A 57,671-nucleotide genomic window follows, 5' to 3' on the forward strand; every position below is an offset into this window, starting at 1 on the left:
CTGATTCATGTCGATGTAAACTACTCCGATCTTTATACAGGCCTTATCGACGTTAACCTCGGCGATATGCAAAAACGTATCTCCGACGAAACGCACCAGGCGCTGACAGAGCTTTCCACTAACGCAGGTTACCCGATCACTGAAACCCTGAGCGGCAGCGGCGATTTGGGCCAGGTGCTGGTGGATGCGATCAAGAAATACGATATGGATCTGGTGGTATGCGGCCACCATCAGGATTTCTGGAGCAAACTGATGTCTTCCGCGCGCCAGCTTATCAACACCGTCCACGTTGATATGCTGATTGTCCCGCTGCGGGATGAAGAAGAAGACTGATGTTTCGCTAACGGCTAAACATTAGGTTGAATACCGCCCGGCGCGCGCAATGCGGCCGGGCTTTTTATTGCTCACGGAAAACCCCATGCGGTGAGCGTTGTCATCAACAGGTTTTGGCTTCGCGTTGTCCGGGGATTTTAATCTCACAGAAATGGCACGTTTTTAGTACACCTTTCCGGGGCGCAATTCATGTCGTCTTCTGTGACCGCGGATGATTACTCGCCGGAACCGGGGTAGATATCGAAGCGATGGCTTTTCGTGACGACGGCCGATTGCGTAGCAACCCCCGCCAGCGGCGGTGCATAATCCGGGCGTTTAACCACCACGCGTTTAATGGCGAGTTGACGCGCAGGCTCCAGTAAACCGTCGGCATCCAGATCCGGGCCAACCAGCGACTGAAACACCCGCATCTCCTTTTTCACCAGCGCGCTTTTCTGCTTATGCGGGAACATTGGATCGAGATAAACCACCTGCGGGCGCGGTGTGATATCCGCAAGCCCGGTCAGGCTCGAGGCGTGAATCAGTTGCAACCGCTCGCGCAGCCACGGACCAATTTCCGCATCGGCATAGCCGCGATTAAGACCATCTTCCAGCAACGCGGCGACAACCGGGTTGCGCTCCAGCATCCGCACCCGACAGCCGACCGACGCCAGCACAAACGCATCGCGCCCCAACCCTGCTGTCGCATCCACCACTTCCGGCAGATAACTGCCTTTGATACCAACCGCTTTTGCCACAGCTTCACCGCGCCCGCCGCCAAACTTGCGCCGGTGCGCCATGCCACCGGCGACAAAGTCGACAAAAATCCCGCCGAGCTTGGGTTCATCGCGCTTACGTAGCTCCAGATGCGTCGGTGTGAGCACCAATGCCATCGGGTTGTCATTGTCCTGCTCCAGCCCAAAGCGGGCCGCAAGAACAGATAAGGCGCCGTCTCCGGCGCCTGTTTCATCCAGCAAACAGATTTTCAATGCCTTAGCCTTCGATACCGTAATGCTCAAGCATCGCGTCAATCTGCGGCTCGCGGCCACGGAAGCGTTTGAACAGATCCATCGGATCTTCCGAACCGCCACGAGTCAGGATGTTATCAAGGAACGACTGCCCGGTTTCACGGTTGAAAATCCCCTCTTCTTCGAAGCGGGAGAACGCATCCGCTGCCAGCACATCGGCCCACAGGTAGCTGTAGTAACCTGCCGCGTAACCGCCGGCGAAGATATGGCTAAACGCATGCGGGAAGCGCCCCCACGACGGCCCTGGCACCACTGCGACCTGGCGTTTGATTTCTGCCAGCGTTTCGAGGATTTTCGCCCCTTGTTCCGGGCTGAACTCTGCATGCAGGCGGAAGTCGAACAGGCCGAACTCCAACTGGCGCAGAATAAACATCGCCGCCTGGTAGTTCTTCGCTGCCAGCATTTTATCCAGCAGTTCCTGCGGCAGCGGTTCGCCGGTTTCGTAATGACCGGAGATAAACGCCAGCGCTTCCGGTTCCCAGCACCAGTTTTCCATAAACTGGCTCGGCAGCTCGACTGCATCCCACGGTACACCGCTAATACCCGCCACACCGGCGGTTTCAATACGCGTCAGCATATGATGCAGACCGTGACCAAACTCATGGAACAAGGTGATCACTTCGTCATGGGTAAACAGCGCCGGTTTGCCGTTCACCGGGCGGTTAAAGTTACAGGTGAGATAAGCCACCGGTTTTTGCAGCGAACCATCGGCTCTGCGCATCTGGCCAACGCAGTCGTCCATCCAGGCGCCGCCGCGTTTGTTCTCTCGTGCATAGAGATCGAGGTAAAAGCTGCCGCGCAGCTCGTTGCTCTCGTCATACAGCTCGAAGAAGCGCACATCCGGGTGCCAAACGTCGATATCTTTGCGCTCTTTGGCGGTGATGCCATAAATGCGTTTCACCACTTCGAACAAGCCGTTCACGGCGCGCTCTTCCGGGAAGTACGGGCGAAGTTGCTCATCGCTGATGCTGTAAAGATGCTGTTTCTGTTTTTCGCTGTAGTAGCCAATATCCCATGGTTGCAGCTCATCCACGCCGAACTCGGCTTTGGCGAAAGCGCGTAGCTGCGCCAGCTCTTTTTCACCCTGTGGACGCGCCCGTTTGGCGAGATCGGTTAAAAACTCCAGCACCTGCGACGGATTTTCCGCCATTTTGGTCGCCAGCGATTTAAAGGCATAGCTTTCAAAGCCCAGCAGTTGCGCCAGCTCATGGCGCAGCGCGAGGATCTCCGCCATCACCGGGCTGTTGTCCCATTTCCCGGCATTCGGGCCTTGATCGGAAGCGCGGGTGCTGTAAGCGCGATACATCTCTTCACGCAACGCCTGGTTATCGCAGTAGGTCATTACCGGCAGATAGCTCGGGATATCCAGCGTCAGCAGCCAGCCTTCTTGCTCTTTGGCTTCCGCCTGTGCTTTCGCCGCCGCCAGCGCGCTTTCTGGCATACCGGCCAGCTCCGCTTCGTCAGTGATGAGCTTAGTCCAGCCCATGGTGGCATCCAGCACGTTGTTGCTGTAGATGTTGCCGAGTTCAGAGAGACGCGCAGCGATTTCGCCGTAACGTTGCTGTTTCTCTTTCGGCAAGCCGATACCCGACAATTTGAAATCACGCAGTGCGTTATCTACCGATTTCTTCTCAGCGACGCTCAGCGAAGCGTAATATTCCCCGTCGTGCAAATCACGGTAGGCGTTGTATAACCCTTCGTTCTGCCCAACCCAGGTGCTGTATTCAGAAAGCAGCGGCAGCGTTTGTTCGTAAGCTTCGCGCAGCTCCGGGCTGTTTTTCACTGAGTTCAGGTGGCTGACCGGCGAGAAGAGGCGACCAAGACGGTCATCCACTTCCGCCAGCGGCTGGCAAAGATTCGCCCAGGTATACGGGCCGCCCTGCGCGACAACACTTTCCACCGCATTCCGGCAATCTTCCAGCGCTTTGGTCACAGCGGGAACAACATGTTCAGGAAGGATTTGGGAAAACGGTGGCAGCACGAAAGGCGTCAATAAAGGGTTGGTCATATGCGCAGTCCTTGGAATGAGGTGAATAAAGCGCTTAAGCGCTTAGCAATGTTTTCTAGCATGGGGTTAAGTGTAGGAGATTTCAATCCCGGACGTTGCTGCTTGCACACACGCTGCTCATGCCAGAAGCACACCATTTTATCGGAGAAGTGTCTGAGGATATTTGTCGCGCTTTATCGAAAAAAGAATGGCTGCTTTTTTTTTGCAGCCATCCCGACAGTAGAACTAATGAGCCAATGAAGACGCTCGAGAGCGGAAGACGTTTCTTACTCGGTTGAATATTCCTGAAACCCACCCTCTAAAACGTGACCATCTACCAGGAGACGCCCCAGCAAGAACATGCGGTGTTTCTGGTGCAGTCGCTCTCCTGTTTATCACCGGTGCGGCTACCGTTGCAGGTGCCTGCGCTACAGCTGGCGCCGGGTTCTGTTGTGCTTCCCATCTCATTAACTCATTGACCCACGGCATATGGCTTCGCTGGCTTTTTGTCGGCTCCCACAGTCCGTGTTCGTTAAGATAGTCAATGACGCTCTGCTGCTTGTTCTCTTCCCGCCGTAATCGGCTGGCTGCCTCGCCATATTCCTCTGGAGAGGTTAAATGTACGAGCCGCGTATTCGCGGGTGCTGACGATTTCGTTGATTTGGCAAACGTGAAATGACTTAACCCTTCGTCGCCCACAATGGTACTGAATAGCTCGGCTGCGTTGATATCTCCCGAAGGTTGATAATGTCCGGATTCATTATCTATTCGATAAAACAAATTACCTTGTTGATCCCTTTTGGGCATCAATATCCCCGCATACAAAGGGTTACCCATACCGGGTTTCACGCCAATATGTTGCTGGAAAGTACTCACAAAAAGACGATTAACGCCCGATGGGTCCTGAAAAACAGTGAACGCGGTGGGGGAGTCGGTAGCGCTTTCCCATTGAGAGGTTTCACCCTCCAGAATTTTCCCCCCTCGCGTATAGACTGCCGGCGTCGTTTCTAATCGGCTTGTTTCTGGGTTCCATTTCAACTCCTCAAACCAGGCATTGGTCGGATCTTTTGAAAGCGGGTTAAGCACATCAACAATAAGGATTTCTGCGGGTAAGCTAATTCTGCCGTCTGAATCGATGAGCGATATCGGGTTGTTGTGAACCATCCTGAACAGATTCAAACCATCGACCGCCCCTGAAGGATCTGCGGAAAGCCACCGTCCCGCCCACGGCTGATAATAGCGGTAGCCGTAGTAATAGAGCCCCGTCGCGTCCTGCTCCTTGCCGGAGTAGCGAATCGTTTTGTAATCCGCCTCCAGCTGGCTGTGGGCGGCAAACAGTGCCGTGCCGCCATAGGGGTAATATTCTTCCTGGCTGATAAGTTCGCCGCTGTCGTCCACTTCCAGCGCGCTGCTGCCCGTCAGGTTGTCGTAGCTGTAACGAATCTGGTCATTAGCAATTCCGGCAGGCTGACCGCTTTCCCAGTGCAGCACCCGCACCTGCGCGCGTCCGGCAACGCCGACGGTTATCACCTGTAATTCTTCGGTTGTGCTGTTGCGCAGCTCCAGACCCGGCAGGTAAATCACCCGTTTTGTCTGTGTGTTGTTGCCGGTCAGTTGCGAAGTCACTTTGACGATGCGCTGGCTGCTGGCGTCGTAACGGTAACTTTCATTGTCGTCTGCTGAGTCGTCGCGGGTGACGGGCGTGACTTTCTGCAGTTCCTGGCGCGCCGTCCACAACAGATTCTGACCCGGTAAAAGCTGTTTCTGCTGGCCGCCAGCGGTGAACAGCGCCTCCACATCGGCCGGGTTTTCCGTAAACGTACTGAGCACCGCGCGGTTGCTGCGGTCGGAGACGGTGATGCTGGTGGTGTAGTTATTGCCGGAGGCCGGGGCGCTGTGCTGAATTTTCGTCAGGTTACCGGCGTTGTCGTAGGTATAAGTGCGGGAATAGTTCGTGTAGGTAGCGTTATCGAAGGAGGTGAAATCAGGCCGGTTGCTGCCCTGCTGCACCGCATTGGCCATTTCGCGCCCGGTGGCGCTGACCAGCTGGTAGAGGCTGTCGTAGATATAGGTGTTTTCGGGAACCACTTGCTGATTGCGCCAGAAACGCGTCTCCTCGGCATCGTTAGTAATCACCAGCACGTTGCCCACCGGGTCGTACTCGTAGCGCAAATCCTGCAGCACTTTTGTCGTTGTCGCGCGTTCGGTTTTAATACCCACCAGCCGCTGGGTTTCGGCTTCATATGAATACGTGGTCACCACGCCGTTACCGTGCTCCTCGCGCAGTTTCTGCCCGGCGGCGGAATACGTCAGGGATTTGACTATGACCTGCTCTGAACCGCCGCTGACCGTCAGCCAGCTCCCTTTCAGCAGGCCCGCCACGTCATACGCCACGCGCTGGATATTGCCTTTCGTGTCGGTGGTGGTCAGCACATTTCCGGCGGCGTCTACCGTGCTAAGCGTGGTGTAAGTTTCGCCCGCCAGCAGGTCATTCCACGCTGAGGCATCCGCGCCCTGCCAGTCCGCTTGTGCATCATCCGGCAGCAACTGGCGGGTGACAGAAAGTGGTACGCCGCTCAGCGAAACGCTGTCCGTCGAAAGCAGGCCTGCCGGGTCGTAATGGCTGACCAGCTGACCGGCGAGATTATAGCCATGCGCACCGACGGAATTATCCCCCCAGATAAAGCGTTCGATGATTTTCCCCTGCTCAGTGATGCCGAGTGGCCGCCCCGGCAGAGAATTCTCCTCGTACTGATAAGTACGTGTGATGGCCTGGCTGCGATCATTTTCAGAATTTACATTGAAAATATTCAAAAAAGGCCGTGCACCTGAATCGCTCAGGGCTATAGTCGTGCCCGCATCTGCGCTTTGCGTTCGCAACACGGTGCCGTTTAGATCATGGCTATAGTTAACGTTGGATAAGCCGGTCTCATGCAGGCGTGGGTCACGACTTTGGGCGAAAAAACCGCGCGTGTCATACTGATGAAAAGTGATGCGTTCGTCGGTGACATCCGGTGTATTCGGGTGACGGTGATAAGCAATATTTCGTACCGTCTGTCCTCGATTACCAAGCACCGCGACTGTAGGTGTAGCGGTAAATAGCGTCATACTAGCCTCTCTTTACGTTTCGTTACGCGATATAACCTCACTCAGTATAGTGAATAGGGTTCGTTACATTGGATGCTGCATCAAGCTGCATTAATCCATTCGTAAGGGGCATATACAGTAATCTGCATCAATCTGCGGTAAACTGTGCGAAATCTCGTTTATTTTCCGGAATCTCAGTATCCATGCTCAGTTATCGCCACAGCTTCCACGCAGGCAACCATGCCGACGTCCTTAAACACACCGTTCAGAGCCTGATCATCGAAGCGCTGAAAGAAAAAGAGAAACCGTTTCTCTATCTCGACACCCACGCAGGTGCCGGGCGCTATCAGCTTTCCGGTGAACATGCAGAACGCACTGGCGAATATCTGGAAGGCATTGCCCGTATCTGGCAGCAAGAGGATTTACCGGCTGAGCTGGAGCCGTACATGAACGTGGTGCGCCATTTCAACCGTAGCGGGCAGTTACGTTATTACCCAGGTTCGCCGCTGATTGCCCGCGAACTGCTGCGTGAACAGGACAGCCTGCAACTGACTGAACTGCACCCGAGCGACTATCCGCTGCTGCGCCAGGAGTTCCAGAAAGATAACCGCACTCGCGTCACGCGCAGCGACGGTTATCAGCAGTTAAAAGCCAAGTTGCCGCCGGTTTCCCGCCGGGGTTTGATCCTTATCGACCCGCCATACGAAATTAAAACCGATTACCAGGCGGTGGTCAGTGGTATCCATGAAGGTTACAAACGCTTCGCTACCGGCGTTTACGCACTGTGGTATCCGGTGGTGCTGCGCCAGCAGATCAAACGCATGCTGCGCGATCTGGAAGCCACCGGTATTCGCAATATTCTGCAAATCGAGCTGGGTGTGCGCCCGGACAGCGACCAGCGCGGGATGACTGCGTCCGGCATGATTGTGATTAACCCTCCGTGGAAACTCGAAGCGCAAATGAACAACGTGCTGCCGTGGCTGCACAGCAAACTGGTGCCAGCCGGTACCGGGCATACGCTGATTCACCAGATCGTGCCGGAGTAATCGCAGCCATTGGTGGAACCTTTTCGGCTGCGCGCTACAATCGCGAATATTTTCGACTTCGTTCAGGATTAAGGAAACAACCATGAGCAAACATTACGACTACATCGCTATTGGCGGCGGCAGCGGCGGCATCGCATCGATTAACCGTGCGGCTATGTACGGTCAAAAATGCGCGCTGATCGAAGCAAAAGAACTTGGCGGCACCTGCGTGAACGTCGGTTGTGTGCCGAAAAAAGTGATGTGGCACGCGGCTCAGATTTCTGAAGCGATTCATTTGTACGGCCCGGATTACGGCTTCGACACCACCGTAAACCACTTCGACTGGAGCAAGCTGGTCGCCAGCCGTAGCGCCTATATCGACCGCATTCATACCTCGTACGATAACGTGCTGGGTAAAAACAATGTCGATGTGATCCGGGGTTTCGCGCGCTTTGTCGATGCCAAAACCGTGGAAGTGAACGGCGAAACGATCACTGCCGATCATATCCTGATCGCCACCGGCGGCCGCCCAAGCCACCCGAATATTCCAGGCGTTGAGCACGGCATTGATTCCGACGGTTTCTTCGCACTGCCCGCGCTGCCAAAACGCGTGGCGGTGGTGGGCGCAGGTTACATCGCCGTGGAACTGGCGGGTGTGATTAACGGCCTGGGCGCCGAAACGCACCTGTTTGTGCGTAAACACGCGCCGCTACGCAGCTTTGATCCGTTAATCACCGAAACGCTGGTTGAAGTGATGGCGGCAGATGGCCCGACGCTGCACACTCACGCGGTGCCAAAAGAAGTGGTGAAAAACGCCGACGGCAGCCTGACGTTAACGCTGGAAGATGGCCGTTCGCAAACCGTGGACAGCCTGATTTGGGCGATTGGTCGCGAACCGGCAACCGATAATTTCAATCTTGCGGTCACCGGTGTGAAAACCGACGACAAAGGTTATATTGAAGTCGATAAGTTCCAGAACACTAGCGTGCCGGGTATTTATGCGGTGGGCGATAACACCGGTGCGGTAGAGCTGACGCCAGTCGCCGTGGCCGCCGGTCGCCGTCTCTCCGAACGCCTGTTTAACAACAAGCCGGATGAGCATCTGGACTACAGCAACATTCCGACCGTGGTATTCAGCCATCCGCCGATTGGCACCGTTGGCCTCACCGAACCGCAGGCGCGTGAGCAGTACGGCGATGACCAGGTGAAAATCTACAAATCATCCTTCACCGCGATGTATACCGCCGTGACCACCCACCGCCAGCCGTGTCGTATGAAGCTAGTATGCGTTGGCCCGGAGGAGAAAATTGTCGGTATTCACGGTATCGGCTCCGGCATGGACGAAATGCTGCAAGGCTTTGCGGTGGCGCTGAAAATGGGCGCGACCAAAAAAGACTTCGATAACACGGTAGCCATCCACCCGACCGCAGCGGAAGAGTTCGTCACCATGCGTTAAGCAGCGCGCTACACGTATTTCCTGTGCGTTAAACACGAAGAGAAGCCCCTGCGGGCTTCTTTTTTTTACCGTCTTACCGGCGCGATGTTCTGACAAAATCGCAACATTATTCGGCAGCAAAAAGGAGCTATTAATGGGCTGGGAAATGCATATCACCCGCGCGGAAAGTTGGTCAGAAAGCGAAACGCAACCGATCGGCAGCGAAGAGTGGGTTCAACGGGTGAATCAGGATGAAGAGCTCGCTTTTGATCGGCGCAACGGTGAATTTTACGCGCTATGGAAAGGGCAAGAAACCTGCTGGCTGGAGTGGCGTGATGGCGAAATCTACAGCAAATCGCCTGCAGAACCGCTCTACTGCAAAATGCTGGAAATCGCCGCAACCCTGAAGGCGCAAGTGCGGGACGATGATGACCGCCTCTATCTGCTGCCGGGCGATTTATTAAACCCGTCGTGGGCAACACCAGAGGCGAAACCGTCGTTGATGCAAAAAATTACCGGCTTTTTTAAGAAATGAACATCACGCGCGGAAGTTAGCCGCTTTTTAATCCCAGCAAATGGCTGGCGACGCCCCAGCGCATCACCCGGCAGGCGTCGTGGTTAATCTCCAGCAGCGAATAGCTGGCATTGGGATGATGGTAACGCGCCACGTTTTCTAGCGAATTTTCCAGCAATTGCGCTATCGCCCCCTGCATAATTTGCCCGTGCGAAACCAGTGCTACCGTGGCAAGTGGACAGATATCAGGCAAGCGATGTAAAAAGTCGAGCAACCGCTGTGCGGCGTGCGCCAGTGATTCCCCCTGCGGCGGTTGAAAAGCCTCATCATCCGCGAAACGGGGAAACTCCCGGCGGATATCGCGCAGAGACCGGCCATCAAACGCCCCGAAATGCTGCTCCTGTAAGGCCTCTTCAAACTGGATATCGCATTGATATTGTTCCGCAATCAGCAAAGCCATCTGCTGCGCCCTGCCGAGCGGCGATGAGAAAATAACTTCAGGGCGAATTCCCTCCGCCAGCAGCCCACGAATCAAAGCATGGCTCTCCTCATGCCCGCGCGGCGTTAGTGGGCTATCGAGCCGCCCCTGGATTATGCCCGCCCGGTTCCACTCAGTTTGCGGATGGCGTATTAAAATCACTTTCATCTAAATCCTCGCCGCCTTCAGTTCGTTAACCAGCCACTGCACCGCAGGTTGGTAGTCGAATAATCGATGAGTAAGCAGCAGCAAATCATACGATGGCGCGCCTTCCGGCAGTTGCATAATGCGCAGCGGCAACATCGTCGCCAACTCCCTGGCGATGCGAAACGGCACGCACATCAAGTAGCCGGTCGCCACCGCCACGCGCCCGCCAACGGCGTAACTTTGTACCACCGTCGCCAGAGGGCGATAAAGGTGCTGTTCGAGTAGCCAGCCGTCAATGTGATCCGCGCCAGAACTGACCGCCGGTAAATGGATTTGCGCCTCACTTACCAGGTGCTTAAGCGTGAGCTGTTCTGGCAAGTCGGTGCGCTCCACAGAGGCGATAGCGACAAAGTGGTCAGATATAAGTTTGTGTTTATTAAAATAATGCGGGATATGCTGCACGTTATCGACGCCAATAAACGCATCCAGTTGCCCCTGCTCTACTCGCTCAACCTTGATGGTTTCCGAAAGAATATCCACCGAGAGCCGGACATTCGGCGCAATGGTTTTAAACCGCGCAGTGAGTACCGGCATAAACATGAACTCGAAGTAGTCCACCGCGCCGATGTAAAAAGTGTGTGCGTCGCGCAGCGGGTCGAAGTGGCTGGGCCCGCGTGTAGCGGTATCCAACTTGCTGAGCGCACTTTCGATCACCGGGATCATCATGGCGGCGTAGGGCGTGGGTTCCATACCGTTGCGCGTGCGGATAAACATCTCATCGTTGAGCTGCTCGCGCAGGCGATTCAGGGCATGGCTAAAGGCAGATTGCGACAGATTGGCTTTGAGCGCCGCACGAGTCACGCTCTTCTCTTTCGCCAGTATTGGCACCAGCCGCAGCAAATTCAGATCGATCACTACTATGCATCCCGTTCATGTTTTCATGATAACAATACATTTTATGCATAACGTATTTCGTTGCTATAGTTTGCAGCAAAATAAGTGCTGACAATTTGCACTGCCTGAATCAAGAACAACGGGAGAGTTTTTTATGAGAAATGTAACCGTCGCCGCAACGCAAATGGCGTGTAGCTGGGATCTGGATAAGAACATTCAAAACGCTGAACGTCTGGTACGTGAAGCGCACAGCAAAGGCGCACAGGTGATCCTGATTCAGGAGCTGTTCGCCGCCCCTTACTTCTGCATCGATCAAAGCCCGGAACACTACGCGTTGGCGCAGGAAGTGGCGAATAGCCCATTGATCAAACACTTCTCTGCGTTGGCTAAAGAGCTGGAAGTGGTGCTGCCGCTGAGCTTGTTTGAAAAGTGCAATAACGCCTATTACAACTCGCTGGTGATGATCGATGCCGACGGCAGCGTGCTGGACACGTACCGTAAAACCCATATTCCGAACGGCCCGGCTTACCAGGAGAAACAGTTCTTTATCCCTGGCGACACCGGTTTCAAAGTATGGAACACCCGCTATGCAAAAATCGGTGTCGGCATCTGTTGGGATCAGTGGTTCCCGGAAACCGCACGCTGCCTGGCATTACAAGGCGCAGAAGTGATCTTCTACCCAACCGCGATTGGCTCTGAACCGGCTTACCCGGATATCGACAGCCAGCCGCACTGGACACGCGTGCAGCAGGGCCACGCCGCCGCGAACGTCATTCCGGTGATTGCATCTAACCGTATTGGCACCGAAGCCAGCAAATACATCGAAGGCCTGGAAATGACCTTCTACGGCTCCTCCTTCATCGCCGATCAGACCGGTGAGCTGGTCGCGCAGGCAAACAAAACCGACGAAGCGGTGCTGGTGCACACCTTCGATTTGGACGCCATTGCCGAACAGCGTGCCGCGTGGGGGCTGTTCCGCGATCGCCGTCCGAATATGTACAGCGCGATTGCCACCTCCGATGGCAGCGTAAGGAGCTAAGCAATGGTACAGCTGACCACGCCCGTGAAAGATGGTTTTGCCATGCCGGCGGAATGGGCGCCGCATCAGGCGGTTTGGATGATTTGGCCCTACCGCACCGATAACTGGCGTGCCGACGCTGCGCCGGCGCAGCAGGCGTTTTCCGCTGTCGCCAAAGCGATTTCGCGCAACACGCCGGTGATTATGGGCGTGCCTGCCACCGAAATGGCCAAAGCGCGCGCCACCATGCCAGCGGAAGTGACGCTGGTAGAAATGGAAAGCGACGATGCCTGGATGCGCGACACGGGCCCGACCGTGGTGGTCAATAACGCCGGTGAAAAGCGTGGGATTAGCTGGACGTTTAACGCCTGGGGCGGGCTGAATGGCGGTTTGTATGCAAGCTGGGATCGCGATCAATTGGTCGCCGGGCAGGTCGCGAATTACCACCATCTGCCTTGCTATAACACTGATCTGGTGCTGGAAGGCGGCTCCATTCACGTTGATGGCGAAGGCACGTTGCTGACCACCGCGGAGTGTTTGCTGAACCCGAACCGCAACCCGCACCTGAGCAAAGCGCAGATCGAACAGCAACTGCGCGATTACCTGGGTGTGTCGCAGATAATCTGGTTGCCGGAAGGCGTGTTCAATGACGAAACCGACGGTCATATCGATAACATGTGCTGTTTCGTTCGTCCTGGCGAAGTGGCGTTGCACTGGACGAATGACCAGAACGACCCGCAGTACGCGCGCTCCATTGCCGCACTTGAGGTGCTGGAAAACACCAAAGATGCGCAAGGGCGCACGCTGAAAGTGTGGAAAGTGCCGTCTCCGCTGCCGCTGTTCGCCAGCGCTGAAGAAACCCGCGATGTCGAAAAAGGCACGGCGATTGAACGCCATGAAGGCAACCGCCTGGCCGGTTCCTACGTTAACTATCTGGTCAGTAATCAGCAGATTATTTACCCGCTGCTGGATCCGGCGACCGACGGCGCGGCACAGGCGTTGTTCGAAGAGATGTTTCCGGATTTCGTCATCACTGGCGTTCCGGCGCGTGAGATTTTGCTCGGCGGTGGCAATATCCACTGTATTACGCAGCAAATCCCGCGTTAATCAGCACCCGGCGGTGTTTGCCGCCGGGTTTTACAACGCGCGTGACATGCGAATGTACTGCACTTCTTTTTTATAAAACGGTTCGCCTTGCGCCATGAAACCAAAGCGCGCGTAAAATACCGCCGCCGAAATTCTGGCATCCAGTTGCACAAACTCCACGCCCGCCTGTACTAACTTTTCCAGCACATTCTGCAACAGAAAACCGCCATAACCTTGCTGCTGATACGTTTGCAAGGTGGCGAATTTACGGATTTGGCACCGCCTTTCATCATGCATAAAAACCGACAAGCAACTGACAATTCCCCCGTTTTCAAGCACGCCAAAATGGCGGGCTTCGTCATCGCCTTCTACGCGCGAAGCATCGCGGGCAAGATGCGGCCACAGTACCGTATGGCGGATATTGAGACATTGCTCTAACGTAATAGAGACGAGTTGCAAAGGATTTTCCTCAGTCATTTCGGGGAGAGTTACCCGCGACAACCCATAATGAGGTTCGACAGGCGATTATTCACAAATCGTTGCAAAACGAATGCTCCTAAATTGGCCGCTGCGTTGATTTTGCTTCTGTACGTTTTATACACTATTAATCAGTAAGTTGTGGGGTTTTGCGTTAATTTTATACCGCGCTAAAACGTGATCGACCGCACACTTCGTCCTTCACGGATCGAAGCGAATGTCTACGCTTAATAGATAGCCGGGCAACACCCGTAATTTTTTACGACGACATCCGGAGGCCAGAGTCCTTATGTTCAACCAGAAACTACAAAGCGCAGAATCCGTCGAGTTCGTGAATGAGGAAGAGATCGTCTACGAAACCGATCCGTGCGAGTTAAAACTGGATGAAATGATCGAGGCGGAGCCGGAGCCAGAAATGATCGAAGGGTTACCCGCGTCCGACGCGCTAACCCCGGCCGATCGTTACCTTGAACTGTTTGAACACGTGCAGTCGTCGCGCATTTTTGCCGACAGCAAAACCTTTCCCGACTGCGCGCCAAAAATGGATCCGCTCGATATTCTGATTCGCTATCGCAAAATCAAACGTAAACCGGAGTTCGATCTGCGCCAATTCGTGAAAGCGCATTTCTGGATGCCGGAGGACTATTCCAAAGCGTACGTCTCCAACCCGGAGAACTCGTTAAAAGAGCATATCGACCAGTTGTGGCCGATACTCACCCGCGAGCCGCAGGATCACATTCCATGGTCTTCCCTGCTGGCGCTGCCGCAGGCTTACATTGTGCCCGGCGGGCGATTCCGCGAGACCTACTACTGGGACTCCTATTTCACCATGCTGGGCCTGGCGGAGAGCGGTCGCGACGACTTGCTGCGCTGTATGGCGGATAACTTCGCGTGGATGATTGAGCGTTACGGCCATATTCCGAACGGAAACCGCACTTATTATCTGAGCCGCTCGCAGCCACCGGTTTTTGCGCTGATGGTCGAGTTGTTTGAAGAGGATGGCGTTCGCGGTGCGCGGCGCTACCTTGATCACCTGTTAATGGAATACGCATTCTGGATGGATGGCGCGGAATCGCTGGCGCTGAACCAGGCGTATCGCCACGCGGTGCGTATGCCAGACGGTTCGCTGCTCAACCGCTACTGGGACGATCGCGACACGCCGCGCGACGAGTCCTGGCTTGAGGACGTTGAAACCGCGCGTCATTCCGGGCGACCAGCAAGTGAAGTCTATCGCGATTTGCGCGCAGGCGCGGCTTCCGGTTGGGACTATTCATCACGCTGGTTGCGCGATGCGCAACGGCTGGCGAGCATTCGCACCACGCAGTTTATCCCGATTGATTTGAACGCGTTTCTGTTCAAACTGGAAAGCGCTATCGCCAATATTTCCGGACTGAAAGGCGACAGAGAACGGGAAGCGCTGTTCCGCCAAAAAGCGAGCGATCGCCGCGCGGCGGTGAACCGTTATCTGTGGGACGACGAAAATGGCTGCTACCGCGACTATGACTGGCGTCGTGAAGAGATGGCGCTATTCTCCGCGGCCAGTATTGTGCCGCTGTATGTCGGTATGGCGACCCATGAGCAGGCAGACCGGCTGGCAGAGGCGGTGAAAGCGCGCCTGCTTACCCCAGGCGGTATTCTAGCAACAGAATACGAAACCAGCGAACAGTGGGATAAGCCCAACGGCTGGGCACCGCTGCAGTGGATGGCGATTCAGGGCTTCAAAATGTACGGTAACGACTCGCTGGGCAACGAAATCGCCCATAGCTGGTTGCAAACAGTGAATCACTATTATCAACAGCACCACAAACTGATTGAGAAATATCACATTGCCAGCAGTACGCCGCGCGAAGGTGGCGGGGGTGAGTATCCATTACAGGATGGTTTTGGCTGGACGAACGGTGTGGTGCGCCGCCTTATCGGTTTGTACGGCGAACCGTAAGCTGGCATTTTGGCCCTGTAGATTAGCGCATTGGCACATCCCGGTCACTTACGCTTGTAAGCGCCAGGATGTGCCAATTTACTGTTCGCAACGGGAACGCATGTACCTGAAAAATTAATCGATCACATCATAAATAGAGGTCTGAATATCCGACCATTTTCGGTTTTCATCCGAAGGATCGGCTTCATAACGCAACTGCGCCTGTTCCATCTCATAACGCTGGCGTTCCACAACCGGTGGACGGGTACAAAAAGCGCGTAAATAATCCCGGTTAATAGAGGTCAGCTTCTTGTTATTGGTCGCCATTTCATGCGTCAGCGTAGTAATAAAGCGGCGGCAGGGGCGATTTTCATCCATTTGCAGACGGTAACGCAGCAGCAGATCCAGCACGTCGTTGTAATCTGCCACCATGGCATTTTCTGTCCATGACAGCTTCCAGTTCATCCCGGTACGTAAAAACAGCGACACTACGCGCGTGTCATTGCGATCGATAGCCGAACGGAAGTTGTTTTCATCACGAGACAGCCCCATGCGACTAAGCTCCTCTTTCGGCGAGGTTCGGTCGCGATCCTCGGCAATCGGCACGGTAATGTGCGCTTCACGTGTCACCGGCACAGAAATGTCGCTGGAAAATATCCAGAATGCGCCAATCGCCATGAGCAACACCATCACGCCGACAGCGCTCCATAGCACCCCAGAGAGCATCTGGTCGCGCTCTTCGCGGCTACGCACTGACCGTTTTGCAGGCTTATCAATACTGTCACGCATCGGCATCGCATCACCTCCGGCAGCGCGATCTTTTTTCCGCGTCTGCTCCCAGAATGCGTCTAAATCTCCGCTGGCCTCACTCAGCAACTCCGCAGGATTCGTTTTGGTTCGCCCCTCATCAAACGCACGCTGAACCGGGCTGCTAATTTGCGGGTAATAGCTGTTCAGTAAAATCAGTTGGTTGGACGTTAGCGACTGCCCCGACACGACATTCGATCGCATCTGCCGTATATCATCAAGGAAGGCATGCAGCGTTTTGCGCGTATCCAGCAACAGGTTCAGTTCCGAGGCGTCATTGAACAACCGGGAATAGTGCTGACTAAACTCTTTCTTATCGACCAGTAATAGTGCCAACTCGCTAAACCGCATGCCGCTCAGCACATCGTTGTGATCGCCAAGCCGCAGCCAGCGCCGCACACGATCGGCACCAAATTGTGTTTTCAGGTGATTACGCAGCTTCTCGCTATCCGGCCACACCTGCATCACCAGCGATTTAATCATCGCTTCCATGGCGCGTAATTGCTGTAACCCTTGTCGCTGCTGCGCCTCATCCGATGGCAAGGCGGTGTTGTAGCTCAGCAACTTCTGCTTATTACGCAGGTTTTCCAGCGCGCTGATAAATCGCAGTGCCGCAATAAGCTGATTTTCTGTCACATTTTGCCCGTTCTCATACCGCGGAACGAGCTGCTGTAAATGACGAAGTTGTAAAGTGAACTGTGTTAATTCCGCATCGTTGAGTTTAAGTCGTTTAGCCACCGCGCCCCAGCCACCCAAACTCAGGCGCGCAACATCCAGTTGTTCCAAAAACCAGCGCGGGTCTTTACCTTCATCGAAATGCACATTCAGTAGCAGTAAGATTTCAACAGACGCCTCGCGAATAATGGCAATGCATTTTTCAAACTGTTCACCCGTATTTAATGGGGCAGAAAGAGTCATTATTTTCCTTTAAGTACAACTGAAGAAACAATTAACTGGCCAACCTGAGCGCTTAATTTTTTCTTTATTTATGAATAGGTAAAAGATAGCTCAGTTGACGATTATTATCAGTGACAGTGCTTTCAAGCCGAAAAAAAACAGCAGGAGATATTCACTGTGTTAATACTTTTTACCCCAAGATTGACCTGCTCGCCAATAACAAAAGAAGCATGGCCATTCTTTCTCGCGCTGCAACAAAACCCCGATGTGATGCGTTATGTTGCCGATGGCCGCAGTGAGCAAGAGATCCGCGAAGCATTCGATGCCCGGCTTACTCCCTGGTCCCCCGGCAGCCGGCACTGGCTCTGCCTGCTGGTACGCGACATCGCGACAAACGAACCGCTTGGCGTAACCGGTTATATTCACCGGGAGGATGATTGCGCCGAGGTCGGCTTCCTGTTCGCCGCAGCAGCTCAGGGCAAAGGCTATGGCCAGGAATCGTTAAAAGCGCTGTGCGACTTCGCCTTTAACGAAGGGGGGATTCGCAAACTTACCGCCACCGTGACGGCAGGTAATCACGCCTCCCGGCACTTACTGGAAAAAACAGGTTTTATTCTCGAAGGCGAACTGCGTGAGGCGTACTGGCTAGCAGGAAGCTGGCATAACGACTGGCTGTTTGGCTTACTGCGCCACGAATATGACGAAAAACGATAATTCGTCAGCATGCTTCGCTATGCTCTGCCAGGCTTAAGAACGTGTTCTGGCAATATTCAGGAGAGGTTATGAAGAAAATTGTGCTCGCCGCCAGTCTGGTGGCGCTGTTCTCCATGACGGCATTTGCAGAAGATGCGCCGGGTCTGAAAGCGGACAAAGCGCCGCCGCCGCCGCATAAAATGGATGACGGCTATCGCGGTATGGAAGATGCGCGCACCATGACCGTCAAACAGGCGAAAGCCCTGCATGATGGCGCGTCCGTCTCGCTGCGCGGTAACCTGGTTGAGAGGGAGAGCGGCGATATCTACCTGTTCCGCGACAAAACTGACCAGCTTCAGGTATATATCCCAATGGCGATGTTTGATGGTAAATCCGTGTCTCCGGATGAACTGGTCGGCATCAGCGGCTCGCTGGATAAAAAACAACAACCGGCGCGTGTCCGGGTAACACATTTTCAGAAGCAGTAAAACTGCACGCCCGGTAGCGAAAATCTGCCGGGCGTGACCGGTTTTACAGAAACATCCCGCCCGATACTTCCACGCGTTGCGCATTCATCCACGCCAGATCGTCGCTCAGCAGCGCGGCAATTGCATCGCCGATATCATCCGGTAACCCTACGCGACCCAACGCAGTTTGCGCTGCAATATGTTGATTAACCTGCTCATTATCACGCACTACGCCGCCGCCAAAATCCGTTTCTATCGCCCCCGGCGCAATGATATTCACCGAAATGCCCCGTGCACCAAGCTCTTTCGCCTGGTAACGCGTCAGCACTTCCATCGCCCCCTTCATCGACGCATACGCGGCATAGCCCGGCTGGCAAAAACGCGCCAGCCCGCTAGAAACGTTAAGAATGCGCCCGCCATTTTTCAGCAGCGGCAACAGGCTTTGCGTCAGGAAGAACGGCCCTTTGAAATGGATGTTCACCAGTTGATCAAATTGCTCGACGCGGGTTTCAGCGAAAGAAGCATTGATGCCGATACCCGCATTGTTCAATAAATAATCAAACGTCTCACGCTGCCAGACAGATTTCAGTTGTTCATGGACTTCACGAGTGAAAGCATCAAAATGCGTGATATCGCCGACGTTAAGCTGCAATGCCACCGCTTTCACGCCTTTTTTCTCAATTTCGCGCACCACGTTCTGCGCTTCCTCGGCGTTACTGTTATAGGTCAGGATAATCCCCGTTCCTTTCGCCGCCAGCTTCAGCGCCGCGTTTTTACCCAAACCACGGCTGCCACCCGTCACTAAAGCAATATGTTGTGTCATAAGAAACCTCGTTTTCGCTGATGTGAGAATGTGAAAAAAGCTTATTAGCTGACGAATAAACAATAAAGGTGCTAAATTACGCTTCACTGTTTCATTACAGGCAACAATCGAGCGTGATGATGGATAAAATTTACGCAATGCAACTGTTTATCCGCGTAGCGGAACTGGAGAGTTTTTCCCGCGCCGCCGATTCGATGGGGCTTCCTAAGGGTAGCGTATCGCGCCAGATTCAGGCGCTGGAGACGCACCTCGGCACCCAGTTGTTGCACCGCACCACGCGCCGCGTTCAGCTCACGCAGGACGGCATGGTTTACTACGAGCGGGCGAAAGATCTGCTGGCGAATATGGATGAGCTCGACGGAATGTTCCTGCATGATCCGTCGAGTATCAGCGGTCGTTTACGCATCGATATGCCGGTCGGTGTGGCGAAAAATCTGGTGATCCCACGCCTACCCGCTTTCCTGCAACAGTATCCCGGCATTGAACTGGAGCTGAGCAGCAGCGACAGGCTGGTGGATATTATTCGCGAAGGGTTCGACTGCGTAGTGCGCGTCGGCACCCTCAAAGACTCTGGCCTGATTGCCCGCCAGCTTGGTCGGCTGTCGGTCATTAACTGCGCCAGCCCCGATTATCTGGCGCGTTTTGGCTACCCCGAAACGCTCGACGATTTATCCTCCCACGCGCTGGTGCATTACGCCGTAAATCTTGGTACGCGCCCGCCGGGCTTTGAAGTCTTCCAGGATAAGCAGACACACTGGGTGAAAACCGGCGGGATCCTGACGGTGAACAGTACCGAAACCTATCAAGCCGCTTGCCTTGCCGGATTAGGGATTATTCAGGTACCGCGCGTTGGCGTACGCGAAGCGCTTCGTGCCGGTAAGCTGGTGGAGATCCTGCCGCAATACCGCGCGGAACCGATGCCGGTTTCGCTGATTTACCCGCACCGCCGTAATTTGTCGCGCCGCGTGCATCTGTTTATGGAGTGGCTGGCGACCGTGCTGAAGGATTACGTCGACCACTAGCAGCTATAATTTCACTTACCACACATTCAGGAGAAGGAAAACAGACCTGATGACGCCGGAAAATCATGAAAAACGCCCGACGCAAGACCTCGACTACGAACCCGTCAGGAAGATGGCTGAGCAGCCCACCGAAAAGAAACATTCTGCCGCCACAGCCGCCAGTACAACGCTGGCATCACTCACCGACATGGTGCAAAAAATCCAGAGCTGGCCTGTCATTGCGCACCTGATCCGCGCGACTGAACGTTTTAACGACCGCATGGGTAACCAGTTTGGTGCGGCAATCACCTACTTCTCGTTCCTGTCGATGATCCCAATTATGATGGTCTGCTTCGCCGCTGCCGGTTTCGTGCTCGCCTCACATCCCACGTTATTGCAGGACATCTTCAATAAAATCCTGATGAGTGTGAGCGACCCGACGATGGCCTCAACATTACAAAACACCCTCAATATTGCCGTGCAGCAGCGCACAACAGTGGGGATTGTCGGGCTGGCTATCGCCCTCTATTCCGGTGTGAACTGGACCGGCAACCTGCGTGAGGCGATCCGCGCCCAGTCGCGTGATGTCTGGGAGCGTAACGCGCAGGATGAAGAGAAAATCTGGGTAAAATATTTCCGCGATTTCATTTCACTGATTGGGCTGCTGATGGCGCTGATCGTGACGCTTTCGATAACGTCAGTGGCGGGTTCGGCGCAGCAGTTGATCATCAACGCGTTGCACCTGGATTACATTGAATGGCTGAAACCGGCCTGGCGGCTGATTGGCCTGGCCATTTCGATTTTCGCTAACTATCTGCTTTTCTTTTGGATCTTTTGGCGTTTGCCACGCCACCGCCCGCGTAAAAAGGCGCTGATCCGTGGAACATTTATCGCCGCGATTGGTTTTGAAGTGATCAAAATTATCATGACCTGGACGCTGCCCTCACTGGTGAAATCGCCCTCCGGCGCAGCGTTTGGCTCGGTGCTGGGTCTGATGGCATTCTTCTACTTCTTTGCTCGCCTGACCCTGTTCTGCGCCGCGTGGATCGCTACCGCGCAGTACAAAGGTGACCCGCGCATGCCGGATAAAACTCACCATTAACGCTGCTATCGGGCTGAAGGAAATGGAATATTTCAGCCAGCCTGGCGATTTCAGCATGAAAATCCAGTCCGTAACTTTTATTTAACCAAAAACCAGTTTTATTCTCTAATTTTAAAAATATGTGAAGCATTTCATAGAAGGTAAATCGTAAGTCTGAAAATTATCCGCTTTTTGCCTGTTTTTCGCGCTGGGCCTGACTTTGTTACAGATTGAAATGTCGCTTTTGCTGTGGCTAATATGGTCGTTCGTTCGCGCAAAAATAAGAAAATTCTATGCAAGCTACAGCTACAACTTTCGACAACGAGCAGGAAAATCCGCCGGTAAATTCACGCAATAAAGTCGTCGTTGCGTCTCTGATTGGCACCGCCATCGAGTTCTTCGACTTCTATATTTACGCCACCGCCGCCGTGATTGTGTTCCCGCATATCTTCTTCCCGCAGGGCGACCCGACGGCCGCCACGCTACAGTCACTGGCGACCTTCGCCATTGCTTTTATTGCGCGTCCGATTGGTTCCGCTGTGTTTGGTCACTTCGGCGACCGCGTTGGTCGTAAAGTGACGCTAGTGGCGTCGCTGTTGACAATGGGGATCTCAACCGTGCTGATCGGCCTGCTGCCAGGCTACGAAACCATTGGTGTAATGGCACCGTTACTGCTGGCGCTGGCGCGTTTCGGCCAGGGTTTGGGGCTGGGTGGCGAATGGGGCGGCGCAGCGCTGCTGGCCACGGAAAACGCCCCGCCGCGCAAACGCGCGCTGTACGGCTCTTTCCCGCAACTTGGCGCGCCGATTGGCTTTTTCTTTGCTAACGGCACCTTCCTGCTGCTCTCCTGGTTACTGACCGATGAACAGTTTATGGCGTGGGGCTGGCGTGTCCCGTTTATCTTCTCTGCCGTGCTGGTGCTGATTGGTCTGTATGTTCGCGTTTCACTGCATGAAACACCGGTGTTCGCCAAAGTCGCCGCCGCGAAAAAACAGGTGAAAGTGCCGCTCGGCACGTTGCTGACCAAACATATGCGCGTCACCGTGCTGGGCACGTTTATCATGCTGGCGACCTACACGTTGTTCTACATCATGACGGTCTATTCAATGACCTTCAGCACCTCGCCGCAGGGTCTGGGTCTGCCGCGTAACGAAGTGCTGTGGATGTTAATGATGGCGGTGATCGGTTTTGGTGTGATGGTGCCAGTCGCTGGCCTGCTGGCAGACGCGTTTGGTCGCCGTAAAAGCATGATTGTTATCACGTCGCTGATTATTCTGTTCGCACTGTTTGTCTTCCCGCCGCTGCTCGGTTCCGGTAGCCCGGTGATGGTAATGACCTACCTGCTGATTGGCCTGAGCCTGATGGGGCTGACTTTCGGCCCGATGGGTGCGCTGCTGCCGGAGCTGTTCCCGACGGAAGTGCGTTATACCGGCGCGTCGTTCTCTTATAACGTGTCGTCGATCCTCGGTGCATCGGTAGCACCTTATATCGCCACCTGGCTGCAGGCGAATTATGGTCTGCTGTACGTGGGGATTTACCTGGCCGCGATGGCGACATTAACACTTATCGCGCTGCTGTTGACCCACGAAACCAAACACCAGTCGCTGTAACCTTTTTGCCCTCTCTTCGCTGAAGAGAGGGCAACTTCCCGTCGTGCTGCTTAGTGTTTCATCTGTGACAAAATGGCCTGGCACTGATTCTGCTCGCCTTCCGACGGCGAGATCAACGCCAGCAATGCCGCAGCCGGAGTGACTAATGTTGCCAGCGCTGCCGCCACTGCACCGCGCGCAATCAACGGCCCGGGTTTAACGCCCGCCTGCGGATTTTTAAAACTGCCACGCACGTAAAGCGGTGAACGCAGCGTGACAATACGAACGCCTTTGCTTTCAGGATCAATGGTTAAATCGAGCTGTTCCGAAGCCATACTGGCGGTGCCGGTAATGTTAATCAGCGCGTTTTCCGTATCAAAGGCGAAGATTTGCGGACGCGCGACACCGTTGACTAAATCGAGGTTCGCGGCAGCGCAATTCACCCGCACTTCATCATCGCCAAATAGCTGACCGACAATATAGTTGCCGACATTAAGGCCGAGAATCTCCATCAAGTTACGGCTGACCAGCCCATCGTTCATCAACAGTTTCAGGTTGCCATTGCTGGTGCCCAGCAGCGCCGCCACAGAGTTGCCCACGCCGCGAAGCTCTGCGTCGCCGTTCATTTCACCGAGGGTTTTCTGCATCAGTTCAACATCCGGCATCAGCGCTTTGAGCTTCAGCCGCCGCGCCTGAATCTCCGCCCGCCCTTGCATCGGTTTTTTATCCCCTTCGAGGTGGATATTCGATGAGATGGTGCCGCCAGCAAGGCCAAATTTCAGCGGTTGCAGGCGCAGGTCGGCATTTTTCAGCAGAATGTGGGTCGACAAGTCGCTAATGGGTAGCGTTGAGCCGTGCTCAATCCGGCGACCTTTAAAGCGCACATCGGCATCCATTACGTCCCATTTATCGGTTTCAAAACGGTCATAGGGCAGCACTTTACCCGCCGGTTGCCCCGCTTTCTCGCCCTTTTGCTGCTCGGTGCGTTTTGACTGCTCAGCGCCTTTGCCGGAATCGACACCAATCAGCGGCCCCAAATCCGCCAACCGCAATTGGCGCGATTCAACATCGCCTTCCAGTTTTGGACGCGGTTTACCGGTGGTATAGCGCAGCGTGCCGTGAATATCGCTCTCGCCGATATGGCCGTTAAAATCACGGTAATCAAACACCGACCCCTTTTCATTATTGAGCTTCGCAATGAGATGGCCATCGGTTTCAAACGGTGGTGTGTCCGGCAACAGCACGCCCGTTAAGTCATACAGTTGCCCGAGCGAATCGCCACCAAATTTTAATTTCAGGTCGGCACCGCCCATGTTCATCGGGTCGTTGAGGGTGCCGACAAACGCCACGCGCGTATTGCCGGAACGGAAATCGGCCTGCACCGGGAAAGGCATCCCTTCGCTGCGCAGCGCCAGCATGCCGCCGATTTTGCCATTACCGGAGAGTGGCTGGTCGTTGTAATGCCCTTTCGCCGTCAAACCAAAAATGTAATCCCCGGCTTTGACTTTGCTATCGCTTTTGCCGGTCACTTCGCTAAACGGCAGCGGCTTGCCTAAGGGATTTACCAGAATCTCGATATCCGCGCGGTTGAGCGCATCGTCAATGGCGATGCGTCCGCGATCGAAGAGAATATTGTCCAGCCGGAATGACCAACTGGAAGGCTGCGCATTGGCGTCTTTGTTGGCGTCGCTGGCAAGCGTGAACGTCCAGTTATTGAGCTTTTCCGAGCGGCGAATCAACCGCGCATCGGGTTGTTGCAGTTTGATCCACGGCAGGTAAACGGTTTTGGTGAGCAGCGCCAGTGGCGCGAGAGTGGCTTCAACGCGGGGTAAATGCACCATCGTCACTTCGTCGATACCCGGCGGGTTGCCAAGGATAATATCGTCGGCGTGAACATGCGGCCACGGAACCCAGCTGCGCCAGCCGGTTTCCTCTTTTTGCCGCTCCCACACCACGCCCAAATCGCCGCGAATGGCGAACGGGCGGTTAAGCTCGGTGGACACTTTTTCGTTAATAGTGGGTTTGAGGCGGTTCCAGTCGAATGTGGCGATGATGATAATGGCGACCACAATCAACAACAGCAACGTCGCGAAGACGGCAATAATCGCTTTACTCGTTTTTGTCATCGTTCTGCCTTTCCTTTAAAACCTTACCTGTCATAAAGATAGTAGAGGCTCGCGGAAAGGGCAGCGGTTACAGTTCGAGTATCACGTGTTCAAGTTTGGCTAAAGGAACCGGACGGGAGAGAAAATAGCCTTGTGCCGCATAAGCCGGTGAATCCTGAACATCGCGCCACTCTTCCAGTGTTTCCACGCCTTCGACAATCACGCCCTGGCAATAGCGGTTCATCAACTGCAACAGCATGGTGAACAGATTTTGCCCTTCCGGCGTTTTGCGCAGCATGATAAACAGATCGCGCGCCACTTTGATGTAGTCGTAACGCACTTCGCTTAACGCAGAGAAATTCGCCATACCGGTGCCGAAGTCGTCCAACCACAGCGGGCCAATTTCGCTGATCGAGGCGAAAGTCGAGTCCTGCGGTAAACGGATATGTTCCACCAGTTCAAAGCGGATCCACGGCAGCGAATTGACCAGCGCCATCAGCTCGGTATCCTGGCGCATTGCCAGCAGCGTTGGGCCGTCGACATTCACCGAGGCCAGCACCTCATTGCTGAGAAAGAACTCTTTTTGTTCCGCCAGCAGCGCCACTTGTTCATGCACCACGTCAACACGATGGCGCACCGCCACTTCGGAAAAGTAGCGATCCGGCGCAATACGCGTTTCCGGCTGTGACGGATGGGTAACAACGGTCAATACTTCAACGGCCATCAGACGACCATTGGTTTTATAGATGGGCTGATAAGTATAAGCACGTTCGCATTGCAGCCAATAACGACGCTCCTGCAAGCTTTCAATGCTTGCTTCAGGAATGTTGAGCTGCTGGATGACCTGCTTTAACTTCATTTCTGCTGTCCTGTCGAAGGCGATGACCGGGAGGAATTCGTCAATGAGTTATCGGCGCTCGTGTCGATAACTTTACGCTCCGTCTAAGGGCAAATTTAAAAACCCCGAGGAGAAATCTGCAAGGAACAGGCTTTAGCTCAAAAAAATACTGGAACGTTGTTTTAATATAGTTGACCACGAATCACCCACAACGCACACTACCGTTAATTTATCTGATCCAGGTTGATGACTATGTCCAGGAAAATTGCCGTCATTGGCGAATGCATGATTGAACTGTCGCAAAAAGGCGCGGAAGTGAACCGTGGCTTTGGTGGCGATACGCTTAACACGTCTGTTTATATCGCCCGCCAAGTCAATCCTGCGGCGCTTTCCGTGCACTATGTTACCGCGCTTGGCACCGACAATTTCAGCCAGCAGATGCTGGATGCATGGCAAAACGAGGACGTCGATACCAGCCTGACGCAGCGTATGGAAAACCGCCTGCCTGGCCTCTATTACATCGAGACCGACAGCACCGGCGAGCGTACTTTCTACTACTGGCGTAACGAAGCGGCAGCCAAATTCTGGCTGGAGAGCGAGCAGTCTGCGGCTATCTGCGAACAGCTTGCGACCTTCGATTACCTCTACCTGAGCGGCATCAGCCTTGCCATTCTTAGCCCGACAAGCCGCAACAAACTGTTGTCACTGTTGCAGGCATGCCGTGCGAATGGTGGCAAAGTGATTTTTGATAACAACTACCGTCCGCGCCTGTGGGCGAGCAAAGAAGAGACGCGTCTGGTTTATCAGCAAATGCTGGCTTGCACGGATATCGCGTTCCTGACGCTGGATGACGAAGACCTGCTGTGGGGCGAGAAACCGGTGGAAGAGGTTATCGAACGCACGCAGCGCGCGGGCGTAAAAGAAGTGGTTATCAAGCGCGGCGCAGACTCCTGCCTGGTGGCGATTGCCGATGAAGCACTGGTGGAAGTTCCGGCGGTGAAACTGCCGAAAGAGAAAGTGATTGATACCACAGCGGCCGGGGATTCCTTCAGCGCGGGTTACCTGTCTGTACGCCTGACCGGTGGCGACGCGACAGAAGCGGCAAAACGTGGGCATTTAACCGCCAGCACGGTCATTCAGTATCGCGGCGCGATTATTCCGCGCAATGCAATGCCGCAATAACGGTGTTCACCCCTCTCCTTTACCAGAGAGGGGTGCTTGAGCATTACTGCTTTACTGCTGCGGTGGAATATCCGAGACGTCAGAATGGCTCTCGTCACTGTTGGCAGCAGGCGCTGTAGCGCTATCCGCTGGAGGTGCCATCACTTCATCCCACGTTGCCTGCAAATCCTTCATGTTGAACTCCGGCTCGCCTTTCGGCTGCAGCAACACCAGCGACATATCCTGTGTAAGTTGCTGATGCAGATCCTGGTTCAGCATCTGTGGCGTCAGGTTGTTCAGAAAGTTTTGGCGCAGTTTTTGATACTGCTCCGGCGCAATATCCACCACCTGGTTTTGCAGAGAACGCATCCGTTGACTGATCAGGATATCGGTACTGGCGCGCGCATAGGTGGCGAACAGCTTTTGCAGCTCAAGGTTTTTCTGCGCGATAAGGGCTTTAAATTCCTCTTCCGGTAGCCCTTTTTCACGCACTTTCGCCAGCTCACGCGCAATCACGCCGACATTGGTACTGAGTTTGTCATTGGGCGAATCAACGTTAATCGCGCATTGCGCCCGCTGGAACAGCACCCGGCAGTCAAAACCGAGACCAATTTCTTTGGCGTTGTTTTTGCTCAGGTTCTGCTGGATATGCCAGAACAGGGCTTCGCGCGCCAAATCCGCACGCCAGTAACGCTCAAGCGCGGCAGATTCGCGAATCGGTTGCCAGGCGGAGTCCCACATGATCGACAAACGATCCTGGGGGATGCCCTCGGTCATCAAGCTCACTGGCTGGCGCGGCAGCGGCGACAGCGTCGCGACGGGCGTAGGCGTCTGGCGTTTGCCTTTCAGCTCGCCGAAGGTTTTACTAATCTGCTCGGCGATGGCGCGGCTATCCACGTTCCCGACCACAATCAGCGTCATGGCGTCTGGCGTGTACCATTTTTCGTAGAAACCTTTCAGTTGCGCCGCATCGACCGGCTCTTTCAGCGTTCCTGCGGGATCGTGCCCCAACAGCGGCGAACCTTTCAGGCGGTAACGCCACCAACTGTCTTTGGTATCACCAGGCCAGGTCGCCACCATGTCGTTGCTGGCGAGAGCGTGATTAACCGTATCCGGCGTGATAGTGAGATTTCCGGCGGCATCCGCCAGGTAAACCATCGCCTCTTTCAGCAGGTCGCTGCGGTTGTTCGGTAGGCTCAGGTTATATTGCGTGTATTCGTAGGAGACCAGCGCTGGCGGCAGCGGGCGCTTCGGGTCAATACCTTGCTGCCACAGCGAGCGCACCTGGGAAGGTTCAAGCCGACCACTGTGGGTCAACGCAACGCGGGGAATAAAGTGGCTGAAACCGCTCTGTTGCGCGCCTTCGGTGAGCGAACCGGTATTAATAGACAGGCGAATCTCAATGCGATCGCTGGGGCGCTGCGGCGTGGCCAGAACCTGCCACTGAAAACCATTTGCCAGCGTCCCTTGTTGCCAGGCCGGGTCAGGCTGGAGCGCATCTGCCTGCACATAACCGACAGCTGCCAGCATCAGCAAACCGCCCGTTAACAGTCGAATTTTTGTGCCCTGCATGTGAACCCCTAATCAACATTCCTGGTTAAAAAGTATGCCCGCCAAAGGGGCTAAAAGCGTACTAAAACACTTCGCTTTTAGACCACGGGAAATGCAAAACGTCACATCGCGAAGTGAATTATCACGAAATTTCATCGTAAATTGTGACGGATCCAGGAGGTAATTATGCGCAGGTACCCGCAGCCCGACAAGGGACTGCGGTCATAAGTCACGAAATTATGAAGAAATTCCGGGGGTTTTCGCCGCGCTGGAACGGTTATCCAGCGTGTCGACCAGCTGTTTTTGATCCAGCTCTTTCACCCACTTCGCTACCACGATGGTGGCGACGCCGTTGCCCACCAGGTTGGTCAGCGCACGGGCTTCGGACATAAAACGGTCAATACCCAGAATCAGCGCCAGCCCGGCCACCGGCAAATGCCCGACGGCAGAAAGCGTTGCTGCCAGCACAATAAACCCGCTGCCCGTCACCCCGGCGGCGCCTTTTGATGACAGCAGCAGCACCACCAGCAGCGTTATCTGATGGAAAATATCCATTTGGCTGTTGGTGGCCTGGGCGATAAATACCGCCGCCATCGTCAGATAAATGGAGGTGCCATCCAGGTTGAAGGAGTAACCGGTTGGGATAACCAGCCCGACCACCGATTTACGGCAGCCCAACCGTTCCATCTTCTCCAGCATGCGCGGCAGCGCCGATTCTGACGAAGAGGTGCCCAGAACAATCAGCAGCTCTTCACGGATATAGCGGATAAATTTGAAGATGCTGAAGCCCGTCACACGGGCAATCGTGCCCAGCACGACCACCACAAACAGAATACAGGTGGCATAGAAACAGATAATCAACTGGCCGAGTTGCACCAGCGTACCGACACCGTATTTGCCGATGGTAAACGCCATCGCCCCGAATGCGCCAATCGGCGCCAGGCGCATGATCATATTGATGATGCCGAAGATCACCTGCGAAAAACTTTCGATAACGTTAAAAATCAGTTGGCCTTTATGGCCTAAGCGATGCAGCGCGAAGCCAAACAGCACCGCGAACAGCAGCACTTGCAGAATATTGCCGCTGGCGAAAGCGCCAATCACGCTTGCCGGTATGACATCAAGCAAGAAGGCAACAATCCCCTGCTGTTGCGCCTGTTCGGCATAAACCGCCACGGCTTTTGCATCAAGCGTTGCAGGGTCAACGTTCATTCCGGCACCCGGTTGCACCACGTTAACGATCACCAGCCCGATAATGAGCGCCAGCGTACTGACAACTTCAAAGTAGAGCAGTGCAACCGCACCAGTACGACCTACCGCCTTCATGCTTTCCATGCCGGCGATACCAGTGACAACGGTACAGAAAATCACCGGGGCAATGATCATCTTGATGAGCTTCACGAAGCCATCACCAAGCGGTTTCATCTGCGCCCCGAGTTCAGGGTAGTAATGACCAAGCAGAATACCAATGGCAATCGCGGTCAGAACCTGAAAGTAGAGACTTTTAAACAGGGAGGTTTTCATAGGGTGTCCTTGATATTAAACCTCAGGCTTTGTAGGGTTTTCAGTTAGCCTGCGGTTTAAAAATAACACCCGTCAAACACGACAGAAATAAACTTACATCAAATCTGAAACAACAATGTTAAAAACTTTGAACTGACTCGCACAAGCCCGTAACAAATTACGGGTTTTCAGGCTTATCCGATGCGGCAAAAAACTGCTGTTCAAACACCTCCGCCGACGCCGCGCGACCAAATAAAAAGCCCTGCGCCACATCAACACCGGCATCAGCAAGCCAGGCCCGTTGCGCTTCATTCTCCACACCCTCAGCGACGATGCGCAGATCCAGACTGCGTGCCAGGTGGATAATGGCCGCCACCATGCTGTTTTCATCCGGCAAGCCTTCAACAAACATTTTGTCGATTTTAAGCACATCCACCGGCAGCGACTTCATATGATGCAATTGGCGCAGCCCGGAATACCCCATGCCAAAATCATCCAGCGCAATGCGCACCCCGGCATCGCGCAGCGGGCGCAAAATCGCCACGGCTGCCTGGGGATCATCAATATGGCGGCTTTCTGTCACTTCAAGGATCAACGTCTGCGGCGCAATACGGTAACGCTGCAACAAATCCAGCATATCGGCCATCATCGTAGGATGCGTCAATTGACAGGCCGAGAGATTCACTGAGAGCGGCAGCATAATGCCACGCGATTGCCAACCGGCCAGCAAACGGCAGGACTCTTCCAGTACCCAATACCCGACGTTGACCATCAATCCGCAGGATTCAATACGTTCGATAAGCCCTTCCGGCAATGCCCAACTGCCGTCTGGTTGGCGTAAACGGAGCAACGCTTCCGCGCTGACCACTTCGCCGCTTGCAACATCCACCTGCGGCTGTAACCAGAGCGCGAACCGCCCCTCGTCAAGCGCAGTAAGGATGTCGCTCTCCTGCGCCAGCCATTGCTGTGCCTGCTCCATCTGCTCGGGATCGAAGAACTGGATCTGGTTTTTCCCTTTGCGCTGTGCACTAACGACAGCGGAAGCCGCCCGGTGGTATAGCTGCCCGGCAGAAAGGTTGCCGTAAAACATTGCCACACCAATATTGGCATTGGGTCGTAACTGGATGCCGTGCAGCGGCACGCGCTCGTTAATTACAGTGAGCACTTGCTTACCCAGCGTCATCGCGTGCCACGGCTCACTCACACCGTGAGCGATAATCGCAAAGTCATAGGCGCTCACCTGCGCCAGCACCGTGTTCGGTGTCAGTATCGATTTCAGTTTCTCTACCAGCGTCAGCAGCAACATCTCGCGCTGAGACTCCTGCAGCACACCGGCGGTATCACGCAGCGTGTCGCAGGCGACGACCAGTAGCGCGGTCGGGTTTTGCCGGGTCACCGTTTGCTCCAGCAGCGCCATCAGGAAAGCTTTATTCGGCAGTTCAGAAACCGGGAAATGCGTTGCCTGGGTATTCAGCTCTTCTTGCTGACGCAGCAGCAATTGCTGGTTGCGGTTGTAGCTGCGCACCATAATGCCAATTTCATCATCATGATGGAGACGGGGCACAGGCAGTTGATGCCCGGCAAGTTCCTGCGCCGGTAGATCATTGAGCGTCCGGGAAATTTTTCGCAGCGGGTGAACCACCAGCCGGTTGATACACCAGGTGAGCGCCACCGTGAGCATCAACGTTAAAAGTAAGTAAGCCGTCACTAACGTTGATAACGTACTGATCACGAACTTATAAACCCGGTATGAATCCGCCTGCAGCACCAGGTAGGCCAGCGGTTGCGGGTTTGCCGGGCGCTCCAGCGAATAGATAGGCAAGGAGATCTGCACCGGCAATTCAAACATTCGCGTGATCATCACCGGAACCGGACGTTCCGGGATAAAGCTCATGCGCAACGCCTGAAATTGATTCGGCAGCACGACATCCGCACGGCTTACGACGCCCGCAGGTTTAATCTGTTTGATAATCGCTTCTGCTTCGGGAATGTCGGCTTTTAAAATCGCCGCTGAAAGGGGTTCGCGTACGGAGCGGGCAATACTTTCCAGTTGTGTAGCCGTGTTATAGCGATTCTGCTGTAAGAAATGGAACAGCAAAATGACGCAGAAAATAAAAACAAACACCATAGAGACAACAGCAACCATGGCCATTTGTTTAATGGTTAAAGAACGGCTGACACGCAAAATCACTCTCCAGAGACACAATGAGCGCAGAACAGAATAAAAGGGTACTTAGCCGCCAGAGTATACTCTATCGCGCGGTGCTTGAGATAAACCGCTAAGCAGAATCTCAATCAGCGGAAAACAACGGGGAAAGTAGTCTGTAACCTTTTGAATCGCTGGCGGTTAACGACGGTGAGATTATCGCTTTATGCCGTTATTTCCCGCCAGGAATACTCCTTTTTTACCAGTCAGCATGCGGAACCAGAGGCTGGAGCGGCATATCCATATCGCCCTGCCAGCCCGCGCCGGAATAACGCACATAAATCAGTGCGTGGCTTGGGGTATAGTCCTTGGCCTGCTGAATATCGACACCCGCACCGACAAACCAATGGGAAGTCACCCGGCGTTCAATGAGCGCGCGCGCGGTATAACCGTATCCATTACTGCTACTGCCGGGTTCAGACTGCTCGCTTGCCCGGGCGCGGAAATCCGCGGGAATCAAGTTCAGCAATGGATACCTCGGCATCATTTTGGTGCGGGAATGCGACCACGACACTGAACCTCCCAACTCCCAGGACCAGTTCTCCGTACGCTCACGCCACAACACCGGCACCGAAAATGAGAGATACTCCTGCGGGCTGTAATAGCCGCCATGGCCTAAGGTGTAATAGCTCAAATCTTTGTCGTAGTGCCAGATCATATTGTTCAGGCCCACGGTAACGCGCCGGTTGTTTTCATTGATGAGCTTGTAGTAGTAACCGGTCATCCAGCGCACGCGCCAGTTGTCGTCGACATTCTTGCCTTCCAGCGTATCCGCCCCGAGGCTCGCCCATACGCCATTCGCTTCGCCCTTGTCATAACTGAGGCTCAGCGTACCGCCATTAGCCCGAACACCACCCCAGGTTTTACCGGTGTTACTGCTCGGATCTTTTTGCCCGCCAAAGGCCAGCAATGAACTGGAAATGGGGCGACGATGGAGATCCACGGTATAGCCAAACGGCCCGACATCGCTGCTGTAACTTAGCCCACCGACCACATCAACGACGTTAAAGCCCATCGGCGTGGTGCCAATATCCATCGACCAGGTATTGTTTCGCCATCCCACCGCAACGCTGGCACCGCTATCAGACTGGTGACGATTACCGCCAACACACGGCACATCGCCGCAGGTGCCAAAGCTCGGGCGATAAGTGCCGTCATCGCGTTTACTGAAGGTTCCGACATCCATATTCACCACGTCAGTCCGGAAAAACATTCGCCCGTCCGACAGCGGCGCATCCACCTGCAACATGGTGTTATGCGCTTTTAAATCCGAATACCCGCCCGTACCGCTGGAGTCCGAAAACTCATGCTGCAATGTGACATTCAGATCCTGCTGACGGTAGAGATCGGCGGCATCGCTGCGCACTCCGCGTTTCAGCCAGTCATCTTTTTCATCATTGCGTGTCAGGCGGGTAAAGGTGTCGTTATCCACCGGGCGCGTCGTCGTGACGCCCGACGCCACCATCGCATCTTTATAACTGTCCAGCGCCTGCTGAGGTTCACCGTTTTGCGCCCCGAAACGCGCCGCATCACGCAGCACCAACGCGCTCTCCATTGACGGTGGCTGAGATTTCGCCTGCGGGACGATGGCAGCGAAAATCCGCTCTGCGCTGGCGGTATCGCCCAACTGGGTTTGTACCAGCGCCAGCCGACGCTGGGTGTTGATTGATGGCGGCTGGGCGGGCGTCGTGGCAGGCAGTTTCGCCAGCGCCGCGCGCGCGGCCATATGATTGCCATCTGCGGCATACAGCTCCGCCAGGCCAAGCAGCGCCTCTTCATTGGCGGGTTCTCTTTGCAGAACACGCTGGTAATAACGTTGTGCTTCGCTATTGTCGCCGCGCTGCTGGGCCCAGTCGGCCAGCGTTAAATCAATACGTGAAGACGCCGGTTGCTGCGCCAGTAGCGCTACCGCCTGATCTTCATGACCGCCATCGCGCAGACGGTTGGCGTTGTCCAGCAACTGGTTGGCCTGCAGCCTGTCGGCCAGCTCCTGAATATTGCTGTTCCACTGGCTTTTCGGCAGCGCATTCAGGTGATTCAGCGCCGCCATTTGCTGATTATTACCGGAAAGATAGAGGCCATACGCGTAGACCTGTTCCGGGTCGCGCGGTTTGAGCGTGACCAGACGGTTCATCTGCGAATCGGCTTCGCCCCGCTGCCCTGCCTGGCGAAGATCGCTGGCCAGCCGGTAAGTTATCCATACGCTGCCGGGATCGAGCGCCAGCCGCTTACGTTGCAGCTCTGCCGCTTGCGCCCATTCACCTCTGTTTTCCAGCGCTTCTGCCTGCTGCGCGAGGCGGTCGTTCGTCAACCCGCGTTCAATATCATCAATGCTGCGCCGCTGGCTGGCAGAGAGCGACTGAATAAACTGTTCCGCTTTCTCCGGCGACTGCGCGCGGTAAATATTTGCCAGGCCGCGCACCGCGTTGCTGTTGCCGCTATCCATGCGCAGCGCCTGGCGATAGAAACCTTCAGCCGCCGCGTTATCTTTGCGCGCTGCGGCGGCATCACCAAGACCCAGCACCGCATAACTGTCGGTATTATCGGTGTTGCGCGCCTGCTGGTAATAACGTTCCGCCTGCTGCACGTTGTTGGCTTTTAGCGCCGCATCACCCTGCTGAATCAACAGCCAGTAGCGGTTAGTTTTCAGCAAGCTGTCCCACTTGCTGCGGTTGCCGCTGGTCGGATCCATGGCGATGGCTTTTTCCAGTTGCGCCACCGCGCGGGCTCGATCGCCGCTTTGCGAATAGGCTTGCCCCAGCGCCCCAACCGCTTCGCTGTCTGCGCGGTTAGCGTTGACGGCTTGCTGCAACTCGCCCACCGCTTTCGCGCCCTGCCCGGCATCCACCGCCGCCAGCCCTGTCGCTTTCGCGCGAAACGCCGGGTCGGCCAACTGTTTTTGCTGCGCGGCAAGTAATGTTCGGGCGCTATCTACCGTGTCGCCAGAACTAAACAGCGTCAGAAAGCGCTGAAGGGCTTTTACGCTGGCCTCGCTGGTCGGCATCGCCTGAATTTGTTGATACCAGATACTCGCTGCTGCTGCGCGACCATTGCTGGTTTTCGCCATCTGTTCCAGCACCGCATAACCTTCCGCGCTGCGCCCATCGGCAAACAACATTTGCGCCAGCCCGCCCTGCAACTGATCGTTGCCAGGATTCGCGGCATTCAGTGCTTGTAAACGTTTGACTGCTTCGGCATGACGCGCGGGCACTTTTGCCACCAACATCCAGTATTCAACCGACAAATCGCCCGGCGGCGGGTTGCCTTTAAACAAGGCATCGTAAGCTGCAAGCGCCTCCTGCGTATGGCCAGTGGTTGCCTGCAAACGCGCTTGTTGCAGCGCCTGGCGACCTTCCGGCGTGGAAAGCGCCATGGTGGTCATCGCTGATTTATAGGTGCTGGAATCGGGTGCCAGCTGTTTCATGCGGTCAAGCTGCTTTTGCGCGCCCGCGTTATCACCCTGGCGCAGCAAATAACGTAAGCGCGCGGCGATGACTTCCGGGTCATCCGGCGCGATAAGCTCAAGGCGGTAGAGCGACTGGCGTACCAGATCCTCACGCTTGGTGCTTTCACCAAGGCGCACCTGCGCAAGCAGTTGCTGCTGCGCGCCAGCATCGGCCGCTTGCGTAGCGGGAGCCAGCGCAAGCGCGAGTGAGAAACAGAGTAAACTTACTGTGAAGTTGCGCATTCCTGGCCCCAGTCAGGTTGTAACTCACCGCGAGGGGTGAAGCGAAAACGGTGCTGGTCCCACCCTTGTCCAAACAGGGTCAGAACATAGCTATAGTAGGCATCGTCGCCGGGGAAATGATCGGCGACCCATTGCCGTTGTACGGCTTGCGCATCGCGATCCTGTAAAAATGGCAACAGCGCAGCGGCAAACCCCACCGGGCCATCCCCAAGAATTTTTCCGCTCGCCACGTCCACTTTTTCCGGCACACGTCCGTTTTTCATGGTCACGCTGGCCATCGGTTTGAATTTTTCCAGCAGGCGCGCTTTCTGCGTGTCCCGGTCGTGCATCATGCCCACCCACAAATAAACACGGATAGCATCATAACCGCTCACCAGCGTCTTTTCGGACTTAAGCTGCCAGCCGCTCCCTTTCTGAAAACGTACCCAATCGGGCGCGAAGCCTTTCGGCGCGGTTTCCAGCAACAAACGAAGATTGGTTTCGCGCAGCGTCGACCACGGCGCGCCAAAGCGACTGAAATAGCTCGCCAGTTGCGGCGGTAAATAGCTCGGGTTAAAACGCCAGGTGGTCGGTTCGGCAAAGCCGATTTTGCCCGGCAGCAACATCGATCCCAGCCCCGGCACCGTGACGACTTCTTGTTTGGCGATAAGGGCTAACAACGCTTTACCCAGCTGGCTGTACGCGTCGTTTTTCCATAAACGCCCCGCTTCCAGTAGCGACCAGGCAATCCACAGATCGGAGTCAGACGCCGAGTTGGTGTCCAGCACCGTCCAGCTATTGTCCTCTTTTTTGCCCCACAGCCAGGCGGGAAGATGGGTACTGAGCGAGCCTTGCGCCAGGTTGTTTTGCGTCCATTGCAGCACCCTGGCAAAGGTGTCGCGATCGTTAGCCGCTAGTGCGAAGAACAGCGCATAACTCTGCCCTTCTGAAGTGGTTACCTTGCGTTGATCGCTGGGATCAACCACCCGGCCGCCGTCGCTCACATAGGCTTGTTTGAAGTGATCCCAGGCAGGCCAGGTGCAGGCGGCGCGCACATTCACCGCCGCCAGCATCAACGCCACTATCACCCACCAACGTCGCGTTCTCATTTTCGTTACTCGTGATCAGGGTCGAGACGGCGACGGCTAATGATCCGCAGCAGACGCCACAACACCCATGCCAGCAACACCACGCTGACCGCCGCCAGTACCGCCAGCAGCACCGGATGGTTTGCCAGCGCGTACCAGATACGCTCAAACCACGGCAAGTGACCGACATAGTAAATATCGCCCACGCGCAGGCCGTTGACGCCAGATTCGCGAATCACGGTCACCGAACCATAAATCGCCGCACGCTTGCCGCTGTCGTTCATCGCGCCGTTAAGCAATTCATAACCACGCGGGCTGTCAGCCAGCAGCGCGACCACACTGCGCTGATCGTGATACGGCGACTGGAAGCCGACAATCGCCGCCATCGGACCATCGGATGTGATCCCGGTTTGCGCATCGGCCTGACGGTCGGCGGCATCTGGCACAATCGACGGGAACGGCGTCTGGCGCAGCGGCGTTTTCACCCAGCTTTGCGCTGCATTCACCAGCAGATCGATTTTCTTATCGTCTTTTAACGCCGGAGGAATGGTGCCGATAATCATGATATCGGCGTCTTTATCCTTGATTTGGTTACCATCGTTAGTCAGTTGCACATTGATTGCCGGGAAGCCGGTCTGTGCGCCCACCGCGCCCAGCGAATCCAGTAGCGTGGCCATTTGCGCAGGCGTGGGCTGCGGCGGCGTGACGACGATAGTTTGCGACAAATCGGCCATCCGGCTAAACGGGAAGCCCGCATTGGCAAAGGCGCGCAAGTCCGGCATCGCAATAAAGTGGTAATACTTCGAGAAGTCGATGGTGGAGTCGTCGCCAATCACCACACGGTTTGGCACCTGCTGGAAGGTCACGCAGTTCTCAATGGTGCCTCCCGGCATCGGGTTCATATACTGGAAATCAAAGCGCAACTGGTTCACCGCGCCCAGCTTCAGCGCCGGAATAGAGACATCCGTTTTGCTGTCCAGCAGCCCTTGCAATACCGGAAGGTGCAGCAACAGGCGGTTAGTGTCCTGGTTGCCGGTCAGGTTGAAATATTGCAGGAACTGGTTATTCAGGCTGATATCCATGCGCGAGCTGTCTTTGGTCGGCGGCGCGGTGTAACGATAATTAAGATTCATATCGATACCGGTACTGCGCAGCAGATAGAGATCCGGCGGCAGATTCAGCGACACGTTAATCGCCGAGGGTTCCAGCCCGGTCGACTGCAACTGTTCTTCATAGGTTTTCAGCTCGCCAAAGGTGACCGGGCGGTCAGTACGCACCCAGTTCGGCGCATCGTATGGCTGGCGCGCCAGTAGCGGTTTCACCTCATCCACCGTGACGCTATCGCCACGGAACAGCACGTTACCCTGAGCGATGCCTTTCGCCGCCTGTATCAGATCTTTGTCATCACGGCCAAACACCACCAGCAGTTTCACATACGGGTTATTCGGGTGGTTGATCATGCTGATGGTCGGCCCTTTTACAGCGGGCGCATCACGCAGGAAATCAGGACGTTTGTCATTGGTGGCGAAGACAATCGCGTTGCGGTCCGGCAAGCTGTTGTAAGTGACCGGGAAGCTCTGCCCACGCCAGCCGGTACGGGAGCCAAACCAGGACGCAATAACCGCAGCGGCTTGCTGTTGTTCAATGTCCGGTGCGCCCGCGAAAACCATCGGCAGCGTCAGCGCCCTGTTGTCACGCGGGTCAAAGAATGGGATCGGGAAGTGGGAGAGATCGTTTTGCACCGCCAGCTTCTGGTAAGTCAAATCCAGCGAACTGCTGCGACCAATATCCAGCCATAGCGTGCTGCTGGCCGGGTTTTCGCACACATCGCGATAGTGGCCGACGAATTCCAGCCGCACCCGGTTGAAGTCGGCGATAAACAGCGGGTTGATCGGCACCTGCGCCAGCGTTTTTTTGCCGAGTTGCTCTTTGGTGACCGGCAAGACGCCCATCAATTCATCATTCAGATAGACCTTCAACTGAGATTGCACCGGCAGCAGAGAGGGCGATGGCGTGTACTCAAGATTAAGCACCGCTTTCGAAACCAGCTCATCGCTGCGCATACCAAACTCAACGCCACCGTCCGGGTTGATACCGCGCAGCACCATGCTGCCCGGCGGCGGCGCGATTTGGGCGAAAGTCAGTTTCACATCGAGCGACGGCGCGTTTGCGTCGACCACCGGCGCATTCGCCCCCGGTACGCCCGGCATCACCTGCCCGACAACGTTTTGGCCGTCTGTTGGCGTGGTTGGCCTCAATGATTCCGTTTGTCCCGGCGCAGGAGTTGCCACCGGCTCAGTGGCGGGCGCAACAGCCGGAACCGTCGGGGCTGGCGCTGCATACGTCATCACCGGAGACAAAATACTCGTCCCCACAGCCACTGCACAAATCCAGGAAAGTTTTCTTTTCATCGCGTTTTCATCATTGTTGAGCCAATCACGTCATCGGTTGCTGCACTGCCACATTCCGTTCCGGACGGCGCGGAATAAATGACACCACCCAGGACACCAGTACGGTGAATGAGCGGAAAATCACTTTGACAGACGGTGGAGCAAATTCCGCGAGATGGCGATAGCCGCGGAAACCCAATTTCAAAATATCCATCAGACTTTCCAGAGGCTTGTCTTCCGGGAAGCTGTCCTGCCACAGCGCCCATGTGTCGGCGCGGGCAAAAGTACACTGCACAAAATCGATATGCTGTTTGGTCGTCAACGGCATTAACTGCAAGCCCACTTCGTTGCCATTAACACGCGCCACGGTGGTGGGGAATGCATACTCTTGCTGGCCGCGTTTGAGCAGCAAATTCACTTTTTGCCCTTCAAGCACCTGCGCCTGGCCGTTAATCTTGATGCCAAGGCCGCCGTCGGAGAAATCATGCACGGTACAAGAGAAGAGATAGCCATCTTCGCGGGCAATTACCGCAGGCATGGAGATTTCAACACGATGCGCGCGGCGCACCTGCTTACTTTCCACCGAGACCGCAACCGCACCGCCAAGGATAATCATGTTGTAGAACACCCACGCGATACTGACGAACACGGTGAGCACTTCGTTTTCCGGGCCGTAGAAATAACGCCAAATCCCCACCAGCACGCCCGTCAGGTTGAGCAGCACAAGGTAGATGTAAGGACGTGAAATCACCCAGTCCACATATTCCTCTTCCACCAGGCCGCCTTTGGCGGTGACGTTAAACTTCCCTTTGTGCGGATTAAACAGTGCTACCAGCGTGGGCGGCGCGATATACCACGCCAGCACGGTTTCGTAGATCTCGCTCCAGAAAGAGTGACGATATTTACCCTGTATCTTTGAGTTGGTCAGGCTGGCGTGAATCATGTGAGGTAGCACAAACAGCGCAATCATCAGCGCTGGCGCGTAAATGATGTAGGCATGCAGCAACAAAAACGCCAGCGGCGCGGTCAGGAAGATAAGCCGCGGTATTCCCGATAAGAAATGGAACATCGCATTGACGTAACAAAGGCGCTGCGCCAGTTTGAGCCCTTTGCCCATCAGCGGATTGTCGAGGCGGAAAATCTGCACCATGCCGCGCGCCCAGCGAATACGCTGGCCAATATGCGCAGACAGGCTCTCTGTCGCCAGCCCGGCCGCCTGCGGGATGCGCATATACGCCGACGAATGCCCCAGACGGTGTAAACGCAGCGAGGTGTGCGCATCTTCGGTGACGGTTTCAACGGCGATACCGCCAATCTGGTCCAGCGGCCCACGGCGGATCACCGCACAAGAACCGCAGAAGAAAGTGGCGTCCCACATATCGTTACCATCCTGCACCAGCCCGTAGAACAGCGTGCCTTCGTTCGGGGTTTTTCGAAAACGCCCAAGGTTACGTTCAAACGGATCCGGCGAGAAGAAGTGGTGTGGCGTCTGCATCATCGCCAGCTTTTTCTCTTTTAAGAACCAGCCCATGGTCATTTGCAGGAACGAGCGCGTCGGCACGTGGTCGCAGTCGAAAATCGACACGAACTCACCTTTCGCGTATTTCAGCGCATTATTAATGTTGCCCGCTTTTGCGTGCTCATGCGTGGTTCGGGCGATGTACTCGACGCCGACGCTTTTGGCGAACTGGCGGAACTCTTCGCGCCCACCATCATCAAGGATCCAAATCTTCAGCTTGTCTTTCGGCCAGTCGATGCCCAACGAGGCATAAATGGTGTTTTTCACCACATTCAAATCTTCGTTATAGGTCGGTACGAAGATATCGACAGAAGGCCACAACGACATATCTTTCGGCAGCGGCACCGGCTGGCGATTCAGCGGCCATACCACCTGGAAATAGCCAAGCACTAGCACAATCCACGCGTAGGTTTCTGCAAACAGCAGCACCAGGCCGCATACCAGACTCACCGGGTCATCCCAGTTCAGCGTCGAAGTGTAGCGCCACCAGATATAGCGGCAGGAAACGGTGAGCGAGAGGACGATCAGCATCAGAGCGGAGAAACGTCCCGGAATTCGGCGTACCAGCAGCGCCACGCCCCACAACAGCATCAGGAAAACAAACTGCGACAGCGGGTTAAACGGCTGCGTAATACACAGAATGGCAAGGATCAGCGAGAACACTACGATGATGCCAAGAATAAAGCGGCGCACACGCGGGCTGATATGCGCCAACTCTTTTTTATCATCCAGATGGCCGGTGCGGTGTGTGACGCGCTCTGGCAGCGTATCCAGCCAGTGATACCAGCGCCCGCGCAGCACACGCGCCCGGGCAAAACGTTTGCGACGGGGAGACTTCCGATCGCCCCAGGGCAGCGTGACCAGCAACCACAAGGTTTGCAGTAAATAGCGCGCCGGATCGAGTGGTCGCGGTCTGTCAGGGTCAATATGCGGGAACCACAAATGCTGCTGCGCACAGAGTTGCTGCCAGCGCGGGTGCTCCAGCGGAATAAACACCCATGCGAGGATCGCCCAGAAGCAGCCAGACGCTGCGCTAAACCCAGAAGCGCCGTGTTCACGGTAACGCTGGTAGCGTTCGCTTAAACGCGCGCTCACCGGAGGGATCAGCAACCAGGCGGAAAGGCGACTCATTGCGGGCTCCCTTCCTGCTCGCCGGTTACTTCTTGCGTGTGCGCACAGTGCAGCAGGCACCAGTTCGCCAGCGTTAGTATCTCTTCCGCCGCCAGCGAATCCGCCCGGTATTCGCCCAAAGGCTGTTTCAACGCCTGAGATTCCGCCATCGCTTCATCACGGTGGATAAGGGTCGGGAGGATCTGCCGCTGGCTTTGCAGCCACACCTGCCAGAGATCGTCTTGTAGCTGGCTGCCAATGCGCAGATCGTTAAGCAGAATATGCGCGCCCGCAGGCAACAGTTGTTGATGCAAACGGATATGACAGTTAGTGTCGGGTTTTACCACCGTAAACAGATGGTCGCACTGCGCCACGAACTGGCGCGTCAGCGGTGAAACACCGTGCGGGAGATCGATTAACACCCACTGATAACTTTGCTGCGTTTTCAGCGCCTGCAAAATGGTAGTGAGTTGGCTCAGCGGTTCGTGCAATAAATGGAGGTTATCCCACTCATTTGCGGCCAGACGGCCAAAAGGCAGGAGATCGAGCTGCGAGGTATAGCGCATCCCGGCGTCGCGCCAGTCTTGCCCATCCAATACCGCGCGCGCCCAGCCGTGTTGATGTTCAAAGTCGACATTAAATGACAGGCGCAAAAGATTATCAGGGCAGGCATCAATCACCAGCACCGATTCGCCTAAAATTTGTAATGACCAGGCCAGAGCCGCAGTGATCGATGTCGTCCCAACACCACCGCGAATCCCCTGTAAACCCAAGATGGCCATCCTGGTTATCCCTTATTGTTGACGGGCTAATTCTGCCAGCAGCGGCCAGCGCTTAAATGCCGCCGCCAACTGTTCTCGCTGGGAAATATCGGCGTAATCAATTTCAGGCAATGAAAATGCCTTACTTAACGCCAGAAAATCATTTTGGAATGTATAGCCCAGAGTTGGGTCTGACTGCGTTTTGGGTTCATTGTTATGCATTCTGGCCCGATCCCTTTGAATAGAAACACACGTACAGATGTAGCAAGGCATCGTGCCCGAGAAAATTCGTTTACATGCTAAATCTGATGTTCTTTAATTTCAATGTTAGGTTTATTTCTCGGCTTTCGCTAGTAAACTGAGATACAGACAATTTTGCATCAAGAGGGACATCGTGGAGCCCATATTTTCTATCGGCATTGAATCGTTATGGGACGAATTGCGTCATATGCCTGCGGGTGGCGTTTGGTGGGTTAATACCGATCGTGAACAAGATGCAATAAGTCTGATAAACCAAACGCTCGCGGCCCAGGATAAAAAAGCGCAGGTGGCGGCAATCGGCATGGGTCATAACTTGATGAAAATCATTGAGTTAGACAAAGAGCATGGTCCTGATAAAATCAGAATTTTCACCATGCCAAATCAGAACAATAGTCTATACTTTTTCACCCGCGATTTGCTTTGTTCATTTGAACCTGAAAATTATTTACTGATTCTGCTGTGCGCAAATAATGCCTGGCAGAATATATCCGTGCCTGATTTACAACAGTGGTTAGAAAGAACTCATACCTGGGCGAAATATCATAAATGCACCTTACTGGTTATTAACCCTGGCAACAATAACGACAAACAATCATCAATTTTAATGAGTGAATATCGTTCGTTGTTTGGACTGGCGAGTTTACGCTACCGAAACGATATGCATGTTTATGATATTGCCTGGTGGTGTAATGAAAAAGGCATTAGCGCGCGCCAGCAATTAGTACTTAATCACCATCAAGGTCGCTGGCAACTTGCGAAGCAAGAAGAAGCATCGGTGCAACCGCGCAGCGATGAGAAACGCATATTAAGCAACGTCGCCGTGCTGGAAGGCGCACCGCCGCTGTCGGAACACTGGACATTATTTGACACCAACGAAGCATTATTTGAAGAAGCGCGATCCAGCCAGGCGGCAACGTTGATTTTCACCCTTGCGCGAAACAATCAAATCGATAACATCGCACGCCAGGTCCACACGCTGCGCCGCCAGCGCGGCAGCGGGCTAAAAATTATTGTTCGTGAAAGCCAGGCCAGCCTGCGTGCTACTGACGAACGCTTGCTGCTCGGCTGTGGCGCCAATATGGTGATCCCCTGGAACGCGCCCCTTTCCCGCTGTCTGACGCTTATTGAAAGCGTGCAGGGCCAGCAGTTTAACCGCCTGGTGCCGGAAGATATCACCACGCTACTTTCCATGACTCAGCCGCTAAAACTGCGCGGTTTTCAGCCGTGGAACGTGTTCTGCGACGCCGTCGGGAATATGGTCCAAAACTCGCTGTTGCCCGCCGATGGCAAAGGGGTATTGGTCGCGCTGCGCCCGGTGCCCGGTATTCGCGTCGAGCAAGCGCTAACGCTGTGCCGCCCAAATCGCGTGGGCGATATTGTCAGCCTCGGCGATAATCGTCTGGTGCTGTTTTTGTCGTTCTGCCGGGTTAACGATCTCGACACGGCGTTGAATCACATTTTCCCGCTGCCAACGGCAGACATTTTCTCTAATCGCGTGGTGTGGTTTGAAGATAGCCTGATTGCCGCAGAGCTGGTGCAAATGCGCGCACTGTCACCAGATAAATGGGCGAAACCGCTGCCCGTTACCGCCGAAGAGAAGAAAATCATTAATGCTGAGTACGACGGTACAAACTGGCGTCGAATCCCGGAACCGTTGCGGTTATTCAGTAAAGCCCCGGAGCGCACCTCATGATGTCAATCAGCGATATTATTCAGCTTGTGGTGCTTTGCGCCCTGATCTTTTTCCCACTGGGCTACCTTACACGCCACTGGATACGCCCGATCCGCAGCGCGTTGCGCATACTGTTTACCAAACCACGCTATGTAAAACCGGTCGGAGTGCTGCGCCGGGAATCGTTCGTCAAGGCAGACCGAAAACATGACTAATCATACTATGACCACTTCAACGCCTTCGCCATTGTGGCAATACTGGCGTGGCCTTTCTGGCTGGAATTTCTATTTTCTGGTGAAATTCGGTCTGTTGTGGGCGGGCTACCTTAACTTTCACCCGCTGCTGAATCTGGTGTTTATGGCTTTTCTGCTGATGCCGCTGCCGCGCGTCAGCCTGCATCGCTTACGTCACTGGGTTGCCATTCCCATCGGTTTCGGTCTGTTCTGGCACGACACCTGGTTGCCGGGTCTTGAAAGTATGATGAGCCAGGGCTCGCAGGTCGCGGGCTTCAGTGCCGATTACCTGTGGGATCTGGTCATGCGTTTTATCAACTGGCAGATGATTGGCGCGATTTTCGTGATGCTGATTGCCTGGCTGTTCTTGTCGCAGTGGATCCGCGTCACCGTGTTTGTCGTCGCGATTATGATCTGGTTAAACGTGCTGACGTTGACCGGGCCGGCATTTAGTCTGTGGCCCGCAGGCCAACCGACCACGACCGTCACCACCACTGGCGGCTCGGCGGCGGCAACGGTCGCAGCGGCGGGCGATACGCCGGTGGTTGGCGATATTCCCGCACAAACCGCGCCGCCAACCTCAGAGAATCTGAACGCGTGGCTGGCAAGTTTCTACGCCGCAGAAGAGAAACGCCAGAGCACCTTCCCGGCGCAGCTTCCGGCAGATGCCCAACCGTTCGATCTGCTGTTCATCAATATCTGCTCCCTCTCATGGGCCGATATTGAAGCGGCGGGTCTGGCGTCACACCCGCTGTGGTCACACTTTGATATTGAGTTCAAAAACTTCAACTCGGCGACCGCTTATAGCGGCCCGGCGGCAATTCGCCTGCTGCGCGCCAGCTGCGGCCAGCCGTCGCATAAAAATCTCTACCAGCAGGCCAATACGCAGTGCTACCTGTTTGATAACCTGTCGAAACTCGGCTTCAGCCAGCAGTTGATGATGGACCACAACGGTGAGTTCGGCGGTTTCCTCAAAGAAGTGCGCGACAACGGTGGTATGCAAGCGCCGCTGATGAACCAGGCGGGTCTGCCGCCGGTGCTGCTCTCTTTTGACGGCTCACCAATTTATGACGACACAGCGGTACTGAACCGCTGGATGGAGTCCGACAGCTTTAAACAAGGTCAGCGCACCGCGACCTTCTACAACCTGCTGCCGCTGCACGATGGCAACCACTTTCCGGGCAATCGCAAAACCGCCGATTACAAACTGCGCGCGCAGAAGTTGTTTGATGAGCTGGATGCGTTCTTCACGCAACTGGATAAATCCGGGCGCAAAGTGATGGTGGTGCTGGTGCCGGAACACGGCGCGGCGCTACAGGGTGATAAAATGCAGGTTTCCGGCTTGCGCGATATCCCAAGCCCATCGATTACTAACGTGCCGACGGCGATTAAGTTCTTTGGCATGAAATCACCGCATCAGGGCGCGCCGATAACCATTACGCAGCCGAGCAGTTTCCTGGCTATCTCCGAGATTGTCACCCGCGTGCTGGATGGCAAAATCTTTACCGAGGACAACGTCAACTGGCAGCAGCTTACCAGTAATCTGCCGCAAACCGCGCCGGTGTCTGAAAACGCCAACGCCATTGTGTTGCAGTACCAGGATAAGCCGTATGTGCGCCTGAACGGCGGTGACTGGGTGCCCTACCCGCAATAATCATGCAAACCTCTCCCCTGCCGGGGAGAGGTTATCGATTTAGCGCTGCTGCGCCAGCCAGACCAGCATTTTCAGGCTGGCGGAGTAGTAATCATCCTGCGCGGTGATCTGTGGTTCTGCTGGCGTTACGCCCAACGTCAAATCCCGCACCGCTAATAAACCGTCATTCATGTTGTACGGCGCGTTATCGTTGGTCGCCACATCCACCCATGCGGGCGTCTGGCTGCGGCCAAAACCCTGCCACCAGTTGCGCCACGGCGTTAACAGCGCGCTGTGCGGATCCTGCCAGCTCACATACAGCGGAATACGAATGGCGTCGTAACTCATACGCGGCGGCCACTCTTTCGCCGGGTTCAGTTTGCCGTCCGCCGACAGTGAAACCCAGTCCGTCGGCAGGCGCGCTTTACCAAACGTCATTTTGCCAAGCAGCGTTTGCCCGTCTTTGATCAAATCGCGCCAGACCACCTGATGGCTGCGGTCTGCAAAAGCCTGCCATGCCGGGAAAATAAAGTAGGACGGATTCAGGTTTACATAGGTATTGAGGTTAAAACCGTTGGCACCCGGCAACATCACGCGGTAACCCGCAAAGCTGACTACCGTATGTTTGAGCACCGCCTGAGTAATCGCATCGGAGGCAGCAAGGTAAGCGGCATTGTTCCAGCGCTCACCGGCTTTCAGTAGTGCCCAGGCGATCAGCACATCGCCATCGGTCGCGTCATTTTTATCGGCGATAGGATCGGCTTCCACCGGGTTATAACGCCAGTAAAACAAGCCATTGGTTTTGTTTTTCAGCGTTTTATTGGTCCAGCCCCACATGCTATCAAAAGCCGCTTTGTCGTCGCTGGCGACCGCCATCAGCATGGCGAAGCCCTGGCCTTCGGTGTGGGAGACATTTTTGTTGCCGGTATCGACAATGCGACCATCCGGCATCAAAAAACGCGCTTTATAACTCTCCCAGGCACCAGCGGCCTGGGAAACGGATGCAAATAGCAGACTCACCATCACCACCATCGCGGTGAAAACGCGCTTCAACATGGGCAAACTCACTGTGGGTTAGCGTAACGGAAGAGAACATCCGCCACAGAATAGAGCCTTTCTCGGGTAAACACGAGGCTCGCCTCGCCGCCCTGGTTTTGCAGCCAGCGCGAATAAAGCCCTTCAAGAATGGCGCAAAACGCATAGCACCAACGGGTCTGGTAGGCCTCTTCGCGGGCCACCGGCAACGCCTGGTGGCGAAACGCCATCCCGTGTTCCGTGGTTTCGATATCAATAAATCCCCAGTTGAACACCGCCAGCTGCGCGTTAATATTCGCTTCCAACTCGCCCACCGTCGCCGAAGCCGGAAGCGGCACACGATCCGCTAATGCTTCGCCCATTTGGCGCAGGAACGGCAGACTTTCCGCTTCACCGACATTTCTGACCATACCGTCAATCATCACGTTCAGCAGATCAAACCAGCCCGGCGACGTTTGTTGTTGCTGGAAATAGCCAAGCAGCAACGTGTTTGCAGTGTTGGTTGTCATTATTTGTCTCCCAGCATGTACCGGAGCCAAATCCCGGCGGTGCTTTCGTTGTAACTGCCGAAGGTGTCATAACCGACTTTTCCACCTACCGACATGTTTTTATTCACGTTGTAATCCAGCCCGGCATGGAAGTTATAGCCAATACCGTTTTGCGAACCGCCCTGGTACTGCGCCTCTTTCACAAAGCCCATATCGGCGAGCTGTTGCAGCATCTTCTGTGCTTCCGGTTCTGTCGGGAAGTAATTGCTCTTATCCTGCGTGTAGGATTGGTAACCCACCGCACCGCCAATACTGAGGTTCCAGTTATCGATTTTCTGCGACAAATCAACCGGCAACGACACGCTCACGTAGTTTTGTGGGCTAAAGTAACCGCCCTGGCCGTAAGTGAAGTAACTGAGGTTTTTCGAATAATTCATCCAGCCAACGCTCAGCCCCGTCTGCAACTGGCGGAAATCGTCGTGCCACGGACGCAGATAAACCCCGGCATTGGCATTCACGCTGGTGTTGCTCGCCACATCTTTACCGAGGTAGCTGTATCCGCCACCGCCAATGTAGAACCCGGCATCGCCGTCATCGTAGCTCAACTGCGCGCTGCCGCCGTTTTTGGTGACCTGCCCCCATCGCTCGCCAGAGTAAGCGTCCCGCAGCCCAACGTATGACAACAAGCTGTCAGTCACCGCTCGCCGCTCGCCGGTGAGGATAAGTGTTAAATAATTGGTCAGTTTCGGCGACCATTTCACGCCGCCCACCAGCGAGGTTAAATCCTGCCCCAGCGGCGTACTGCCGATATCCAGCTTGTAGCTGTCGCCGCTCAGCGCCATATTCAGTTCAACGCCGCTGGCGTTTTGCGAATCGGTGGAAGACTTAATCGGGTCGCTATAGTTCGTCTTATAGTTTGATTCGCTCAGGCTCTTCAGGCGGCCCGATGACAGCAGCGAGGTGAGATTGTCGTAACCCGTTTCGGTAAACGGCGACAATTTGCTGGCATCGGCATAACCGGCGAGATCGGTAAATTTATCGCTGCCGTCAGTTGCTGAGGATTTATTGGCGTTTTTAATCGAGGTCGCAATATTGCTCACCCCATTCGCCAGCGGGTTCGCACCATAACGCCGCCAGGCATCACCATTAGCGCTACCGGAACTTAACGAAATCGGCGTGGCGGTAAATTCAAACCGCGCATCGCCAAACGGCGAGCTGGACCAGGTCAGCGGCGCTTTGGCTTCCGTCAGCTTGCTGGTGCCGGTTTCCCCGTCGCGGCCACGGATCTCCACGCCACCCTGCAACCACATTCCGGTTTTCTCGTTCATCTGCTGCATCATGTCATCGACCTGGCGCAGCGTTCGCGTTTGCGCCGTTTCGACCGGCAAATCAGTACGTGTAGTGCCAGGCAAATTGCTGCCCGGTTCGTGCGCCACCTGTGCGACTTGCCACGGCAGCGTTTGCCCATACAGCGACTGCGGTGCCGCGCTTTTACTGGTGGTGGTAAACGGGTTATCCGCCAGCAACACACCGCCGATTGTCGGCGTTGCCGCGCTGTTGTCCGACTCCAGCCCCACCAGCTTGCCGCGTGCGCTGCGCAGGTAGGTCATCGCCTGCTGATGATTGCCTTTCGCCTCTTCCAGCCGCGCCAGCAACAGCAAGCGATCCGGCGAATTGTTGCTGCGCAGGCCGCTGGCTAAGGTTTGTGCCTTGTCGATGTTATTTTCCGCCAGCGCGACATCAATCGCGCCAACGCGCGCCGCCTGATCCTCGCTGTCGCGCGTCATCAGGTAGTCATACAGTACACCCGCTTCTTTGTTCATCTTACCGGACTGATACAAACGCCCCATCGCGAACATCAAATCCGTGTTCTGCGGGTCGTTTTGCAACGCGCGGATCAGCTTGTCATAGGCGGCGGCATAATTGCCCTGCTCACGCAGTTGATCCGCTTCGTTGATCACATAGCCATTACGCACTCCGGCAAGCTGGGCTGGCGTGCTGCGCGCCTGCACGTCCGGGCGGGAAACAAAGGCCTGCGCCTCCTGGTTAAGCCCCGCCTGGTTCAGCACCGCAACTTGATCGGCATAATCGCCGATGTTGCCCTGCACGCCCTGTTTCATGTTTTCACGCACCAGCGCAACGGCGCTAGTGGTATCGCCAGTCTGCGCCAGCATGCGCGCCAGTTTCCCGGCATCGACCGGGCTTTTCGGCGGTGTGGCCGTCAGCGCTTTCAGAGTATTGGCTGCCGCCGTCATATTGCCCTGAACGAGGTAACGCTCTGCAGTCGCCATTTGCAGGTTGTAATTGACCCGCTGCGCAAGATCGCGCATCTGGCCGTTCTGGCTGGCGGGCGAGATACGTGACAGCAGCATACTGGCCTGCTGCCAGCCACCATTTTCACTGGCGAACAGGGCGGCAGCGTACAGCGAACTGGCACCGGCTCGCGGGTTTTGCGCGGGCAGCATCACGTTCGCGGCTTCATTTTCCTGCCCCGATTGTTGCAGCAAACGCGCCAAATCAAGGCGCAACCACGGGTCATCCGGCAGGCGCGCCACGCCCTGGCGTAACACGGCAATGGCCTGCGACGTATTGCCGCTGGCCGCCAGTTGTTGCGCCTGCCGACGCAGCGGGTCGCCAGGCGTACCCGTCACCACGCGCGGTTGCAGTTTTTCCTGCAAACTCGCCGGTAACGTGCGCAGCATGCTTTGCGCTTCTGCCGCTTTATTTTGATCGCGCAGCACGTAGTAGAGATTTTCCCGCGCCGGCGCATTCTGCGGCTGCTCGTTCAGAATGTCGCGCAGGGCTTGTTCCGCTTGCGGGTAATCTTTGTTCTGGCGCAGCACATCAGCGCGGAACAATTTTGCCGCCGTGCCGCGTTCACCGCTCTGCTGCACCAGCGGCGCGGAAAGTGCCAGTGCCTGGCTGACATTGCCCATTTTTAACGCTTGCTGTGCCTGCGCCAGTTGGCCATAAAACGCGGCGTCTTCCGCCTGGGCTTTGCGTTCGGCTGAAGCTTCGCCCCCCTGGCTCGCCGCTCGGTTCAGATATTGTGCCGCCGCCTGGTAATCACCGTTGCGCTGGGCAATGTAACCCATTCCCGCCAGCGCATCAGCGTCGTCCGGGTTGGTTTGCAATACCTGCTCAAACTGGCGTTTTGCGGCATTGCTGTCGCCGCTATTCAGCGCGGTAAAGCCTGCGCCTTTCGCGCTGCCACCGACATTTTTACGGTAGTACGCCTGGACCTCGCTATCCTGCGGATGGCGCTGCAACCAGGTATCGTAAAAGCGTTCATCGCCAGCCTGCGGCGCTAACCACAGCAGCGCCTGGCGCAATCCTTCATCTGCCTCTTTGTTGCCGCTGGCCATTGGCTCCAGCAGTAAAATTCCCTCGCGACGCGTGGTTTCTCGCCAGGTCAACATTTTACCCAGCGCCACGCGGGCGGCATTGTCCTGCGGATGCTGGGCGACGAAGCGCTGGATTTCCGCCAGCGCCTGCGGGTAGAGCGCTTTATCGCCCGCCATCGTCAAATAGTATTCCGGCGCGAGGCTTGGCGGCGGCGTGTCGCCATTGAATAAACTGCGCCAGGTTTCCAGCGCCGCGGGCACATTGCCGCTGCGTGCCTGCTGGCGCGCAAGCGTTAACTGTCCTTGCGGCACTTGCGACAACTGCTTAGCGTTATCCAGCGCCTGCAAACCGTTATCGTCCGGTGCGGTTTTCGCCAGCCTGGCTCGCCACTGCGCGGCGGTTTGCACATCGCCATTTTGCTGCGCCCACAGCGCCATCAGGTACATCGCCTGGGTGTTATTGGCATCGACCATTAACACCTTTTTCAGCGATTCCATTGCCAGGTCGTCGTGGGATTTCTCATGCCAGTAGTTAGCTTGATCAAATAGCGCCTTGAGTGCCGCGTCATTCGGCGCGGCCTGCGCCATGCCGGAGGTCGCCAGCGTCAGCACGCCGGAGAGGCAAATTGTTGTCAGCCGACGGGCGGTTTTTTTAGGCATTTTTGTCACCCTCTTCACTTGCTGTTCCCCGCATCCAGACGTTTACGCTCGCGCTTTTTCAGCATGCGATACAACAACCACCCCACCAGCGACCCCACCAGCAGGCTAAGGATCGCCAGCAGTGCCGAGTGTTGGTTGGCGTACCAGACCACTTTCATCTGCGGCGGCATTTCGCCACTGGGGAACTGCTCGCCGACGCGGAAGCTGCGAACACCGTTTTCATTGGTGATAATGGCGGCATCGCCGCGAATCCCGGCGTTGATTTTTGCCGAAGCCAGATCGTCATGCAGATGCGACAACTGTTCGTCGTTGCTGCCGAGTGCCAGCACCACCAGCCGCGTATCGTTCCATGGCGAGCGGAAGCTGATAAAGCCGCGCCACGCTTCGTTGGAAGAGAAGTAGCGATCGGCTTCAAGGCCTTCTGCCGCCCAGTCACCCGTTATCCAGCGCTGCACTTTCTGCCAGCGAGAAGGCTCACGTACGCCAAGCGTGCTGTCGTGGGTGGCAAACGGCGAATTGGCCAGCAGCGCACGGTTAAAGTCATGCTGATCCATGCCGCTTACCGCCAGCACATCGCGGCCACTCACCAGTTCAAGGAAACTGCCGCCGGTCGGCACACCAAACACGACACGGTTATGACTGAGCGCAGTTCCAGTGGCGTTGCCTGAACGCGCCGCCAAATCAAACAGTGTGGCAATCTGCGTTTCGCTGGGGTTGACCGGCAGCATCAATACCGTTTCTGAGTAATCCGCCTGGCGGGTAAACGGGAAAGAAGCCCCGACGAAATAGGAAAGATTTGGCAACAGCGCAAAGTGGCGGGTATGGCTGAGATCGATCCACGAATCGTCATCAATGCGGCTTTTAATGTTGTTATTCAGCAAGGTGCTGCACGGCGCGTTCTTTTTCGGCACGATGTTGAAATAGAGCGAAAGCTGGTTGTCGCCGTAAATCATGTACGGCTCCAGCGGCATATCAAATTGCTCCTGCCGCGCATCGCCGCCCAGCTTGCGCCACAGCGTCTCCAGCGCGCCCTGCTTATTGACCGGCAGGTTGTGCAGGAACGTGTCGTTCAGGGTCATGCTCAGCCACGAACGTTGTTCGTCGATCCAGTTTTCCGCCGGGAAACGGTAACCGATATGCAGCGGGATGGTTTCACCGTCCCACAAGAACAGATCGGGTGCAGCACGAAACGCCACCTGCAACGGCGGGTGCCAGATCCCGGTGGCGGTCAGGCTTTGATCTTTACGGATCAGCTCCGATAACTTCACCGGACGATCGGTTGGGATCCAGCGCGGCGCATCGTACGGTTTGCTCAGCGGGATCGTCTGCGCATCGACATCCACCGCCGGGGTTTGCAGCGCAAAGTTGCCGCGCGTTAAACGCCAGGCCGCCGCGCGTAATTCGCTTTCATCTTTCCCCACCACCAGTAGCAGTTTGTAAACCGGGTTTGCCGGGTTATCGATAATTTTCAGCAGCGGCTGGCTGGTTTGCGGCAGCGTTAAACCGCCAATTTGCTCGCCGGGGTGACCAATCAGAATGCCGTTTTTTTCCGGCAGACGGTCGTGGTAGGCCGCGAACGAGGCACCGCGGTAATCGGCCTGAATACCCAACCACGAGGCGATCAGCGCCCCGGCGCTAATGGCGTCCGGGCTGAGTTGAGGTGCAAATGCCATGGTAATCGCCGCAGGTGACATCTGCATGCTGTCAAAGAAAGGGCGCGGGAAATGGCTCAGATCCGCGCCGATATCCAGTTGCTGCCCTTCCAGCTCAAAGCGCGAATCCGGCAGGATAGTGACACGATATTTGTCACTCAGGTCGCGCTGACACTGCATGGCATCGCCATCGTTAATTTTAAAGCTGAGGCTGTTACTGGAAACCATCAACGCTGCGGGAACATCCAGCTGGTAACGGGCAAGGTCGCTGTCGGTCGCCGTCAGCGGCACAGTGCCGAGCGGTTGGCCGTTAAGCATCAACTGCATGGTGGCGTTACGCGCCGCCAGCGCCGGGGAAATTCTCAGGTTCAGCGCCAGCCGGGCGCTGGTCATTACCTGGTCGACCGGCAGCGTAAAATCGACGCCGCCCTGGAATTGCCCGCCGCTGAGGGTGATCCCTTGCGGCTGGCCCATCTGTGCGATGCTGACGCTGCTCATCACCGAAGGCACAAATGTCGGTGTAGATTGCGTTATCGGCGGCAGATTCAGCGGCAGCAGCGATTCAACCGTCGTTTCTTCACTGTGTAACGGCGCGATGAAGAGTGCGCCGAGCAGCGCGGCAAGCGTGGTTAGCCGCTTCATACGCTCTCCTCCTGCGCAACCTTTGCCGCGTGCTGCGTGCGTAAACGGCGGTTTTCGCGGCGTGATTTCCATGTCAGCCAGAAGAGATCAAAAACACAACGCACAATGGTCAACATCGAGCGGAACGGGTTGTCCTGCGGTTTTGGCGGGTGGATCCATGCATCGGCGCGGGAGAGCACCACGCGCACCAGTTCACGGCGGCGCGACAGTGGAATATCGTCGAACATCAGGCGGATATGCTGCTCGTCGCTGGCGACGGTCTGCACCGGAATGCTAATCGCGCCGGATTGCAGCAGCAGTTCAATCGCTTCGATGTCATCGTTCAGGTGTCGATCATCCGGTACCACAATGCGGCATCCGCCCATCGACAAATCCGCCGTCTGGCTACGCGACGTAATTCCGCTGGCGTAATGGATAAGCACCGGGATATCGACATCAATACGGATGGTTTTGCGGGTCTGGCGGGTTTCGCGCGCGACAGCAATCGCCGCCAGCAGGAAAATCAGGCTATACAATCCCCAGCCAACGTTCAGCACAATAACGCGCGGATCAACACCAAAGTAGTCATGCGCACAGGCGCGGACAATCCCGGCGACCACGCCCGCCGCCAGCAGCAAGGCAATGATCAAATGCGGGCGCACCACGCTGAAGTCGAAATAGCCGACATTCAGCAGGCCGCCTTTGTCGGTGACGTTAAACTTGCCGCGTTTGGGAAACAGCATGGTAACCATTGTTGGTAGCGCAATGTGAAACGCCATCACCAGGTCATAAATCTCGCCCCAGAAGCTGTAACGGAAGCGGCCATTCAGCCGCGAGTTAACATACACCGCCAGGAACAGATGCGGCAGCGCGTAGGCAAATACCAGACTGGCCGAAGAATGAATAATATTCAGGTTAAACAGCAGGTAAGCCAGCGGCGCGGTCACAAAGGCGATACGCGGCAAAGCAAACTGGTAATAGAGCATCGCGCTCAGGTAGCACAGGCGCTGCTGGATGGTCAGCCCACGGCCAAACAACGGGTTATCGAGACGAAAAATCTGCGTCATACCGCGCGCCCAGCGGGTTCGCTGGATCACATGCAGCACCAGACGCTCGGTTGCCAGCCCCGCCGCCAGCGGAATATCAATAAACGCCGAACCCCAGCCGAGACGCTGCATTTTCAGGGCGGTATGCGCATCTTCGGTGACCGTTTCCACGGCAAAACCGCCAATCTCTTCCAGCGCGCTACGGCGGATCACCGCGCACGAGCCGCAGAAGAAGGTGGCGTTCCAGTTATCGTTGCCCTGCTGAATCGGGCCGTAAAACAGCGCCCCTTCGTTGGGGATATTGCGCCCGACGGAAAGGTTACGCTCAAACGGATCGGGCGAATAGAAGTAGTGCGGCGTCTGCACCAGCGCCAGTTTCGGGTCTTTCAGGAAACCGCCGACCGTGGCCTGCAAGAAGATGCGCGTCGCGACGTGGTCGCAGTCAAAAACGCAAATCAGCTCGCCGTTGGTAAGTTTCATCGCATGGTTGAGGTTACCGGCTTTGGCGTGCGCGTTATCGTTACGGGTGATGTAACCGACGCCAACATCGGCGGCAAACACGGCGAATTCACTGCGTTTGCCGTCGTCGAGCAGATAGATTTTCATCTTATCGCGCGGGTAATCCATGCACTGCGCAGCCAGCACCGTATCGCGTACCACATCCAGCGGTTCGTTATAGGTCGGGATATAGACATCGACCGTCAGCCACAGGCTCATGTCATCCGGCAACTGTACGAGTTCGCGTTTCAGCGGCCAAACCGTTTGCAAGTAGCTGAGCAGCAACATCACCCAGACATAAACTTCCGCGAGAAACAGCCCCATGCCGAGGAGGGTTTCAATTTCGGAATTAAAGTGCAGGGTTTGTGTCAGGCGAAAATAGATATAGCGCGTCGAGAGCAGCACCGACATCACCACCATGATCACCGAAATACTGCGCTTTTTGCTCAAGCCCATGACACAGAGAATGCCGATGCTGATCAGGCCAAAAATGTACTGTTTTTGGCTGTCCATTGGCGTGATTACCACCAACAGGGCGACAGGCAGCACTGCCAGAACCAGCAAAAGAGAGAGAAACTTTTTCATACGTTGCCCGAAGCGTTAGAAGCCTGACATGCGTGGTGAGTTGTGTACCGTGCCGTCACCGATTTTGACGCCCAAAATTCCGGCGACCCGTTTAGCAATCAGTTCGATATCGAACGCCGCGGCGGACGCCGGGCTGAAATCAAATACCGATTGCTGAGAAGCATTGGCTTCGGCGACGCTCTCATCGCGGTGCAACACGCCAAGGAGTTGATTGCCCAGACGTTGCTCCATAAATGCGGTAACGTCGCGGCTGATTTGCCGACGGTTGTCGCTCTGGTTCACCACAAAGTAGTGACCGGCTTTGCGGTTCAGCACATCACCGGTAAGGCGGTTATTTTCGATATACGGCAACAGCGAGAGCGAGGCAGTGTCGGCCAACAGCGTGACTAAATGCACATCCGCAAGCCGCGACATCGCTTTCAGCGCCGCAGACGGGCCGGGAGGAAAGTCGGCAACGATAATCAAACCCGGATAGTTGAGCAGCGTATTCAGGCCGCGCGTCAGAAAATGCTCATCATTCGTTAAACGCTCATCAAAGGCGACGCGCTGCTCTTCTGTGACATCACCATACGGCAGCACGAAAATATTGCCGCCCGCGGTGAGTACAAACTGGCTCCAGTCCGAGGATTCCGCCGCGCGCGCCACATAGCCGCGCCCGTCAGACAGCGGGACACCAAAATGCAAACGCAGCGCGTTTTGCACGTCAAAATCGAGCGCCAGCACTTTGCTGCCCGCGCGGGCAAGGGCGTAGGCCAGATTTGCCGTCAGGGTCGTTTTTCCGACACCGCCTTTCGGCGAACACACACAAATCAACGGCATGAAGCGATCCTTTCTAACAACGAGTGTAAAGGCTGATTTTTTTCCGCGCGGGGCTTCTCCTCCGTCGCTTTCGCTGCGAACAGGCGCGCATAGCTGACAGGAGCCGAAGAAGGATTTGCAGGCGATGGCATCTGCATAACCGGTGCAACGCTTGCAGGCGCAGCCGCGTAGGCCGCGGCGTTGAACGCTGGGGCTACCGCATCGAGCTGGCTGGCGACATCTTTTAGCAGAGAGGTTGTTGGCGCAGGCGCAGGTGCAGGTGCAGGTGCAGGTGCAACATCATCCACCACCGCAGCCGGTTCTTGCGCGGCAAAAAGTTCAGGATCGACGGATTGTGGAACAGGCAGCGACACATGGCCGCCCATCGCCAGCATCGATTCATCCGTAGCGGGAGAAAGCTGGTTAATGATTGCCCAATTACTCTGGTCTTGTGCGAGGTTCTGTGCGGAGAGATCCTTAAA

At 55.5% G+C, this 57,671-nt stretch carries 42 protein-coding genes (2 of these 42 only partly in view); 16 read left to right on the forward strand and 26 right to left on the reverse strand.

Annotated elements, in window-relative coordinates; genetic code table 11:
• A protein-coding gene (gene uspA / locus ACFX4O_RS12360) for a universal stress protein UspA (RefSeq protein ID WP_007369617.1) crosses the window boundary here: on the forward strand, nt 1-333 show its 3' portion. Its footprint begins 105 nt before the window's first position; the window shows 333 of its 438 coding nt (coding positions 106-438); the start codon falls outside the window, past its left edge; it ends in the stop codon at nt 331-333.
• Nucleotides 334-548: 215 nt separating this feature from the next.
• Here the strand turns inward: uspA and rsmJ are convergent, their stop codons facing one another.
• The 3 genes from rsmJ to ACFX4O_RS12375 form a co-directional block, all read right to left on the reverse strand.
• On the reverse strand, nt 549-1,301 hold the full coding sequence (rsmJ, locus tag ACFX4O_RS12365) for a 16S rRNA (guanine(1516)-N(2))-methyltransferase RsmJ (protein WP_380209657.1): 753 nt from the start codon (nt 1,299-1,301) through the stop codon (nt 549-551).
• A gap of 4 nt (nt 1,302-1,305) precedes the next feature.
• Complete coding sequence (gene prlC / locus ACFX4O_RS12370; protein WP_380209655.1) at nt 1,306-3,348, reverse strand: oligopeptidase A; 2,043 nt, start codon at nt 3,346-3,348, stop codon at nt 1,306-1,308.
• A 225-nt stretch (nt 3,349-3,573) separates the two neighbouring features.
• Nucleotides 3,574-6,435, reverse strand: coding sequence for an RHS repeat protein (locus ACFX4O_RS12375; protein WP_380209653.1), 2,862 nt, complete (start codon nt 6,433-6,435; stop codon nt 3,574-3,576).
• 182 nt (nt 6,436-6,617) lie between these two features.
• On the opposite strand from ACFX4O_RS12375, the gene ACFX4O_RS12380 reads away from it, so the two are divergent.
• The 3 genes from ACFX4O_RS12380 to ACFX4O_RS12390 all read left to right on the forward strand — a co-directional run bounded on the left by ACFX4O_RS12380 (nt 6,618) and on the right by ACFX4O_RS12390 (nt 9,409).
• Entirely contained in the window at nt 6,618-7,460 is an 843-nt protein-coding gene (locus tag ACFX4O_RS12380) for a 23S rRNA (adenine(2030)-N(6))-methyltransferase RlmJ (RefSeq protein ID WP_380209651.1), read from the forward strand.
• Between the two features lie 82 nt (nt 7,461-7,542).
• Complete coding sequence (gorA, locus tag ACFX4O_RS12385; protein WP_131411285.1) at nt 7,543-8,895, forward strand: glutathione-disulfide reductase; 1,353 nt, start codon at nt 7,543-7,545, stop codon at nt 8,893-8,895.
• A gap of 133 nt (nt 8,896-9,028) precedes the next feature.
• Nucleotides 9,029-9,409 carry a hypothetical protein gene (locus ACFX4O_RS12390; protein WP_131411287.1) on the forward strand — a complete coding sequence of 127 codons (381 nt, stop codon included), beginning with the start codon at nt 9,029-9,031 and terminating at the stop codon, nt 9,407-9,409.
• A gap of 16 nt (nt 9,410-9,425) precedes the next feature.
• On the opposite strand, the gene ACFX4O_RS12395 is transcribed toward ACFX4O_RS12390, so the two are convergent.
• Nucleotides 9,426-10,034 carry a histidine phosphatase family protein gene (locus ACFX4O_RS12395; protein WP_380209649.1) on the reverse strand — a complete coding sequence of 203 codons (609 nt, stop codon included), beginning with the start codon at nt 10,032-10,034 and terminating at the stop codon, nt 9,426-9,428.
• Entirely contained in the window at nt 10,035-10,928 is an 894-nt protein-coding gene (locus tag ACFX4O_RS12400; RefSeq protein WP_131411292.1) for a LysR family transcriptional regulator, read from the reverse strand. It abuts the gene before it with no gap.
• A 133-nt stretch (nt 10,929-11,061) separates the two neighbouring features.
• Between ACFX4O_RS12400 and aguB the strand changes: the two genes are divergently transcribed.
• Both aguB and aguA read left to right on the forward strand, forming a co-directional pair.
• Nucleotides 11,062-11,946 carry an N-carbamoylputrescine amidase gene (gene aguB / locus ACFX4O_RS12405; RefSeq protein ID WP_380209647.1) on the forward strand — a complete coding sequence of 295 codons (885 nt, stop codon included), beginning with the start codon at nt 11,062-11,064 and terminating at the stop codon, nt 11,944-11,946.
• A gap of 3 nt (nt 11,947-11,949) precedes the next feature.
• Nucleotides 11,950-13,032, forward strand: coding sequence for an agmatine deiminase (gene aguA, locus ACFX4O_RS12410; protein WP_380209645.1), 1,083 nt, complete (start codon nt 11,950-11,952; stop codon nt 13,030-13,032).
• 30 nt (nt 13,033-13,062) lie between these two features.
• Here aguA and ACFX4O_RS12415 read toward each other — a convergent pair whose 3' ends face one another.
• Complete coding sequence (locus ACFX4O_RS12415; RefSeq protein ID WP_380209643.1) at nt 13,063-13,470, reverse strand: GNAT family N-acetyltransferase; 408 nt, start codon at nt 13,468-13,470, stop codon at nt 13,063-13,065.
• Between the two features lie 307 nt (nt 13,471-13,777).
• Between ACFX4O_RS12415 and ACFX4O_RS12420 the strand changes: the two genes are divergently transcribed.
• On the forward strand, nt 13,778-15,427 hold the full coding sequence (locus ACFX4O_RS12420) for an alpha,alpha-trehalase (RefSeq protein WP_380209641.1): 1,650 nt from the start codon (nt 13,778-13,780) through the stop codon (nt 15,425-15,427).
• A gap of 114 nt (nt 15,428-15,541) precedes the next feature.
• Here ACFX4O_RS12420 and ACFX4O_RS12425 read toward each other — a convergent pair whose 3' ends face one another.
• Nucleotides 15,542-17,131 carry an STY4199 family HEPN domain-containing protein gene (locus ACFX4O_RS12425; protein ID WP_131411302.1) on the reverse strand — a complete coding sequence of 530 codons (1,590 nt, stop codon included), beginning with the start codon at nt 17,129-17,131 and terminating at the stop codon, nt 15,542-15,544.
• 156 nt (nt 17,132-17,287) lie between these two features.
• Between ACFX4O_RS12425 and ACFX4O_RS12430 the strand changes: the two genes are divergently transcribed.
• Entirely contained in the window at nt 17,288-17,824 is a 537-nt protein-coding gene (locus ACFX4O_RS12430; RefSeq protein ID WP_380209636.1) for a GNAT family N-acetyltransferase, read from the forward strand.
• Between the two features lie 68 nt (nt 17,825-17,892).
• The gene (locus ACFX4O_RS12435; protein WP_131411306.1) at nt 17,893-18,291 is read left to right on the forward strand and encodes a YdeI family stress tolerance OB fold protein; all 399 of its coding nucleotides are present in this window, start codon (nt 17,893-17,895) and stop codon (nt 18,289-18,291) included.
• A gap of 43 nt (nt 18,292-18,334) precedes the next feature.
• On the opposite strand, the gene ACFX4O_RS12440 is transcribed toward ACFX4O_RS12435, so the two are convergent.
• Nucleotides 18,335-19,093, reverse strand: coding sequence for an SDR family NAD(P)-dependent oxidoreductase (locus ACFX4O_RS12440; RefSeq protein WP_380209633.1), 759 nt, complete (start codon nt 19,091-19,093; stop codon nt 18,335-18,337).
• Nucleotides 19,094-19,212: 119 nt separating this feature from the next.
• On the opposite strand from ACFX4O_RS12440, the gene ACFX4O_RS12445 reads away from it, so the two are divergent.
• The 3 genes from ACFX4O_RS12445 (at nt 19,213) to ACFX4O_RS12455 (ending at nt 22,785) form a co-directional block, all read left to right on the forward strand.
• Entirely contained in the window at nt 19,213-20,115 is a 903-nt protein-coding gene (locus ACFX4O_RS12445; RefSeq protein ID WP_380209838.1) for a LysR family transcriptional regulator, read from the forward strand.
• A gap of 49 nt (nt 20,116-20,164) precedes the next feature.
• On the forward strand, nt 20,165-21,196 hold the full coding sequence (yhjD, locus tag ACFX4O_RS12450) for an inner membrane protein YhjD (RefSeq protein ID WP_380209631.1): 1,032 nt from the start codon (nt 20,165-20,167) through the stop codon (nt 21,194-21,196).
• Nucleotides 21,197-21,468: 272 nt separating this feature from the next.
• Nucleotides 21,469-22,785, forward strand: coding sequence for an MFS transporter (locus ACFX4O_RS12455; RefSeq protein ID WP_131411312.1), 1,317 nt, complete (start codon nt 21,469-21,471; stop codon nt 22,783-22,785).
• A gap of 50 nt (nt 22,786-22,835) precedes the next feature.
• Here the strand turns inward: ACFX4O_RS12455 and ACFX4O_RS12460 are convergent, their stop codons facing one another.
• Both ACFX4O_RS12460 and pdeH read right to left on the reverse strand, forming a co-directional pair.
• Complete coding sequence (locus ACFX4O_RS12460) at nt 22,836-24,890, reverse strand: AsmA family protein (RefSeq protein WP_380209629.1); 2,055 nt, start codon at nt 24,888-24,890, stop codon at nt 22,836-22,838.
• A 67-nt stretch (nt 24,891-24,957) separates the two neighbouring features.
• On the reverse strand, nt 24,958-25,728 hold the full coding sequence (gene pdeH / locus ACFX4O_RS12465; RefSeq protein WP_380209627.1) for a cyclic-guanylate-specific phosphodiesterase: 771 nt from the start codon (nt 25,726-25,728) through the stop codon (nt 24,958-24,960).
• A 231-nt stretch (nt 25,729-25,959) separates the two neighbouring features.
• Here pdeH and ACFX4O_RS12470 point away from each other — a divergent pair, with 231 nt between their 5' ends.
• Nucleotides 25,960-26,889 (forward strand): sugar kinase, encoded by a 930-nt coding sequence (locus ACFX4O_RS12470; RefSeq protein WP_380209625.1) that lies wholly within the window; start codon nt 25,960-25,962, stop codon nt 26,887-26,889.
• 51 nt (nt 26,890-26,940) lie between these two features.
• Here the strand turns inward: ACFX4O_RS12470 and ACFX4O_RS12475 are convergent, their stop codons facing one another.
• From ACFX4O_RS12475 to bcsR, 9 genes are all read right to left on the reverse strand, one after another.
• Nucleotides 26,941-28,440 (reverse strand): insulinase family protein, encoded by a 1,500-nt coding sequence (locus ACFX4O_RS12475; RefSeq protein WP_380209623.1) that lies wholly within the window; start codon nt 28,438-28,440, stop codon nt 26,941-26,943.
• A 216-nt stretch (nt 28,441-28,656) separates the two neighbouring features.
• Nucleotides 28,657-29,943, reverse strand: coding sequence for a dicarboxylate/amino acid:cation symporter (locus ACFX4O_RS12480; protein WP_131411322.1), 1,287 nt, complete (start codon nt 29,941-29,943; stop codon nt 28,657-28,659).
• A 157-nt stretch (nt 29,944-30,100) separates the two neighbouring features.
• A complete protein-coding gene (gene hmsP, locus ACFX4O_RS12485; RefSeq protein ID WP_380209621.1) occupies nt 30,101-32,107 on the reverse strand; it encodes a biofilm formation regulator HmsP in 2,007 nt (668 codons plus the stop codon).
• Nucleotides 32,108-32,327: 220 nt separating this feature from the next.
• Nucleotides 32,328-35,816: a cellulose synthase complex outer membrane protein BcsC gene (gene bcsC, locus ACFX4O_RS12490; RefSeq protein ID WP_380209619.1), complete on the reverse strand. Its 3,489-nt coding sequence runs from the start codon at nt 35,814-35,816 to the stop codon at nt 32,328-32,330.
• Nucleotides 35,798-36,904, reverse strand: a complete 1,107-nt coding sequence (gene bcsZ / locus ACFX4O_RS12495; RefSeq protein WP_380209617.1) for a cellulose synthase complex periplasmic endoglucanase BcsZ — start codon at nt 36,902-36,904, stop codon at nt 35,798-35,800. Before bcsZ ends, bcsC begins: the two co-directional genes overlap by 19 nt.
• Before the next feature lie 5 nt (nt 36,905-36,909).
• Nucleotides 36,910-39,294: a cellulose biosynthesis cyclic di-GMP-binding regulatory protein BcsB gene (bcsB, locus tag ACFX4O_RS12500; protein ID WP_380209615.1), complete on the reverse strand. Its 2,385-nt coding sequence runs from the start codon at nt 39,292-39,294 to the stop codon at nt 36,910-36,912.
• A gap of 25 nt (nt 39,295-39,319) precedes the next feature.
• Entirely contained in the window at nt 39,320-41,923 is a 2,604-nt protein-coding gene (gene bcsA / locus ACFX4O_RS12505; protein ID WP_380209614.1) for a UDP-forming cellulose synthase catalytic subunit, read from the reverse strand.
• Complete coding sequence (gene bcsQ / locus ACFX4O_RS12510; RefSeq protein WP_380209612.1) at nt 41,920-42,684, reverse strand: cellulose biosynthesis protein BcsQ; 765 nt, start codon at nt 42,682-42,684, stop codon at nt 41,920-41,922. Before bcsQ (ACFX4O_RS12510) ends, bcsA (ACFX4O_RS12505) begins: the two co-directional genes overlap by 4 nt.
• Nucleotides 42,685-42,696: 12 nt before the next feature.
• The gene (gene bcsR / locus ACFX4O_RS12515; RefSeq protein WP_017458258.1) at nt 42,697-42,885 is read right to left on the reverse strand and encodes a cellulose biosynthesis protein BcsR; all 189 of its coding nucleotides are present in this window, start codon (nt 42,883-42,885) and stop codon (nt 42,697-42,699) included.
• 172 nt (nt 42,886-43,057) lie between these two features.
• On the opposite strand from bcsR, the gene bcsE reads away from it, so the two are divergent.
• From bcsE to bcsG, 3 genes are read left to right on the forward strand one after another with little or no spacing between them, the layout of a single operon-like run.
• Nucleotides 43,058-44,617, forward strand: a complete 1,560-nt coding sequence (gene bcsE / locus ACFX4O_RS12520; protein ID WP_131411336.1) for a cellulose biosynthesis c-di-GMP-binding protein BcsE — start codon at nt 43,058-43,060, stop codon at nt 44,615-44,617.
• Nucleotides 44,614-44,811 carry a cellulose biosynthesis protein BcsF gene (gene bcsF, locus ACFX4O_RS12525; RefSeq protein WP_131411338.1) on the forward strand — a complete coding sequence of 66 codons (198 nt, stop codon included), beginning with the start codon at nt 44,614-44,616 and terminating at the stop codon, nt 44,809-44,811. The genes bcsE and bcsF overlap by 4 nt, the downstream gene beginning before the upstream one ends.
• On the forward strand, nt 44,804-46,483 hold the full coding sequence (gene bcsG, locus ACFX4O_RS12530) for a cellulose biosynthesis protein BcsG (RefSeq protein ID WP_380209608.1): 1,680 nt from the start codon (nt 44,804-44,806) through the stop codon (nt 46,481-46,483). Before bcsF ends, bcsG begins: the two co-directional genes overlap by 8 nt.
• Before the next feature lie 39 nt (nt 46,484-46,522).
• On the opposite strand, the gene ACFX4O_RS12535 is transcribed toward bcsG, so the two are convergent.
• The 7 genes in view from ACFX4O_RS12535 to bcsO are tightly spaced (at most 15 nt apart) and all read right to left on the reverse strand, a layout consistent with a single transcriptional unit that may run on beyond the window.
• Nucleotides 46,523-47,518 carry a glycosyl hydrolase family 8 gene (locus ACFX4O_RS12535; protein WP_380209606.1) on the reverse strand — a complete coding sequence of 332 codons (996 nt, stop codon included), beginning with the start codon at nt 47,516-47,518 and terminating at the stop codon, nt 46,523-46,525.
• An 8-nt stretch (nt 47,519-47,526) separates the two neighbouring features.
• Nucleotides 47,527-48,006 (reverse strand): cellulose biosynthesis protein BcsD, encoded by a 480-nt coding sequence (gene bcsD, locus ACFX4O_RS12540; protein WP_380209604.1) that lies wholly within the window; start codon nt 48,004-48,006, stop codon nt 47,527-47,529.
• Nucleotides 48,006-51,989 carry a cellulose synthase subunit BcsC-related outer membrane protein gene (locus tag ACFX4O_RS12545; protein ID WP_380209602.1) on the reverse strand — a complete coding sequence of 1,328 codons (3,984 nt, stop codon included), beginning with the start codon at nt 51,987-51,989 and terminating at the stop codon, nt 48,006-48,008. The genes bcsD and ACFX4O_RS12545 overlap by 1 nt, the downstream gene beginning before the upstream one ends.
• Nucleotides 51,990-52,003: 14 nt before the next feature.
• A complete protein-coding gene (bcsB, locus tag ACFX4O_RS12550; RefSeq protein ID WP_380209600.1) occupies nt 52,004-54,283 on the reverse strand; it encodes a cellulose biosynthesis cyclic di-GMP-binding regulatory protein BcsB in 2,280 nt (759 codons plus the stop codon).
• Nucleotides 54,280-56,391 carry a UDP-forming cellulose synthase catalytic subunit gene (gene bcsA / locus ACFX4O_RS12555; RefSeq protein WP_380209598.1) on the reverse strand — a complete coding sequence of 704 codons (2,112 nt, stop codon included), beginning with the start codon at nt 56,389-56,391 and terminating at the stop codon, nt 54,280-54,282. Before bcsA (ACFX4O_RS12555) ends, bcsB (ACFX4O_RS12550) begins: the two co-directional genes overlap by 4 nt.
• Nucleotides 56,392-56,406: 15 nt before the next feature.
• Entirely contained in the window at nt 56,407-57,210 is an 804-nt protein-coding gene (bcsQ, locus tag ACFX4O_RS12560) for a cellulose biosynthesis protein BcsQ (RefSeq protein WP_131411352.1), read from the reverse strand.
• Nucleotides 57,201-57,671, reverse strand: partial view of a cellulose biosynthesis protein BcsO gene (gene bcsO, locus ACFX4O_RS12565; protein WP_380209595.1) — the 3' portion only. Its footprint extends 60 nt past the window's final position; the window shows 471 of its 531 coding nt (coding positions 61-531); its start codon lies off the right edge, out of view — the gene reads right to left on this strand; it ends in the stop codon at nt 57,201-57,203. The genes bcsQ (ACFX4O_RS12560) and bcsO overlap by 10 nt, the downstream gene beginning before the upstream one ends.

The organism is Kosakonia sp. YIM B13571 (assembly GCF_042788095.1).
GTDB lineage: Bacteria > Pseudomonadota > Gammaproteobacteria > Enterobacterales > Enterobacteriaceae > Kosakonia > Kosakonia quasisacchari.

What these genes read in the sequence shown, in the direction of transcription:
- ACFX4O_RS12435 (WP_131411306.1), top strand. Translation starts at nt 17,893, where the DNA reads ATGAAGAAAATTGTGCTCGCCGCCAGTCTGGTGGCGCTGTTCTCCATG.
- ACFX4O_RS12455 (WP_131411312.1), top strand. Translation starts at nt 21,469, where the DNA reads ATGCAAGCTACAGCTACAACTTTCGACAACGAGCAGGAAAATCCGCCG.
- bcsD (WP_380209604.1), bottom strand. Translation starts at nt 48,006, where the DNA reads ATGACAACCAACACTGCAAACACGTTGCTGCTTGGCTATTTCCAGCAA.
- ACFX4O_RS12440 (WP_380209633.1), bottom strand. Translation starts at nt 19,093, where the DNA reads ATGACACAACATATTGCTTTAGTGACGGGTGGCAGCCGTGGTTTGGGT.
- ACFX4O_RS12420 (WP_380209641.1), top strand. Translation starts at nt 13,778, where the DNA reads ATGTTCAACCAGAAACTACAAAGCGCAGAATCCGTCGAGTTCGTGAAT.
- ACFX4O_RS12545 (WP_380209602.1), bottom strand. Translation starts at nt 51,989, where the DNA reads ATGCCTAAAAAAACCGCCCGTCGGCTGACAACAATTTGCCTCTCCGGC.
- bcsZ (WP_380209617.1), bottom strand. Translation starts at nt 36,904, where the DNA reads ATGAGAACGCGACGTTGGTGGGTGATAGTGGCGTTGATGCTGGCGGCG.
- ACFX4O_RS12375 (WP_380209653.1), bottom strand. Translation starts at nt 6,435, where the DNA reads ATGACGCTATTTACCGCTACACCTACAGTCGCGGTGCTTGGTAATCGA.
- ACFX4O_RS12460 (WP_380209629.1), bottom strand. Translation starts at nt 24,890, where the DNA reads ATGACAAAAACGAGTAAAGCGATTATTGCCGTCTTCGCGACGTTGCTG.
- aguB (WP_380209647.1), top strand. Translation starts at nt 11,062, where the DNA reads ATGAGAAATGTAACCGTCGCCGCAACGCAAATGGCGTGTAGCTGGGAT.
- ACFX4O_RS12425 (WP_131411302.1), bottom strand. Translation starts at nt 17,131, where the DNA reads ATGACTCTTTCTGCCCCATTAAATACGGGTGAACAGTTTGAAAAATGC.
- ACFX4O_RS12395 (WP_380209649.1), bottom strand. Translation starts at nt 10,034, where the DNA reads ATGAAAGTGATTTTAATACGCCATCCGCAAACTGAGTGGAACCGGGCG.
- yhjD (WP_380209631.1), top strand. Translation starts at nt 20,165, where the DNA reads ATGACGCCGGAAAATCATGAAAAACGCCCGACGCAAGACCTCGACTAC.
- ACFX4O_RS12380 (WP_380209651.1), top strand. Translation starts at nt 6,618, where the DNA reads ATGCTCAGTTATCGCCACAGCTTCCACGCAGGCAACCATGCCGACGTC.
- ACFX4O_RS12390 (WP_131411287.1), top strand. Translation starts at nt 9,029, where the DNA reads ATGGGCTGGGAAATGCATATCACCCGCGCGGAAAGTTGGTCAGAAAGC.
- bcsA (WP_380209598.1), bottom strand. Translation starts at nt 56,391, where the DNA reads ATGAAAAAGTTTCTCTCTCTTTTGCTGGTTCTGGCAGTGCTGCCTGTC.
- ACFX4O_RS12475 (WP_380209623.1), bottom strand. Translation starts at nt 28,440, where the DNA reads ATGCAGGGCACAAAAATTCGACTGTTAACGGGCGGTTTGCTGATGCTG.
- bcsF (WP_131411338.1), top strand. Translation starts at nt 44,614, where the DNA reads ATGATGTCAATCAGCGATATTATTCAGCTTGTGGTGCTTTGCGCCCTG.
- bcsG (WP_380209608.1), top strand. Translation starts at nt 44,804, where the DNA reads ATGACTAATCATACTATGACCACTTCAACGCCTTCGCCATTGTGGCAA.
- bcsC (WP_380209619.1), bottom strand. Translation starts at nt 35,816, where the DNA reads ATGCGCAACTTCACAGTAAGTTTACTCTGTTTCTCACTCGCGCTTGCG.
- bcsA (WP_380209614.1), bottom strand. Translation starts at nt 41,923, where the DNA reads ATGAGTCGCCTTTCCGCCTGGTTGCTGATCCCTCCGGTGAGCGCGCGT.
- bcsR (WP_017458258.1), bottom strand. Translation starts at nt 42,885, where the DNA reads ATGCATAACAATGAACCCAAAACGCAGTCAGACCCAACTCTGGGCTAT.
- bcsB (WP_380209615.1), bottom strand. Translation starts at nt 39,294, where the DNA reads ATGAAAAGAAAACTTTCCTGGATTTGTGCAGTGGCTGTGGGGACGAGT.
- bcsB (WP_380209600.1), bottom strand. Translation starts at nt 54,283, where the DNA reads ATGAAGCGGCTAACCACGCTTGCCGCGCTGCTCGGCGCACTCTTCATC.
- bcsQ (WP_131411352.1), bottom strand. Translation starts at nt 57,210, where the DNA reads ATGCCGTTGATTTGTGTGTGTTCGCCGAAAGGCGGTGTCGGAAAAACG.
- aguA (WP_380209645.1), top strand. Translation starts at nt 11,950, where the DNA reads ATGGTACAGCTGACCACGCCCGTGAAAGATGGTTTTGCCATGCCGGCG.
- ACFX4O_RS12480 (WP_131411322.1), bottom strand. Translation starts at nt 29,943, where the DNA reads ATGAAAACCTCCCTGTTTAAAAGTCTCTACTTTCAGGTTCTGACCGCG.
- ACFX4O_RS12535 (WP_380209606.1), bottom strand. Translation starts at nt 47,518, where the DNA reads ATGTTGAAGCGCGTTTTCACCGCGATGGTGGTGATGGTGAGTCTGCTA.
- bcsQ (WP_380209612.1), bottom strand. Translation starts at nt 42,684, where the DNA reads ATGGCCATCTTGGGTTTACAGGGGATTCGCGGTGGTGTTGGGACGACA.
- prlC (WP_380209655.1), bottom strand. Translation starts at nt 3,348, where the DNA reads ATGACCAACCCTTTATTGACGCCTTTCGTGCTGCCACCGTTTTCCCAA.
- gorA (WP_131411285.1), top strand. Translation starts at nt 7,543, where the DNA reads ATGAGCAAACATTACGACTACATCGCTATTGGCGGCGGCAGCGGCGGC.
- pdeH (WP_380209627.1), bottom strand. Translation starts at nt 25,728, where the DNA reads ATGAAGTTAAAGCAGGTCATCCAGCAGCTCAACATTCCTGAAGCAAGC.
- ACFX4O_RS12445 (WP_380209838.1), top strand. Translation starts at nt 19,213, where the DNA reads ATGGATAAAATTTACGCAATGCAACTGTTTATCCGCGTAGCGGAACTG.
- ACFX4O_RS12470 (WP_380209625.1), top strand. Translation starts at nt 25,960, where the DNA reads ATGTCCAGGAAAATTGCCGTCATTGGCGAATGCATGATTGAACTGTCG.